We start from the raw sequence: 55,675 nt of genomic DNA on the forward strand, positions 1-55,675 counted from the left end.
CGAGTCCTCGGGCGGGCTGACGCTCGACGCCGCCGCTGCGTACGCCGCGACCGGCGTGGACTATTTCGCGGTCGGCGCGCTCACGCACTCGGTGCGGGTGCTGGACCTGGGTCTGGACATGTAGGGAGTTACAGCCCGAACTCCGCCGGGGCCAGCCGCAGCACCCGGCAGCATTCGCGCAGCACCGCGGCCTCGCGCAGGTCGAATCCGCCCTCCGCCGCGGTGATTTCGAGACCGACGCGGACCGCGGCGCGCGCCTGCGCCGGGCGCTCGGTGACGCGGGCGACCTGCTGCAGCACGTAGGCGCGGCCGAAGGCGGGATCGAGGGTGAGGCGATGCCAGTTGTCCTCGAACAGGGTGCGCAGCTCCGGCGCCGCGAAGCCGTTCAGCGCACCGGCGGCGCCGATGCGGTCGGCGACCCGGCTCCGTCGCGTCGGGTCGGCGGCCCCGCTGGTGCTGACCAGCGCGCACACGCCCACGGCGGCGTCGCGGAACATGGTGTCGCGCAACGGTTCCGCCGTGAGTTCGGTGTCACTGGCGAGCGGCATGATGCGTCCCCCTGGAGTCGGCCGGGTGGCCTTCGTCGTGCCGGACCGGATGCCGACAGGCAGACGCTAACAGAGATCATCCGCGGCGAAAGCCCCGGAAGTCGTGGGGTCCGGCCGATGTGTGACGACTCACGAAGTCCGCGTGGTGATCCCGGCCACAGTACCGCCGGGATCGGGCGGTGGGTTCGCGCCGGGGTTGGGTCGTGGGTTCGCGCCGGGGTTGGGCCGTGGGTTCGCGCCGGGGTTGGGTCGTGAGTTTGCGCCGGGGTTGGGTCGTGAGTTTGCGCCGGGGTTGGGTCGTGGGTTCGCGCCCGGATCGGGCCGTGAGTTGTCGCCTGGATCGGGCCGTGAGTTATTGCCCGGGTCAGGCCGTGAGTTCGCGCTCCAGCGGCGTCCGGAACCGGGGTATGGCGCGGACGTCGCCGAACCACGTGCGCATCCGCTCGGCCTCCGCCGCGACTTGCTCCCGGGCCTCGGCGCCGACGTCCTCGAGGAGTCGCCAGACGATCTCGCCGTCCTTGCGCTGCGCCCAGCCGCCGACGATGCGGCCGTCCCACCACACGGTGGGGCCGACATTGCCGTTGCGGTCGAAGACGGCCGGTCCGTGCGGGCCGAGGAACCACTCCCGCGACTGCCAGCCCATCGGCGTGGGATCCAGCGCCGGGAGCAGTGCCGCCCACGGTTCCGGCGCGGCCACGTCCTCGAGGTCGTCGGCGAGTGCGATACCGGGCGCGCCGCCGAGGTCGACCTCGGCGATATCCAACCCCGCCACCGTCTTTCGCACCTCGCCGAGGGTCCAGCCGGTCCACCACTTCAGATCCGTGATCGGCGCCGGGCCGAAGGCGCGCAGCCAGCGGCGCACCAGTTCGGCGCGGGCCTGCTCGATCGGCAGGGCGGAAGATCGTGCGGGAAGCCATGATTCGATCGGGGACCAAGTGTACTGACTGCTCGCCCAGGTGCCGTTGGGGCGGCCGCGCACGATGTGCCCGGCGCAGCCCAGCGTCACCAGCACCCAGGTGGTGATGTTGGTGGGTTTGGAGTACGCCTTGCCGGGGGCGGTGTCGACCTGGGTGCGCAGCCGCGGCACCGCGGCCCCGAGTTGCGCGCCGGTCGCGCTGCCGCGGGCCAGCAGCGCGCGGTGCGTCTCGTCCTCCACCTCCGCCAACCAGCTCGCCACATCGCCCTCGACGACCTCGCTCAGGTAGCGGCCGTAGGTGCGGCGCTGCTTGTCCGCCAGCGCGTCGGCGACCGCGGATTGCAGCGCGGGCAGCAGATCCACCGGCGCCACGAACATGGTGCGGCGCATGGCCAGCATCCGCAGCAGCGTGCGGTCCTCGTACAGCGCCTTCTCCACGTGGGCGGGCTCGAGGCCCGACGTGCGGGCGGCCACCGACAGGAATACCGTCGCCGGATCCGTGGCATGCAGCGCCACCATCGCCTCGGCGACGGCGGCGGCGTCATCGGCCCGGTGCGCGGGCGCGAGCAGGTGCCGGACGGCCAGGCGCGCCCGGCGCTGGGCGGCATCGATCGAACGCATGAACGAATAGTAGTGCCTCGGCGGCGTGCGATGATGCGGCGATGACGCGTCGCAACCGCTGGCAGGTGCTCGGGCTCGTCCTCCTCGGCGTGCTGACATCGGCGATCGGTGCGGCACAGGAGGTTTCGGCCGAACCGGCGTGTTCGGTCGAGGTGCGCTCCGTGGCGCTGCCCGTCGACGGCGAGACGGCGACCGGCCGCGTCTACGAGCCCGCCGGGTGCGGCGGCGATCCGGGCGCTCTGGTCGTCGCGGTGCACGGCCACGACGGCACCTCCGCCGATTTCGCGGAGTATCTGACCGCTCTGGCCCGCCGCACCGCGAGCCCGGTGCTGATCATGGACCTGCGCGGCCCCGGCAGCGTCTGGGTCCCGGGCGAGTGGAACCTGCTCGCCGGGCGCGACGACATCCTGGCCGCCACCCGCTGGTACCGCGACGGCCACCCCTCGATCACGCGCACGGTGCTGTGGGGCTGGAGCCAGGGCGGTATCACCGGCGGGCTGGCCGCGGCTGCCGCGCCGCCCGGACTGTTCGACTACTGGGTCGACACCTTCGGTCCCGCGGACGACGCCACCGCGTGGCTGGGCGCCGACCTGGCCGGACCGGAACTGCGCGGTCAGATCGAGCGGGAGGCCGGCGGCTGCACGCCGGTGACCTGCCCGCAGGCCTACGCCGAGAGGTCTCCGGCGTTGCTGGCGGGACGCCTCGCCGTACGTCGCAGCTTTCTCGTCCACGGCCTCGCCGATTCCCTCGTGCCCTATTCGCACGGTCTCGAACTGCGTGCCGCGCTGACCGCCGCGGGTAAGCCGGTGTCGACGTACACGATCGCCTCCGGCCGCGATCTGACCGGGGCCGTGGTGCCGGGCGACCACTCCGTCGGTCCGGCGTGGTTCGAGGGCGGGTGCGTCGTCGAGCGGCTGCTGACCGGGACGGAACCGGTTGGCGAAGGCGACCGGGACTACCTGGTCGATGTCGCCCACGGTGTCGTGACCGCGCCGCCCGCGCCGCGACACGCGAAGTGCGGGGCATGATCGAGGGGACACTCGACGAGGAGGCACGATGAGTAAGCCCGCGGATCCGGCCTACCACTGGAACGGTGACGAGCTGGACCTGGACGCGTACTTCGCGCGCATCGGCTTCACCGGGGAGCGGGTGCCGACGGTGGACACGCTGCGGCAGCTCCAGTACGCGCACACCACCACGATCCCGTTCGAGAATCTGGAGATCATCCTCGGCCGCCCGATCCTGCTGGACGTGGAATCGTTGCAGGACAAGATGATCCGCCGCCGCCGGGGCGGCTACTGCTACGAGAACGCCGGGCTGTTCGCGGCCGCGCTCGAACGCCTCGGCTTCGGTGTCACCGGGTTGCACGGGCGCATCGTGATGGGCGCGCAGAGCGGGTTGCGCCCCGCGACGCACGCGGTGCTGCGGGTGACGACCGCCGACGACGACCGGGTGTGGCTGTGCGACGTGGGATTCGGCGCCGGACCGCTGGCGCCGCTGGAGATGAACCCCGCCGCCGGGGAGGTACTGGCCGGCGACTGGCGCTTCCGCCTCGAGCGCGGCACCGGCGAACTCGGCTCCGAGCTGTGGACCCTGCACCATTTCGCGCGCGACGGCTGGATCGAACGCCACACCTTCACCCTCAATCCCCAGTACCGGATCGATTACGCGGTCGGCAGCCACTTCGTCGCCACCTCGCCGCGCTCGCCGTTCGTGACCCGCCCGTACGTGCAGCGCTTCCGCCCGGACGTGCACCACGTTCTCGACGGCACCACCCTGCTGACCGAATATCCGGACGGCAGCTCCGAGACCCGCGAACTGGCGCTGACCGATCTGCCCGCGACGCTGTCGGAGGTGTTCGACATCGACCTGGACGCGGCCGACTCCGCCACGCTGTCGGGAGAGCCCGCGCTGTACCACTGAATTCGCGCCGAGCGGCGGTAGGGTCGGGCTCGTGCGCACCGGTATGAAACTGTTCGCCCTGTTCGCCGCCCCGGTACTGGCCCTCGCCGCCTGCTCCGGCGACACCTCCGCCGACCGCCTCGATACCGCCGTGCATACCTTCGCCGACGCGCTCAACCGCGACGACATCCCCGCGGCGGCGGCCGTCACCACCGATCCCGCGCGGGCGTCGGGCACGCTCGGCCCGCTGTTCGAGAATCTCGGCAAGGACGTGCGCTTCGACGTCGACACGATCGACAAGACCGACAACGGGGCCACCTTCGCCCTGGCCGCCACCTGGAAGCTCGGCCCGGACGGCCGCAACCAGTGGACCTACCGCACCACCGGCGACGCCACGGAATCCGGTGACAGCTGGCGGATCCGCTGGAATCCGGCGACGGTCGCGCCCGGACTCGACCAGGGACCGCTCAGCTACAGCGGCGTCGCCCCCGACCCCGCCGCGCGCGTCCTGGACCGCACCGGCGCGGATCTGCTCACCCAGCAGGTCGTGACACTCGTGAACCTCGCCCCGGGCGCCGACCCCGAGGCCGTCGCGGGCCTGCTCGGGCCGATCGATCCGAGCATCACCGCGGCCTCGCTGAGCGCGGAACTGGCCGGGGCGCAAGGGAAACCGGTCACCGCCATCGCGCTGCGCCAGGCCGATCTGGACCCGATCCAGGACCGGCTGGCCGCGCTGCCGAACGTCACCCTCGCGCCCCAGACCCGGCTGCTGACCACCGACAAGACCCTCGCGTCGCCGGCGCTGTCCGGGCTGTCGGAGCTGTGGCAGGCCGATACCGACGCGGCGTCCGGATGGGCGGTGCGCGCGACGACGCCCACGGGCACCCAGCGGGTCGGGGGACCGGATCCGAAACCCGTCGCCGACATCGCCGCCACCCTCGACACCGGCATGCTGCGCGCCGGGGACGAGGCGCTCGCGCCGATCCCGACCCCGGCCGCGCTGGTCGCCATCCAGCCGTCGACCGGCAACGTGCTCGCGGTGGCCCAGAATCCGGCCGCCGACGCCCAGGGACCGATCGCGCTGACCGGCCTCTACCCGCCGGGATCGACGTTCAAGACTGTCACCGTGTCCGCCGCGCTGCAGGCCGGGCAGGTCACCCCCGACACCCCGGTCGCCTGCCCCGGCACCGAGAACATCGAGGGCCGCCAGATCCCCAACGACAACAACTTCGACCTCGGCACGGTGCCGCTGCACACCGCGTTCGCCCGCTCCTGCAACACCACGATGGGCCGCCTCGCGGTGGGCCTGCCGCCCGACGGGCTGACGAAGGCGGCCGCGCAACTCGGCCTCGGCATCGACTACACCGCGCCCGGCATGACCACCGTCACAGGCAAGGTGCCCACCGCCGACACCCCCGCGCTGCGCGTGGAGGAGGGGATCGGCCAGGGCAAGGTCACCGCGACCCCGTTCGGCATGGCGCTGGTGGCCGCGACGCTGGCGCACGGTTCGGTGCCGAATCCGGCGATCGTCGCGGGCAAACCCGGTACGCCCGACCGCGTCCCCGAGCCGCTTCCGCCGACCGTCGCCGATCAGGTGAAGGCGATGATGCGGGAGACGATCACCGACGGCACCGCGACCCAGCTGCGCGATATCCCCGGAATGCTGGGCAAGACCGGCACCGCGGAGTACATCGACGACAAGCACGCGCACGGCTGGTTCGTCGGCATCGACGGCGATCTGGCGGTGGCCGTATTCGTCGCCGACGCGGGGAGTTCCGGCCCGGCCGTGGACGCCGCGGGCCGGTTCCTGCGGGCCCGGCGGTAGCGGTGCGCTCCCGAACCGCAGTGACGCGAAAGTGATCTCGGCCACAGGGGATCTCAGGGATATCGCGCGGTGATCTCACCCGCATCTCAGGCCTTTCGTACATATTTCACACGTATTGCGCTCCGGCGGCAGACCCGCCCGTCCGGCCCGCTACACTCGTCCGGGAACGCGCGGGCAACCCCGCGCGCGGTAAGTCACGGATCGCGCAGAAACTCGGAGTAGTGCCATCGAAACCGGCCAAGTGATCGCAGGGCATTACCGCCTGGTCGAGCGGATTGGTAGCGGCGGCACAGGCGTCGTCTGGCGCGCCGTCGACGAGCGGCTGGAACGTTCGGTGGCGATCAAGCAGATCCTCACCCAGCCCAGTCTCCCGCCCGGCGAGAAGGAGATCGTGCGTCAGCGCGCCTCGCGTGAGGCACGCAACGCCGCCCGCTTCCAGCACCCCAACGCCATCGTCGTCTTCGACATCACCGATCACGCGGGTGACCCGTGCCTGATCATGGAGTATCTGCCGTCGCAGAGCCTCGCGGTGGTGCTGTCGTCGCAGGGCACGCTGCCGCTACCCCAGGTGGCCCGCATCGGCGAGCAGGTGGCGTCGGCGCTGGTGGCCGCACACCGGGCGGGCATCGTGCATCGCGACGTCAAGCCCGGCAACGTGCTGCTGGGCGAGAACGGCACGGTGAAGATCACCGACTTCGGCATCTCCAAGGCCAAGGGCGATGTCACCCTGACCGCGACCGGCCTGATCTCCGGCACCGCGGCGTACCTGGCGCCCGAGGTGGCCCGCGGCGCCGAGCCGACCCCGGCCGCCGACGTATTCGCCCTGGGCGCAACGCTTTTCCACGCGCTCGAGGGTGAGCCGCCGTACGGCACCAACCCGAATCCGCTGGCGCTGCTGTACGCGGCCGCCAACGGCCAGCTCGGCGAGCCGCGCAACGCCGGCCCGCTCACCGACCTGCTGCTGTCGCTGCTGAGCTTCGAGCCGGAGGACCGGCCGAGCATGACCGAAGTACGCGACCAGCTGGCCGATTTCGCCGAATTCGGCGACGGCGCGGAGACCACCCGGATGCTGGCCACCCATCGGCCCGCCGGACGCCGCGCCACCCGGACCATCGATCGCCGTGCCGCCCAGGCCGACATCTCCACCGCGGAGATGATGGCTTCGGCCGCACCGGCTTCCGAGCCGGAGCTGCCGCCGGTGCGACCGGTCGCCAACGGTGCGGCCCACCACCCGCCGACCCGGTCCAACCCGGTGCGGTCGGCGCCGCAGCCCGCCCCGTCCGGCGGCGGCAAGGGTCTCGTCATCGGCGGCGTCGTGGTCTGCCTGGTGATCGTCGGCGCGGCGCTGTACTTCCTGTTCTCCCCGGGCGGCTCGAATCCGCCGTCCTCACAGGGCAGTTCGGCGTCCTCCAGCGCCGCGGCCCAGAGCAGCGCCCCGGCCTCGGGCGCGCTCGGCCAGACCAAGAGCACCGGCCAGGCGTCGGTGGGCGGGGCCGCGGACATGATCGACAAGTTCTACGGCGACCTGGTCGACCAGAGCTTCGGCGACGCGTGGAGCAGCCTGACCCCGGCGGCCCAGCAGGTCTACGGCAGCCAGTCGGCGTTCCAGGAGTACTGGACGCAGAACCGGGTCACGCGGTACTCGACCATCGAGGGCGCACGCGGCGGCAGCAGCACCAATTCCGATGGCTCCGTGGACATGTCGCTCGCCAGCGTCACCTACGGCGGCAAGACCACCTCGGTGCAGCTGCGCGTGATCGACTCCGGTCGCGGGAAGCTGCTGATCGACAGCGACACCAAGTAGCGCCGTCCGGGTATCGCCGAAGACGGAGGGGCGGTTAGCCTTTCGCGATGGATACACGGCAGATGCTCGCGGAGGAGCGCGCCGAGCTGGTCTCGGTGTTGCGCACGCTGTCCGAGGAGGAGTGGGAGACGCCGTCGCTGTGCGCGGGCTGGCGGGTCCGGGACGTGGCGGCGCACCTGCAGACCGATGCCGTATCGCTGGCGACCTACACGGGTTTCCTTGTGCGCGGGCGCTTTTCGGTGGACCGGGTGAACGATGTGCTGGTGCGCAGGTTCGCGGCGGAACCGCCGCGGGCGCTGGTCGACAGCCTGGCCGCGTCGAACGGCTGGTTCACCCGGATGGCCCCGGCCCTCGCGCTGGCCGACACCTTCGTGCACCAGCAGGACATCCGCCGCCCGCTGGGCCGCGACCGCGAGATTCCGCCCGAGCGCCTCGCCGCGGTCCTGTCGCATCCGGACCCCTTCGCCTTCCCCCGCCGCTACACCCGCGGCCTGCGCTACGTCGCCACCGATCTCGAGTGGTCGAAGGGCGACGGGCCCGAGATCCGCGGTCCGGGAGAGGCTTTGGCCCTCGCCATGGTCGGGCGGTCCGCCGCCCTCGCCGACCTGAGCGGCGACGGAATGCCCGAACTCCGCCGCCGCTTCGCCTGACGGCCGCGACTCAGTCGCGCTGGACGGCGTGCCCGGTGACGCCCGTCGGCCGGATCGCGATCGCCACGCGGTCCTTCGCGTCCGGCGGCACCTTCGGTCCGTTGCCGTACCGCTCCGACAGCCGCGAGTACAGCGCGCCCTCGGGATCGCCGTCGATGTGATCGACCACGCCGCGGACCTCGATGTACCGGTACGGATTCTCCGGATCGAAGATCGAGATCGAGACGCGCGGCTCGTGCGCGAGATTCTTGAACTTCTGCCGGAAATTGGTGTGGGTGAACCAGAGGAACTCGCCGTCCCACACGAACCACATCGGATTCACCTGCGGCGCGCCGTCCGGGCGGGTCGTCGCCAGATCGGCGAAGAGCGGCCGTTCCAGCAGGTCGCGAGCCTTCTCGGGGATCTCCGTCGTCGTCATCAGCCCTCCTGTCGCTGCGTGCACTGTCGCTGTGATCCAAACAGAGCGGGTGCGCGCGGAGGCGGCGGGACGCGCGACCGGCCCGACCCGATAGTCTGGTGGGGGCCGGGACCGCTCCGGCATCGCAGTGATGACCAGCACAGACAAGGATTCCGCACCGCTATGACATCCCGCATCGAGCTCGCCCGCGTCGATCTGCGCGGTCGCACTCCCGCCACCGCCGAGCTGCGCGCCGCGCTGCCGCGCGGGGGAGTCGACGTCGACTCGGTGCTGCATCAGGTGCGGCCGGTCGTCGAGGCGATCCGCGACCGCGGCGTCGAGGCGGCCCTGGAATTCGGCGAGAAGTTCGACGGCGTCGTGCCCGCGTCCGTGCGGGTTCCCGCCGCGGAACTCGAGCGGGCCCTCGACCGGCTGGAGCCGCAGGTGCGCGCCGCGCTGGAGGTGGCGATCGAACGCACCCGCCGCGTCCACGCCGACCAGCGCCGCACCGACACCACGACCGAGGTCGTCCCCGGCGGCACGGTCACCGAGCGCTGGGTGCCGGTCGAGCGGGTCGGTCTCTACGTCCCGGGCGGCAACGCCGTCTACCCCTCGAGCGTGGTGATGAACGTCGTGCCCGCGCAGGCCGCGGGCGTGGAATCGCTGGTCGTCGCCTCGCCGCCGCAGGCGCAGTTCGGCGGGCTGCCGCATCCCACGGTCCTGGCGGCCGCGAAACTGCTCGGCGTCGAGGAGGTCTGGGCCGTCGGCGGCGCGCAGGCCGTCGCGCTGCTGTCCTACGGCGGCACCGACACCGACGGCGCCGCGCTGGCCCCGGTCGACATGATCACCGGCCCCGGCAACATCTACGTGACGGCCGCGAAGCGCCTGTGCCGCGGCCTGGTCGGCATCGACGCCGAGGCCGGCCCCACCGAGATCGCGATCCTCGCCGACGCCACCGCCGACCCGGTGCACGTGGCCGCCGACCTGATCAGCCAGGCCGAGCACGACGTGCTCGCGGCCAGCGTCCTGGTCACCGACAGCGTCGCCCTGGCCGATGCCGTCGACGCCGCGGTCACCGCGCAGATGGCCGTCGTCAAGCACCACCACCGCGTCGCGGAGGCGTTGTCGGGCAAGCAGTCCGGCGTCGTCCTCGTCGACGACATCGCCCAGGGCCTGCGCGTGGTGAACGCGTACGCCGCCGAGCATCTCGAGATCCAGACCGCCGACGCGCCCGCCGACGCGGCCCGGGTGCGCAGCGCCGGCGCGGTCTTCGTGGGCGCCTGGTCGCCGGTGAGCCTCGGCGACTACTGCGCCGGATCCAACCACGTACTGCCGACCGCGGGCTGCGCGCGGCACTCGTCGGGGCTGAGCGTGCAGACCTTCCTGCGCGGCATCCACGTCGTCGAATACACCGAGTCGGCGCTGAAGGATGTCGCGGGCCACGTGGTCGCGCTCGCCGACGCCGAGGACCTGCCCGCGCACGGCCAGGCCGTGCGGGCGCGGTTCGAGCAACTCGGCTGATCACACCGCTGACGGAAAACCGCTGGCGACGGCCGGATAGGCTGGTAGCCGGACGGATGCGGTCGACACCGAAGGACTTCACACCCCCATGACACGAATCGAGGCGGCCGGTGCGCCGGGGTCACGGATCACCCTGGCGGACCTCCCGCTGCGCGACAACCTGCGCGGCAAGTCCCCCTACGGCGCGCCCCAGCTGACCGTGCCGGTCCAGCTGAACACCAACGAGAACCCGCATCCGCCGAGCCGCGCCCTGGTCGACGACGTGGCCGAATCCGTCCGCGCCGCCGCCGCGGACCTGCACCGCTATCCCGACCGCGACGCTGTCGCGCTGCGCACCGATCTGGCCGCCTACCTGACCCGCCAGACCGGCGTGCCGCTGGACGTGTCCAACGTCTGGGCCGCCAACGGTTCCAACGAGATCCTCCAGCAGCTGCTGCAGGCGTTCGGCGGGCCCGGCCGCAGCGCGCTGGGCTTCGTGCCGTCGTACTCGATGCACCCGATCATCTCCGAGGGCATCGACACCGAATGGGTGGAGGCCAAGCGCAACGCCGACTTCTCCCTCGACATCGACTACGCGCTGACGGCCATCGGCGAGCGCCGCCCCGACGTGGTCTTCGTGACCAGCCCGAACAACCCGACCGGGCACAGCATCCCGCTGCCGGATCTGGAGCGGATCCTCGCGGCCGCGCCCGGCCTGGTCGTGGTGGACGAGGCCTACGGCGAATTCTCCGGCGCGCCCAGCGCCGTCGAGCTGATCGACCGGTTCCCGGCGCAACTGGTCGTCAGCCGGACGATGTCCAAGGCGTTCGCCTTCGCCGGCGGCCGCCTGGGCTATCTGGCCGCCGCGCCCGCCGTGATCGACGCGCTGCTGCTGGTGCGGCTGCCGTACCACCTGTCGGTGGTCACGCAGGCCGCGGCGCGGGCGGCGCTGCGGCATGCCGACGAAACCCTCGCGAGCGTCGCCGAACTGGCGGCGCAGCGCGACCGGGTGGCCGCGGCGCTGCGCGATCGGGGCTTCACGGTCTCGCCCAGCGACGCGAACTTCCTGCTGTTCGGCCGGTTCGCCGACGCCCCGGCCGCCTGGCAGCACTATCTCGACCAGGGCGTGCTGATCCGCGACGTCGGCATCCCCGCGCATCTGCGTGTCACCATCGGCCTGGCCGCCGAGAACGACGAATTCCTGCGCGTGAGCGCGAAACTGGCCACCACGGACCTGGTCCCGGAATGACGGAAGCGAGCATGAACAGAATCGCCCGGGTGGAGCGCACCACCAAGGAGTCCAGCATCGTCGTCGAGCTGAACCTCGACGGCACCGGGAAGACCGATATCGCCACCGGCGTGCCGTTCTACGACCACATGCTGACCGCGCTCGGCGCCCACGGCGGCTTCGACCTGTCCGTGCGCGCCGAGGGCGATATCGAGATCGAGGCCCACCACACCGTCGAGGACACCGCGATCGTCTTCGGTCAGGCGCTGGGCCAGGCCCTGGGCGACAAGCACGGCATCCGCCGCTTCGGCGACGCCTACATCCCGATGGACGAGACCCTCGCCCACGCCGCCGTCGACGTGTCCGGGCGCGCCTACTGCGTGCACACCGGCGAGCCGGATCACCTGCTGCACACCGTGATTCCCACCAACGGTCCCGGCGCGCCGTACTCCACGGTGCTCAACCGGCACGTCTTCGAGTCGATCGCGTCGCACGCCCGTATCGCGCTGCACGTGCGGGTGCTGTACGGCCGCGACCAGCACCACGTCACCGAGGCCGAATTCAAGGCCGTGGCGCGGGCCCTGCGCGCCGCGGTGGAGATCGACCCGCGGGTCACCGGCGTGCCGTCGACGAAGGGGACGCTGTGAAGTCCATAGCACTGCTCGACTACGGCTCGGGCAATCTCCACTCGGCCAACCGCGCCCTGATCCGCGCGGGCGCCGACGTCACGGTGACCGCCGATCCCGAGGTCGCGCTGGCGGCGGACGGGCTGGTGGTGCCGGGTGTCGGCGCGTTCGCCGCGTGTATGGACGGGCTGCTCGGGGTGCGCGGGGACCGCATCATCGGCAAGCGCCTCGCCGGTGGCCGGCCGGTGCTGGGGATCTGTGTCGGCATGCAGATCCTGTTCGAGCGCGGCGTCGAATTCGGCGTCGAATCCGAGGGCTGCGCCGAATGGCCCGGGACCGTCGACCGCCTGCCGGCCGAGGTGCTGCCGCACATGGGCTGGAATACCGTGCGCCCGCCGTCGGACACCGTGCTGTTCGCCGGGATGGATCCCGACACTCGCTTCTACTTCGTGCACTCCTACGCCGCCCGCACCTGGGATCTGCCGGAGAACGGGACGCTGGCCCCGGCGAAGCTCACCTGGGCCGAGCACGGCGGCCCGTTCCTGGCGGCCGTGGAGAACGGCGCCCTGTGCGCCACGCAGTTCCACCCCGAGAAGTCCGGCGACGCCGGTGCGCAGCTGCTGCGCAACTGGGTGGGGTCGTTGTAGATCCGCGCGGCGCGGCGTGGGCGAATATTCGGCAATCACCACTTATCGTCGTAGCGACAGGATTGCTCGGCACGGTGGAAAGGGATTGCCATGGGCGACATTCCGGCTCTGCTCGCGACCGCGTTCGACATCCCGACCTGGTGGCGTTACTGGACGGCGGGCCTGGAAGGCAGCGGCTCGGCGGGCTTCTGAGGGCCGGGATTCCGGACGCTCAGCGCGGCTGATCGACCTGATCCACCCGCGCCGCCAGCCAGCGGCCGTCGACGTTGTCGAGGAAGACCCGCATATTCGACCGGATCGGCTGGGGCAGGCCCAGCGTGCCGTCGCTGCGCGTGGACTGGTCGACGGTCACCATGATGGCGGCGTGCTCCGGATCCGACGACTCGGTGCTGCACTCGACCGTCTTCGCCTCCGAGATGGTGTGCGAGGCGCTGACGTGGGCGTGGCGGTCGGCGCCGGATTCCTGGAACTGGTCGTGGAACGGGGCGGTGGAGCGGTCCAGCACGCGGCGGTCGTAGTCGCCGTAGTTGTTGAAGTCGAAGGTGGTGAACTGGCGGCCGAAGTCGCACGCGGCCAGCTGCGCGGGATCGGTGGGCGCCGCGATCGCCGGCGGAGTCACGACCAGCGCGGATACCGCGACGGCAGCCGGCGGCAGCGTAATCGCGAAATGGCGCAGCGTGATCCGGAGCATGGCGGAAATCCTTAGGTCGAGAGACTGACGAGAGATGGCGTGTCCGGCCCCAGGATACGCACGCCGACCGGGTGACCATCCTCTCGTTCGCGGGGCGGCACAGTGATCTACGAATAGCCCGCGGGACGGCCGGGCAAACCTCGCGGATCCCGGCGCCCCGCCGTGACCGGCGTCCTATTTGCGCCATCCCCGGCGCCGAGAGCGGGATCGCGGCCCAGTAGGCTGCTGTCGTGAGTCTTGTCTTGCTACCCGCCGTCGATGTCGCCAATGGTGAGGCCGTGCGCCTGGTCCAGGGGGAGGCCGGCAGCGAAACCAGCTACGGGTCGCCGCGCGAGGCCGCGCTGGCCTGGCAGCAGGCCGGCGCCGAATGGGTGCATCTGGTCGACCTGGACGCCGCCTTCGGGCGCGGCTCCAACCGGGAGCTGCTCGCCGAGGTCGTCGGCGAGCTGGACGTGCAGGTCGAGCTGTCCGGCGGCATCCGCGACGACGATTCGCTGAAGGCCGCGCTGGCCACCGGCTGCGCCCGGGTGAATCTCGGCACCGCCGCCCTGGAGGATCCGGAATGGTGCGCCCGCGCCCTCGGCGAATTCGGTGACCGCATCGCCGTCGGCATGGACGTGCGCATCATCGACGGCGACTACCGGCTGCGCGGGCGCGGCTGGGTCAGCGACGGCGGTGACCTGTGGGAGGTGCTCGAGCGCCTGGAGCGCGACGGCTGTTCCCGCTACGTCGTCACCGACGTCACCAAGGACGGCACCCTCACCGGCCCGAATCTCGACCTCCTGACCGAGGTCACCAATGCCACCGAGGCCCCCGTGATCGCCTCCGGCGGCGTCTCCACCCTGGACGACCTGCGCGCCATCGCGAGCCTGGTCGACGACGGCGTGGAGGGCGCGATCGTCGGAAAGGCTTTGTACGCCGGGCGATTCACGCTGCCCGAGGCGCTGGCCGCGGTGCGCTGAGGCGATGGACACCGACCGCACCGACCCGGCCGGACTCCTCGCCGTCGCCGGCGAGATCCTGGATTCCGTCGTCCCGCGCTTCGTCGAGGGCGTCGGCGCGCCGAGCGCGGTGTCCAAGGGCCGCGGCGATTTCGCCACCGAACTGGATCTCGAACTCGAGCGCACGCTGTCGGCACAGCTGCGGGAGCGCACGGGAATTCCGGTGCACGGCGAGGAGTTCGGCGGCCCCGAACTCACCTCCGGCACCGCGTGGGTCCTCGATCCGATCGACGGCACCTTCAACTACTCCGCGGGCCATCCGCTGTCGGGGATGCTGCTGGCGCTGGTCGACGGGGGCGAGCCGATCCTCGGGCTGACCTGGCTGCCGCTGCTGGGCCGCCGGTACGCCGCGGTGTCGGGCGGTCCGCTGCTGCTGGACGGAAAACCGTTGCCGCCGTTGGCCTCCGGACGGTTGTCGGACGCGATGATCGGCTTCGGCGCGTTCAATATCGACAGCCACGGCCGCATTCCGGGCCGCTTCCGGTTCGATCTGCTCGGTGCGCTGAGCCGGCTGTCGGGGCGGGTGCGCATGCACGGCTCCACGGGCATCGACCTGGCGTTCACCGCCTCCGGGGTGCTCGGCGGGGCGATCGTCTTCGGCCACCATCCGTGGGACAACGCGGGCGGGGTCGCGCTGGTGCGCGCCGCCGGGGGCGTGGTCACCGATCTGCACGGCGATCCGTGGACGATCACCTCCAAATCGGTGCTCGCCGCCGCGCCCGGTGTGCACGAGGAACTGCTGGAATTGATCGACAGCGCGGTCGAGGATTCGGAGAGGACGCCATGACCCTGGCCGTACGCGTGATCCCGTGCCTGGACGTCGACGCCGGTCGCGTCGTGAAGGGCGTGAACTTCCAGAACCTGCGTGACGCGGGCGACCCGGTCGAGCTGGCCGCCGCCTACGACGCGCAGGGCGCCGACGAGCTGACCTTCCTAGACGTCACCGCCTCCTCCGGCGACCGCGCCACCATGATCGACGTGGTGACGCGAACGGCCGAGCAGATCTTCATCCCGCTCACGGTCGGTGGCGGCGTGCGCACCGTCGACGACGTGGACCGGCTGCTGCGCGCGGGCGCGGACAAGGTGTCGGTCAACACCGCGGCGATCGCGAATCCGGAGATCCTGCGGGATATGTCGCAGCGGTTCGGCTCGCAGTGCATCGTGCTGTCGGTCGACGCCCGCGTCGTCCCCGACGGCAACCCGCCCACCCCGTCGGGCTGGGAGGTCACCACGCACGGCGGTAAGCGCGGCACCGGCATCGATGCCGTCGAGTGGGCCGAGCGCGGCGCCGAACTGGGCGTGGGGGAGATCCTGCTGAATTCGATGGACGCCGACGGCACCAAGGGCGGCTTCGATCTGCCGATGATCGAGGCGGTCCGCAAGGCGGTCTCGGTGCCGATCATCGCCAGCGGCGGCGCCGGGCGCGTCGAGCACTTCACCCCGGCCGTGCGGACGGGCGCCGACGCGGTGCTCGCCGCCAGCGTCTTCCACTTCGGCGATCTGACCATCCCGCAGGTCAAGGACGCGATGCGGGCCGACGGCGTCGTGGTCCGCTGACGCATTGATATAAAGGTCTGCATGAGTCTCGACCCCGACATCGCCGCCCGCCTCAAGCGCAACGAGGCCGGGCTGGTCGCCGCGATCGCGCAGGAGCGCGGCACCGGCGACGTGCTGATGATGGCGTGGATGGACGACGAGGCGCTGGCCCGCACCCTCGCCACCCGCAAGGCGACCTACTACTCCCGGTCCCGGCAGCAGTACTGGGTGAAGGGGGATACGTCCGGCCACACCCAGTACGTGCACGAGGTGCGCCTGGACTGCGACGGCGACGCCGTCCTGCTGGTGGTCGACCAGGAGGGCGCCGCCTGCCACACCGGCACGCACACCTGCTGGGACGGCGACGTCCTGCTGGCCGACCCCGCCTGAGGGCGGGCTTACTCCCCGTTCTCTGTCGTCAAGGGCCGGCCGGTGCGCCCGATGCCCCGGGCCAGGCCGGCGTCGAGCTGGGCCACCAGGAGTTCGCCGAGTTCCACCAGCCCCTCGGTCTGCTCCTCGTCCAGCCCGTCGAACACCAGGCCGCGCACGGCGTCCAGATATCCGGCCCGGGTCTCCTCGACCTTGGCGTATCCGGCGTCGGTGAGCACCGCGCAGGCGCCCCGCCGCCCGCGCAGGGATTCGCGGCGGGCCCAGCCCAGCCGCTCCAATTTCGTCACCACGTGCGACAGTCGAGATAGCGATGCATTTGCCTTGAAGGCAAGCTCGCTCAACTGCAACCGGTGCCCGGGTTCTTCTGTCAGCAGCGCCATGACGAAATACTCGAAATGTGTCACACCTGACTCGCGCTGCAGCTGGGTATCCATCGCCGCTGGTAGCCGAGTCGTCAGCGTGACAAGAGTCCGCCAAGCTCGCTGTTCGATGGGATTCAGCCACTTCGTCACATCGCGCCCTCTCAATGCAGCCGCGTGACCGTTTGTTCGTTAGCTGTGCTATCGAATATTGAAACTTCAAATCAGTCACTGGCAGATATCAAGTTTGCCATGATTTCGCTCGATGGTCACGGCTGTAGTGCATGACGTGACACCTATCACGCGGCTCCTCAGTCCTGGGGAGGTGTCTCTCCGGACCTGTTCGTGCCGGTCGGCGGCGGCGCGGGGGTGGTTTCGACCGGTCCGGCCGGGGCGGGGCGCTTGGCGGCGCGACGGGTGCGGTACCGGCGGCGCAGCACCACGAAGACCAGCAGCAGGAACAGGGCGGCGGCGACGATGGCCGCGATCAGCGTGGCCCCGCGGAAGCCCGGGGCGTCCACGTCGAGGATGCGCTCGCCCGCGTGTGCGGCGGTGTTGCCGCCCAGCACGATGGTGAGCGTCATCAGGTTCGGTATCGCCGTGGCGATCGCCAGCACGGCCGCGGCGCCCGCGAGGAACCGGCCCGCGCGCCGCCGCCACATCAGCGCGGCGAACAGCAGCAGGAGCAGCGGGACCAGCGTGCAGACGAATCCGAGCGCCAGGCCGGACCAGATGCCCTTGGCGAAGCTGCCGTGCCCGGACATGGTCGCGATGCGCTGCGCCCACCAGCGCGGGATGAAGGCGGCGAGGATGAAGTAGGCGACCACGACCACCACGGCCACGGCCAGGAATGCGAGGATCCGGTTGCGCCAGACGATCGTCGTCGGTTTGGCGCCGGGCTGTTGCTCCACGCTCCGCGAAGTCATAGCGATAGCGTATGTGTCAGGCCCGGGATGAGGGAACGGCCCGAGCCCGGCGTTTCGGGTCAGCCCTTGCGGGCGCGCAGGAATTCCAGGGCGGTATCGGCGTGCACGTTCGCGCGTAGCTCGCCGGTGATCACCTTCAGGACCGTGCGGTCGGTGTCGATGACGAAGGTCTGGCGCTTGACGGGGGCCAGCTTGCCGAGCAGGCCGCGCTTGACGCCGAAGCGCTCGGCGACCGCGCCGTCCGCATCGGACAGCAGTGGGTAACCCAGCCGCTGCTTGTCGTCGAAGCCGGCCTGGGTGTCGACCGAATCGGTGCTGATGCCGACGCACGAGGCGCCGAGGGCGGCGAATTCGCCTGCGAGATCACGGAAGTGGCACGCCTCGGCGGTGCAGACCGGGGTGTTGGCGCCGGGGTAGAAGAACAGCACGAGCGGGCCGTCGGCCAGCAGTGCGTCGAGGGACCGGGAGATTCCGGCCTGGTCGGGGAGATCGAACTGCGGAGCGCGCTGGCCTTCCTTCATGGAATGCGACAGTACCGGGCACACCCGGGTGCCCGGTACCGCGCGCGGCGCTCAGACGCCCAGGAGCGCGGCCACTTCCGGATTCTTGACCGCCATGACGTCGAGGATGCCGTGGGCCTTCAGGAACGGCTTGAGTTCCCTGATGCGATCGGTGTGCTCGGCGTACTCGTCGGGAAAACGCGAGCGGTCGAGGTGTTCGATGGCCTTGACGTAGGTCACGAACGAGGCCAGCGCGTTGTACTTGTTCGGATTCTGGCCGCTGGAGTGGCCGAGATTCATCCGCGGGGGCTGGCCGGGGTGACTGCCCGGAATCGAAGGCGGACCTGCGTGCCGGGGACCCTCCGGTGCGACCGGCTGCGAGGGGTACATCTGTGTTGAACTCCTCTCGATAATGGGGGAAACCGCTGCGACGTGGAACGCCGCGAGTCTAGTGAGACCGATGGTGCTCGACTGTCCGTTAGGGGTAACGAATTCGCGTCTGTTCCGACCTGAAAAGATGGGGTCCATGCACGGTTCAGCCAACGATCGTCCGGGGACCACCGACACCACGACCCGTGCGCAGTTCCGCGCGCTCGCGGCCGAACACCGCGTGGTCCCGGTGACCCGGAAAGTGTTGGCCGACTCCGAGACTCCGCTGTCGGCCTATCGCAAGCTCGGCGCCGAACGGGCGGGAACGTTCCTGCTCGAGTCGGCGGAGAACGGGCGATCGTGGTCGCGATGGTCGTTCATCGGCGCGGGCAGCCCGGCCGCGCTGAGCGTGGTCGACGGGCAGGCCAGCTGGCTGGGCAACACCCCCGCCGGCGCCCCGTCCGGCAGTGATCCGCTGGTGGCGCTGCGTGACACGCTGGAGCTGCTGCGCACCGAGCGGCTGCCCGGTCTGCCGCCGCTGACCGGCGGCCTCGTCGGCTACCTGGGCTACGACGCCGTGCGCCGGATGGAGCGCCTGCCGGAGCTGACCGTCGACGATCTGCACGTGCCCGAGATGGTGATGCTGCTGGCCACCGACCTGGCCGCCTTCGACCACCACGAGGGCGCGATCACCCTGATCGCCAATGCCGTCAACTGGAACGGCACCGACGACCGCGTCGACGAGGCCTACGACGACGCGGTCGCCCGGCTGGACCGGATGACCGCCGCGCTGGCCGCCCCCGCCGAATCGACGGTCTCGGTCTTCGACCGGCCCGAACCGGACTACCGCCGCCAGTGCACCACCGAGGAGTTCGGCGCCGGGGTGCGCCGCCTGGTGAAGGAGATCGAGGCGGGCGAGGCGTTCCAGGTGGTGCTCTCGCAGCGCTTCGAGATGGACTACACCGGCAGCCCGCTGAATCTGTATCGGATGCTGCGGGCGTCGAATCCGAGCCCCTACATGTATCTGCTGAACGTCCCGGACGCCTCCGGCGAGACCGCGTTCTCGATCGTCGGCTCCAGCCCGGAGTCGCTGGTGACGGTGAAGGACGGCGTGGCCACCACGCATCCGATCGCCGGCACCCGGTGGCGCGGCGCCTCCGAGGAGGACGATCTGCTGCTGGAGAAGGACCTGCTGGCCGACGCCAAGGAGAACGCCGAGCACCTGATGCTCGTCGACCTCGGCCGCAACGATCTCGGCCGGGTCTGCGAGCCCGGATCGGTGCGCGTCACCGAGTACCGGCACGTGGAGCGCTACAGCCACGTGATGCACCTGGTGTCGACCGTGTCGGCGCGGCTCGCGCCCGGCAAGATCGCGCTCGACGCCGTGCGGGCGTGCTTCCCCGCCGGGACGCTGTCCGGCGCGCCCAAGGTGCGGGCGATGGAACTGATCGAGGAACTCGAGCGAACCCGCCGCGGCACCTACGCGGGTGTGGTCGGTTACCTCGACTTCGCCGGTGACGCCGATACCGCGATCGCCATCCGCACCGCACTGCTCAAGGACGGCACCGCCTACGTGCAGGCCGGGGCGGGCATCGTCGCCGACTCCGTGCCCGAATACGAGGACGACGAATCCCGCAACAAGGCGATGGCGGTCCTCAAGGCCATCGCCGCGGCCCGGACCGTCCGCGCCTTCACCCCCGATCGCCCCGGCGGTGCGGATCGATGAGCGCCCCGGAATCCGAACCGGTGCAACCCGATTCGCCCCCGCCCGAGGCGGGGGAAGAGAGGACGGGCACCGACGGGAGTCCCGCTGCGGCGGGCACCGACGGGAGTCCCGCTGCGGCGGGCACCGACAGGAGTCCCGGTGTGACGGGCACCGACAGGAGTCCCGGTGTGACGGGCACCGACGCGAGTCCCAGTGCGGCGGGCACCGAGACGAATGCGGCCGGTGCGGCGGGCACCGAGACGAATGCGGCCGGTGCGGCGACGACCGCTCCGGGTGGTGCGCCGCGACGGAAGTATCCGGTCGGCGCGGCAGTGCTGCTCGTGGTGGCCGCGGCGGGGTTGTGGGCCGCGTCACGGATGACGTGGGTGACGATCGTGTCGTCGGACGGGCTCACCGAACCGCGGACCAAGGAATTGAACGGCGGGCTGTGGTTCGGGGCGCTGACCCCGCTCGCGCTGGTGCTGCTGGCGGCCGTGGCCGCGGCGCTCGCCACCCGGGGCTGGCTGCGGCGGCTGGTCGGCGTGGTGGTGGCGGTCCTGGCCGCGATCGCCGCGGTGCCCGGATACGCGCTGCTCACCGGGCACACCAAGACCGCCGCACGGGCCGCGACACTGGCGGAACTGCCCGCCCGCGCCCAGGTGGACCAGATGACCACCGCCTCGTTCCCCGCCGTGCTGACCCTGATCTGCGCGGTGCTGGCCTTCGCCGCGGGCGTGCTGCTGGCCCGCATGCCGGAGACCACGGCACGGCTGTCCGGCAAGTACGACAACCCCGTCTTCCGGCGTGCCGCTGCGGCCGACCAGGTGGCCGCGGCACGAGCCGAGAAGGCAACGGCGGACGATCCCGCGAAACCGGCGTCCGGAACCGCCGCGACGGCCCCGGATCAGCTGTCGGAGAGAGTGCTGTGGGACGCTCTCGACGCGGGGACCGATCCCACCGACGACGAGCCGGGAAGGTGAGCATTATCCCCTTCGGGAGCGATGCGACGCAGAACACCCCGCCGTCGGTACCAGGAACATAGCCATTTACTCTTTATCAGCATCGGTGAGACAGCGCCTGGGGGGATTCTCAGGCAGCAAGTCCGTCTCCCCAGAAAGGATTCGAGCCAGATGACGGTACTCGACTCGATTCTCGACGGGGTCCGCGCGGATGTGGCCGCTCGGGAAGCCCTCCTGGATTTTCAGACGGTCAAGAAGGCCGCCGCCGACGCGCCGTCGCCGCGCAACGCGTTCGCCGCGTTGCATCAGGACGGTGTCGGCGTGATCGCCGAGGTCAAGCGGGCCAGCCCCTCCAAGGGCGAACTGGCCGACATCCCGGACCCGGCCAGCCTGGCCAAGGCCTACGAGGACGGCGGCGCGCGGGTCATCAGCGTGCTCACCGAGGGCCGCCGCTTCAACGGGTCGCTCGACGACCTGGACGCCGTCCGCGCGGTCGTCGACGTCCCGATCCTGCGCAAGGATTTCGTCGTCGGCCCGTACCAGATCCACGAGGCCCGCGCGCACGGCGCCGACGTGATCCTGCTGATCGTCGCGGCGCTGGAGCAGGACGTGCTGTCCTCGCTGATCGACCGCACCGAATCGCTGGGCATGACCGCGCTGGTCGAGGTGCACACCGAGGAGGAGGCCGACCGCGCGCTCGAGGCCGGCGCCTCGGTCATCGGCGTCAACGCCCGCAACCTCAAGACCCTCGAGGTGGACACCGACGTGTTCGCCCGCATCGCGCCCGGCCTGCCGACCGAGGTCATCCGGATCGCCGAATCGGGGATCAACGGCACCGCCGACCTGCTGGCCTACGCCGGTGCGGGCGCCGACGCGGTCCTGGTCGGCGAGAGCCTGGTGACCAGCGGCGATCCGCGCGCGGCCGTATCCGAGCTGGCGACCGCCGGCACCCACCCGTCCTGCCCGCGGCCGCTGCGCCGGGGTGCGGCTCGATGACCCGCACCCAGGAGCCCGGAACCGGGGACCTGCCGCAGGCCAGCGCCGGGGTCACCCAGCGCAGCCACGAGCCCGACCAGGGCGGCCACTTCGGCGCGTACGGCGGCCGCCACGTGCCCGAGGCGCTGATGGCGGTAATCGAGGAGGTCACCGCCGAATACGACAAGTGCCGGGTCGACCCGGACTTCCTCGCCGAACTCGACCGGCTGCAGCGCGACTACGCGGGGCGGCCCTCGCCGGTGTTCGAGTGCACCCGGCTGGCCGAGCACGCGGGCGGCGCGCGCATCCTGCTGAAGCGGGAAGACCTGAACCACACCGGTTCTCACAAGATCAACAATGTGCTGGGCCAGGCGCTGCTGGCCAAGCGGATGGGCAAGTCCCGGGTCATCGCCGAGACCGGCGCGGGCCAGCACGGCGTCGCCACCGCGACCGCGTGCGCGCTGCTCGGGCTCGAGTGCATCGTCTACATGGGCGCCGTCGACACCGCCCGCCAGGCGCTCAACGTCGCTCGCATGCGGCTGCTCGGCGCCGAGGTGGTGTCGGTGACGACCGGCTCGCAGACGCTCAAGGACGCCATCAACGAGGCGCTGCGCGACTGGGTCACCCACGCCGACGACACGTACTACTGCTTCGGCACCGCCGCTGGGCCGCACCCGTTCCCGCTGCTCGTGCGCGACTTCCAGCGCGTGATCGGGCTGGAGGCGCGCGCCCAGGTGCTGGACCGGACGGGCCGGCTGCCCGACGCCGTCACCGCCTGTGTCGGCGGCGGATCCAACGCGATCGGCATCTTCCACGCCTTCATCGACGATCCCGGCGTCCGGCTGATCGGTTACGAGGCGGCGGGCGACGGCGTCGAGACCGGACGGCACGCGGCCACCTTCACCGGGGGCACGCCCGGCGCGTTCCAGGGCGCCTACTCGTACCTGCTGCAGGACGAGGACGGCCAGACCATCGAATCGCATTCCATCTCCGCGGGCCTGGACTATCCCGGCGTCGGCCCCGAGCACGCCTTCCTGAAGGACCTCGGCCGCGCCGAGTACCGCCCGATCACCGACACCGAGGCGATGGACGCGCTGCTGCTGCTGTCGCGCACCGAGGGCATCATCCCGGCCATCGAATCGGCGCACGCGGTCGCGGGCGCGCTGCAACTGGGCCGCGAATTGGGCGAGGGCGCAATCATTCTGGTGAGCCTGTCCGGCCGCGGCGACAAAGATATGGATACCGCCGCCCGCTGGTTCGGGCTGTTCGACGAGCCGGAGGAGCAGCAGTGAGTCGCCTGGGCAGCACCTTCGCCGACTGCCGCGCCGAGGGCCGGGCCGCCCTGGTCGGGTACCTGCCCGCGGGCTATCCGGATCTCGCCGGGTCCATCGCGGCGTGCACGGCGATGGTCGAATCCGGCTGCGACATCATCGAAGTCGGCATCGCCTACTCCGATCCGGTGATGGACGGCCCCACCATCCAGGCGGCCGCCGAACAGGCCCTGCGGGGCGGCGTGCGGGTGCGCGACGTCTTCTCCGTGGTCGAGGCGATCAGCGCCGCGGGCGGCAAGGCCGTGGTCATGACCTACTGGAATCCGGTGCTGCAGTACGGCGTCGACCGTTTCGCCCGCGATCTGGCCGGCGCCGGCGGGCTCGGGCTCATCACGCCGAATCTGATCCCAGAGGAGGCGGGGGAGTGGTTCGCCGCCTCCGACGCCCACGATCTGGATCGCATCTTCCTGGTCGCGCCGTCCTCGACCGAGGAGCGGCTCGTCAAGACGCTCGAGGCCACCCGCGGATTCGTCTACGCCGCCTCCACCATGGGCGTGACGGGCGCGCGCGACGCGGTGTCCTCGATGGCGCCCGAGCTGTGCGCGCGGGTGCGCACCCACTCCGATATCCCGATCGGCGTCGGTCTCGGCGTCCGCAGCGGCGCGCAGGCCGCCGAAATCGCCTCGTACGCCGACGGAGTCATCGTCGGCTCGGCTCTGGTCTCCGCGGCCGGCGAGGGCCTGGACCACGTCCGCGCGCTCACCGCCGAACTCGCCGAGGGCGTGCGCTCGGCTCCGGTCGCCTCCTGATCCGGCCGGACACGAGTAGTGCGCCGATGACCGCGACGACGGCTCACGCGGCGCGTTCCGTTACGGTGGGCGCGTGACTTTTCCAGTCCTGGCAGACACTGTTGGCGCGCAGGCGGCGGTGCTGGCCGCGATTCCCAGTCCGTCCCGCGGGGTGTGGTACATCGGCGGATTCCCGCTGCGGGCCTACGCGCTGTGCATCATCGTCGGCATCGTCGTCGCCATCTGGTGGGGTGAGCGGCGCTGGCGCGAGCGCGGCGGGCAGCCCGGCGCGGTGCTCGACGTCGCCATGTTCGCGGTGCCGTTCGGCCTGATCGGCGGGCGGCTCTACCACGTCGCCACCGACTGGCAGAAGTACTTCGGCGCGGGCGGCCACGCGCTGAACGCGCTGAAGATCTGGGAGGGCGGCCTCGGCATCTGGGGCGCGGTCTTCCTCGGCGGCGTCGGCGCCTGGATCGGCTGCCGGGTGTACCGAATCCCGTTGCCCGCCTTGGGCGATGCCATCGCCCCCGCGATCCTGCTGGCGCAGGCGATCGGCCGTCTCGGCAACTACTTCAACCAGGAACTCTACGGCCGCGCCACGGACAAGCCGTGGGGCCTGGAGATCTACCTGCGCTTCGACACCGACGGCCGGCTGGACATGATGAACGGCGTCTCCACCGGCGTGGTGGAGAAGATCGTGCAGCCCACCTTCCTCTACGAGCTGGTGTGGAACGTGCTCGGCGTGCTGGCGCTGGTGTGGCTGGACAAGCGCTACCGCATCGGCCACGGCCGGTTGTTCGCGCTGTACGTGGCCGTCTACTGCTTCGGCCGGTTCTGGGTGGAGCTGCTGCGCGACGACGAGGCCACCCACGTGTTCGGCGTCCGCATCAACTCCTTCACCTCGGCGCTCGTATTCCTGTGCGCCATCGCGTATTTCCTCCTCGCGACCCGCGGCCGCGAGACCGCCGCGCAACTGGAGCCCGGCGCCCCCCGCCCCTGGCCCTGGCAGTTCGGCGCTCTCCGCCGCGCCGCCGCCGAAGCGGAGACCGCACCCGTGGCGGCCACCGTTGCCACGGCGGAAGGTGAATCGGCCGCGGAAGGTGAATCGGTGGCGGAAGGTGAATCGGCCGCGGAAGGTGATTCGGTGGCGGACGACGACTCCGCGGCGAACGATGACTCCGCCGATTCCGAGGAGACCGCGGAATCCGCTGACGAGCAGGCTTCCGATTCCGACGGTGACAAGCCCGAATCCGCCGAGACCCGCAACGATTCCGCCGCCGACGGCGATAACCCGGTGGATGCCGCCAACTCCGGGACGTCCGGCGCGGCGAAATCGCCGGAGTCGGGCAAGAATTGACCCCGGCCGCCGCGCACGTGCGGCGGTACGGAGAGACCGGGTGGTCGAGACGAGCCCGGAAACGCTAGGAGGATTCGAGTGACCGACCCCTACCAGCAGCAGCCGGGCTACGGGCCGCAGTACGGCGCGCCCGGCACCGGGCCGGGCATGGGGCAGCCGATGGGCCAGCAGCCCATGGACGCATACGGCCAGCCCAATCCCTACGGGCAGCCGCAATACGGACAGCAGCCCTACGGTCAGCCCGGCGGCTACCCGCCCGGCCCGTACGGCCCCCCGGACCCGGAGGCCCCCTTCGGCCGCAACATGTACGGCGAGCCGTACTCGGACAAGTCGAAGATGGTCGCGGGCCTGCTGCAGATCTTCCTCGGCGGCTTCGGGGTCGGCCGCTTCTACCTCGGCTATCCGGGCATGGCCGTCGGGCAGATCGCTGTCACGTGGCTGACCTGCGGCATCGGGGGTATCTGGCCGCTCATCGACGGGATCATGATCCTCACCGGCAAGGTCCGCGACCAGTACGGACGGCCGCTGCAGGAGAACTGAGCGGCGTTCGGCTCGCCGTGCGCGTAATCGTTTGCGGGCGTTGCCGCATGTCGTAGGCTGTTGCGGTTCTGTGTGTCGTGCGTGAGCACCCCTCGCGCCCACCCGAGAGGTACGCCATTGCGCCGCAAGCTGTTCGCCGCCGTGCTAGCCGTCGCCGCCGCCACCGGGCTCCTCGCCGGCTGTAGCAGCAGTGACCCGAACACGCTGAAGGTCGGCACCGAGGGCACCTACGCGCCGTTCAGCTTCCAGGGACCGGACGGCACGCTCACCGGCTACGACGTCGAGGTGATGCAGGCGGTCGCCGGCAAGCTCGGCAAGAAGGTCGAATTCGTGCAGACCCCGTGGGACTCGATCTTCGCGGGGCTGGAGTCCAAGCGTTTCGACCTGGTCGCCAACCAGGTGACGGTCAATCCGGAGCGAGAGCAGAAGTACGCGCTGTCCCAGCCGTACACCACCTCCGACGGCGTGATCGTCACCCGGTCCGGCGGCGGCGCGGCGACGCTCGCCGATCTCAACGGCAAGGTCTGCGCGCAGTCCTCGACCAGCAACTGGAGCAAGGTCGCCGCCGGCGCCGGTTGCAAGGTCGAGGCGGTCGAGGGCTTCGTGCAGGCCATCCAGCTGCTCAAGAACGGCCGCGTCGACGCCACCGTGAACGACACCCTCGCCGTCGGCGAGTACACCAAGAAGACCGGCGACTCGGGGGTCGCGGTGTCCGGCCGCACCGGCGAGACCAGCCACCAAGCGTTCGCCGCTCGCAAGGATTCCGGGCAGCTGATCACCGACGTGAACGGGGCTCTGGACGCGCTGCGCGCCGACGGCACGCTGGCGAAGATCTCCGACAAGTACTTCGGAACCGACGTCAGCAAGTAGCGCATGGACTCCGCCACCTGGGAGCTGATCCGCCACAACCTCGGGCCCATGCTCACGGCGACGGTCACCAAGACGTTGCCGCTCACCGCGATCAGCTTCGCCGTCGGCCTGGTGCTGGCGCTGTTCGTCGCGCTCGCGCGGATGTCGGCCCACCGGCCGGTCTCGGCGCTCGCGCGGTTCTACATCTCGATCATCCGCGGCACGCCGCTGCTGGTGCAGCTGTTCATCGTGTTCTACGCACTGCCGCAGCTGAATATCGTGATCGACCCGTTCCCGGCCGCGGTGATCGCGTTCAGCCTCAACGTGGGCGGCTACGCGGCCGAGGTGATCCGCGCGGCGATCCTGTCGGTCGCCGAGGGACAGTGGGAGGCCTCGCAGGCCCTCGGGCTGTCCCAGGTGCAGACCCTGAGTTCGATCATCCTGCCGCAGGCCGCGCGCATCGCCGTGCCGCCGCTGTCGAATACGCTCATCTCGCTGGTGAAGGACACCTCGCTGGCGTCGACCATCCTGGTAACCGAATTGTTGCGGACGGCCCAGCTGGCGGCCGCTCCGACCTTCGATTTCTTCGCCCTCTACGGAGTCGCGGCGATCTACTACTGGGTAATCTGCCTGATCCTCGGATTCGCGCAAACACGCTTGGAAACCCGCCTTGCACGGCATGTCGCCAGGTGATTCCGGTCCTATAGGTCAAGTGACCGGGATCATAGGTTCGCACTATTGATAGCGAAGGGTATGCCCAGTAAGCGCAGCGTCTGCGGCAGGGCTAGGCTCGTGTCGTGATGCGACGAACAAAAATTGTTTGCACCCTCGGGCCGGCTACCGCCTCCGAGGACCGGATTCGCGAACTTGTCGAAAGCGGCATGGACGTGGCCCGGTTGAACTTCAGCCATGGCGAACACTCCGATCACGCTGAGAACTACCAGAAGGTCCGCAAGGCCGCCGATCAATTGGGCCGTGCCGTAGGCATTCTCGCGGACCTGCAGGGACCGAAGATCCGGCTCGGCCGGTTCCTGGAGGGCAAGACCACGTGGGCGACCGGTGAGGAGGTGCGCATCACCGTCGAGGACGTGGAGGGCACCCACGACCGCGTCTCCACCACCTACAAGCAACTGGCCGAGGACGCCAAGGCCGGCGACCGCCTGCTCGTCGACGACGGCAAGGTCGGGCTGACCGTGGTTCGCGTCGACGGGCCCGACGTGGTCTGCCGCGTCACCGAGGGCGGCCCGGTCTCCAACAACAAGGGCGTCTCGCTGCCCGGTATGGACGTGTCGGTTCCGGCGCTGTCGACCAAGGACATCGAGGACCTGGAATTCGCGCTGAAGCTCGGCGTCGACTTCATCGCGCTGTCGTTCGTGCGCTCGCCGTCGGACGTGGAACTGGTGCACGACATCATGGATCGCGTCGGCCGCCGCGTGCCGGTCATCGGCAAGCTGGAGAAGCCCGAGGCGATCGACAACCTCGAGGCCATCGTGCTGGCCTTCGACGCGATCATGGTCGCCCGCGGCGATCTGGGCGTCGAGCTGCCGCTCGAGCAGGTGCCGCTGGTGCAGAAGCGGTCCATCCAGATGGCCAGGGAGAACGCCAAACCCGTCATCGTCGCGACCCAGATGCTGGAGTCGATGATCGGCAACTCCCGCCCCACCCGCGCCGAGGCGTCCGATGTCGCCAACGCCGTCCTCGACGGCGCCGACGCGGTGATGCTGTCCGGCGAGACCTCGGTCGGCCAGTACCCGATCGAGACGGTCCGCACCATGGCCCGCATCGTGCACGCGGTGGAGTCGGAGTCCTCGGCGCAGGTGCCGCCGCTGACGCACGTGCCGCGGACCAAGCGCGGCGTCATCTCGTACGCCGCGCGCGATATCGGCGAGCGGCTGAATGCCAAGGCGCTGGTGGCGTTCACGCAGTCCGGTGACACGGTGCGCCGCCTGGCCCGCCTGCACACCACGCTGCCGCTGCTGGCGTTCACCCCGCTGCCGGAGGTGCGCAGCCAGCTGGCGCTCACCTGGGGCGTGGAGACGTTCATCGTGCCGACCGTGCGCACCACCGACGAGATGATCGGCCAGGTCGACAAGGAGCTGCTGTCGCTCAACCGGTACGCCAAGGGCGATCTGGTGGTGATCGTGGCCGGATCACCGCCTGGCACAATCGGTTCCACCAACCTCATCCACGTACACAGGATCGGCGAGGAGGACCACTGAGGTGAATGCGTCGCTGGGCGAATCGGCCGACACGGGTACGAGCGACCTACAGGTGCTGCTCGGGCTGCTCGATCTGGAGCAGACCGGCGAGGACACCTTCCTCGGACAGCATCCGGAGAAGGTGTGGAGCCGGACCTTCGGCGGGCAGCTGGTGGCGCAGGCCATCGTCGCGGCCGGCCGCACGGTGGCCACCGACCCGGCCCGGCCGCAACGCCCGGTGCACGCGATCAACGCCCACTTCGTGCGCGGCGGCGACGTGAAGCAACCGATCGAGTACCGGGTGGAACGCCACCGTGACGGCCGCTCCTTCGCGAACCGGACGGTCACCGCCTACCAGGGCGACCAGGAGCTGTTCGTCATGCTGGCGGCGTTCCAGGACTCGGCCAAGGGCCTCGAGCACGCGGCCCCGCAGCCGCAGGTCCCCGATCCGGACGAACTGCCGCGCGTCGAGGAGTCCTTCGCGGGCCTCGAGGACCGGCTGCAGATGTTCGTCCAGGCGCCGCACCCGATCGATATGCGCTACACCAACGATCCGGCCTGGGTCCTCAAGGGGACCGGCGGCACCCTCGACTACAACCGGGTCTGGATGCGCGCCGACGGCGAGCTGCCCGACGATCCGCTGATCCACGTTGCGGCACTGGGCTATTCGTCGGACACCACGGTGCTCGACTCGATCATCACCACGCACGGCCTGTCCTGGGGTTTCGACCGCATCGTCGCGGCGACGGTGAACCACTCCATCTGGTTCCACCGCCCCTTCAAATTCGACGACTGGGCCCTCTACGCGACCCAGTCCCCGGTCGCCGCCGGCTCCCGCGGCCTGGCCACCGGCCACTTCTATTCGCGCGCGGGGGAACTCCTGGCCACGGTCGTCCAGGAGGGCGTCATCCGCCACTTCCCCCCGCGCCCCCGCACCTGACTCCCCGCCACCTCCCGGCGTCCGAGCCGATCCACGTCCCGGCGTGTGGCACACCTGCTTTCTCCGGTGTGGCACACCTGCTTTCCCCGGTGTGGCACACCTACTTTCCCCGGTGTGGCACACCTACTTTCCCGGCACGCTTTTGGCCGGGATCAAATAAGCTCCCGATTCTCTTCCAGATCGAAGCTCTCGCGCTGTAAGGCGTGGATGGAGTAGGGGACGGCGTCCTCGTCCGAAATGCTCAGCATCAGTTGCTGTTCCAGGGCGGTCAGGTTGGCCTCGGTGAGGAGTTTGCGGTCACCGACCAGGCTGAGCGCGATCTCGTAGGTGCGGCGGTCGCCCGGGTCCTCGCCGGGATGGTCCAGGAGCCACTGGGTTTCGAGCAGGGCGTGCGCGGAGTGGTCGGCGTCCACCGGAAGGGTGAAGCGCCAAGCGAACACGTCGCTCTCGCCCACATGGTCGTCGACCACGCGGCGCACGGTTCGCACGACGCGGTCGAGAGTTTCGGGTGTCACATAAACATGGAGCGAAACATCCGAAATGCGTTTCGGCATGCTGAGTTCCTGTTCTAGTGTCGAACCGTCGGCGGCGAAAGTATCCGGCGGGGAGTGTAGTCCCTGAATGCCGGAAATGGGGAGGACGCGTCCGCGCCGGGCGTTTCCGCACCCGATCGTTCAGGCGTGCCGGCCGATTCGGGTGGCATCCACATACGGTGGCGTATCGTTCCGCCCGCCCGGTAACAGGACCAGCCGCGGCCGTCCGCGCTCGTCGGTTCCTCGCCCGCGGTGGACGTGCAATGCCAGCAGCAGCGGCACCAGCGCCTCGGCGATCCGATCCCCGGCCTCGCAGTACTTCTGGGCCGACAGTCCCACCGGATCGGGAATGTTCTCGCGCCCGACGAGCGCGAGATCGTCACGGGCGCGGTCGATGTCGGGAATGGTGCGCGCCCCGCTCACCTTGGCGATGCGGTGCGCCTCGAGCAGCGTGAACGTCCGCCGGGCGGCCGCGGGGACCAGCGCGGTGACCTCGTCGCGGATCTGCTCGGTCATGGCCAGCACCAGATCCGCGGCCTCGACCCTGGGCGTCGTCAGCTTGCGCGCCTTGAACCCCCGCGGATCCGCGCCCAGCCCGGTGATCGTGTCGGCGGCGATCGGATCCACGCCGAACCCGACCAGCGCGCGCGTACCGGCGCTCTCGGCGGTCAGATCGGTGAGACCGTGCTCGGCGGCGACGGCGCGTGTGAGGCGCTCGGCGATCACCGATCGGCACACATTGCCGTTGCAGACGAACAGGACGTGCATGGAAAGTACGGTAGAGCGCCGCGAACAGGACCAATAGTACGCAAAGTCCGAAATCCGCTTATTTCGTCAGATGTTCATCCCGGCGTCGCGACCGTTCGCCACCCCTACATCGAAAATAATCTCATTCGGAATTTTCCCGGTAATAGATCTGCTCCGGAACCACCGGGGCCACCTTCGGGTCCTCCTCGTGCACCCGCCCCCGCGCGGAGAACAGGCGCCCGCGCATGGGCACGGTAGGGGCTACGCGGGCCAGCCCGGTCGCGGGGCTCATATCGTCGTACATGGTGTCGATGCCGCCGCGCAGGAAGTACGCCTCGTGCCAGAAGCCGGTGCCGCCCGAATCGCGCAGGAAGCGCTGCCACCACTGCCGATGCGGGTCGGAGCGGGTCCAGCGCTCCAGGCTGTCGAGGTCGCGCCAGTACTGCCGGGCGCCCCAGTGCGGCGGGAACAGCGACCAGACGATGTCCTCGTGCAGCAGCAGCCCGTCGGGCCGGTCCCGGTGCGAGCGATACAGTTTCGGGCCCAGCCCGAGCAGCCGGAGAATTCCCCTAGGGGTACGCACCCGCATCCCGAGGTAGATGACCACCAGATCCGGATACCCGGACAGGTCGGTCGTCAGTCGATTCACCCGCATGCGCAAACCTCCGCTCGGTACGGGCCGTGCCGTCGTCTCAGGGGTAGTACGAGGCGGAGGGCGAAACCGGTTCGATCGGCAATCCCGCCGCATCCGCCCGGACCGAGCGCGACGAATGCAATTACACACCGGAGTCGATGCGAGGCAATTGGATTCGGGCGGAAATACCCGGATGGTGCCGAGTGTGGGACTCGAACCCACACGTCCGTGAGGACAACGGTTTTTGAGACCGTCGCGTCTGCCAGTTCCGCCAACTCGGCGCACCGGGGAGAAATGATAGCGGGTGCGCCCCCCGTTGACCGAATCGGTGGGATCGTGGCCGGGCTCTCGCTGGGTAGATGGGTTCTGTGCGAGGTTGAACGGTACGCTTTAGGGCACTCGCGGCGTGTGCCGGTCCGGACAAAGGGTGGGCGGACGGGCGCGCGTGTCGGGTATTTGGCATCGGAATCACGAGGGGTCTATCTATGGGAACGACAGCAGGGGGCGCGGGCGCGAAGAAGGATGCGACGACCGCCGCCAAGCGGGTGGTTGTGGCCGAGGATGAGGCGCTCATCCGGATGGACCTGGTCGAAATGCTCTCCGAAGAGGGCTATCAGGTGGTGGGTGAGGCGGGTGACGGCCAGCAGGCGGTCGACCTGGCCGAGGAGTTGCGCCCGGATCTGGTGATCATGGACGTCAAGATGCCGCGTCGCGACGGCATCGACGCGGCGGCCGAGATCGCCACGAAACGCGTTGCGCCGGTGGTGATTCTGACCGCGTTCAGCCAGCGCGACCTGGTGGAGCGGGCACGCGACGCGGGGGCGATGGCGTACCTGGTCAAGCCGTTCACCAAATCGGATCTGGTGCCGGCCATCGAGCTGGCGGCCAGCCGCTTCCACGAGATCACCGCGCTGGAGGGCGAGGTGGCGAACCTCTCGGAGCGGCTGGAGACGCGCAAGCTGGTCGAGCGGGCCAAGGGGGTGCTGATGCAGACCCAGGGCCTGTCCGAACCGCAGGCGTTCAAGTGGATTCAGCGCACGGCGATGGACCGGCGTACCACGATGAAAGCCGTTGCCGAGGTGGTGCTGGAGAACCTCGCACCGAAGTCCTGATATCGAAGTCCGCGCACCGCGGGCGGGAGACCGCCCGCGGCCGGATTGCGGGGAATTAACGCCACCGAAACACGCCCCTATAAATACTGGGGATCGAAGTCATGCAAATGACTCGAATGTGATGCAGAGCTAACCTGACGCCGCTATGTTCTGACCGGGGCCGATGAGGTCGGCCCGCCTCGGCGACCCCGGGGATCAGCAGGACATGATGAGGTGGATCGTGCTTGGTTCAATGACGCGAAGGACCACACGCAGTCGTGTGGCTCGCGGCGCGCTGGTGATCGGAGCCGCGGCCGTGCTCGCGGTCGCTGGGTGCAGCAGCAAGTCGACGGACAACGGTTCCGGAGAGGGAACGGGCGGGGGACTCACGATCGCCCCGCTGGTGCAGGTCGACAGCCAGGGCAAGGAAGTGCCGTCGGCGGACACCTCCACGGCCGCCGATCCCGCCGGGGACGGGAAATCGACCTGCGCCCCCGAGACGTCGATCGCCATGGCGGGCCCGCTGACCGGCCCCAACGCCAATCTCGGCCTGAATATCATCCGCGGCGTCAAGCTCGCGCTGGACAAGCACAACAAGGCCAATGCCGGCTGCCAGGTGAAACTCAAGGAGTTCGACACCGAGGGCAATCCGCAGAAGGCCAGCCAGGTGATCGACAAGATCCTCGGCGACCAGTCGATCGTCGCCCTGATCGGCCCGACGTTCTCGGGTGAGACCAAGGCGACCGGCCAGCGGATCAGCGATACCGGTCTGCTGTCGCTGACCCCGTCGGCCACCAATGTCGACCTCACCAAGAACGGCTGGAAGACCTTCTTCCGCGGGCTGGGCAACGACGGCATCCAGGGCCCGGCGGTCGCGAAATACCTGCAGGGCACCGGAAAGTACAACAAGATCTGCGTCGCCCAGGACAACACCGATTACGGCACCGGCCTGGCCAAGTCGCTGACCGAGACGCTCGGCGCGAGCGCCGACCCGAGCTGCGCGGTGAGTGTCAAGGAGGGCGACAAGGACTTCTCCGCCGCGGTCTCGAAGCTCGCGTCCGCCAAGCCCGACGCCATCTTCTACGCCGGCTACTACGCCGAGGCCGCCCCGTTCGTGCAGCAGCTGCGCTCCGGCGGCGTGACGGCGACCTTCATCTCCGACGACGGGACCAAGGACGTCGAATTCGTCAAGCAGGCCGGTAACGCGTCCAAGGACGCGCTGCTCTCGTGCCCGTGCGGCCCGGCGCCCGATCAGTTCGCCGCCGATTACAAGGCGCTGAACGGATTCGACGCGGGCACCTACTCCACCGAGGGCTACGACCTCACCACGATCGTGCTGAAGGGCATCGCCCAGGGCAAGGTGTCGCGCCCGGATCTGGTGGAGTTCGCACGGTCCTACGACGGTCAGGGTGTGGCCCGGCATTACAAGTGGGATGCCACCGGAGAATTGTCGAACGCCTTGATCTGGATGTATCAGGTCAAGTAGGGGTCTCACGACGAAACAGCGCGCGCCGGTCTGCCGATGGTTGAGTACGACGCAACCAACCGGCGCGCGCTGCTTTCCTGACAGCGGAAGTAACAATGAGGGCATCAGCAGTTGCCGATGCGACCCTGCTTGCCAACGGGTCCATCGATTTCAATGTCTCGGGCGTCGTCGACCAGTTCTGGCGGCTCACCGTGGACGGTCTGACATACGGTTCGATCTACGCACTGGTAGCGGTCGGGTACACGCTGGTTTTCGGCGTACTGCTGCTGATCAATTTCGCGCATTCGGAAATATTCATGCTGGGCATGTTCGGCCAGCTGGTCGGTTTGATGCTGCTCGGATTCACCGCCAGCGGTGACATCTATTCGCAGGGCACCGTACTGACCGTCGTCTATCTGGGGGTGGCCACCGTCATCGGCGCATTGGTGTCGGGCGGGGCGGCCGTCGGGCTGGAACGGGTGGCGTACCGGCCGCTGCGGCGGCGCGGCGCCAAGCGGCTGATCTTCCTGATCACCGCCATCGGCATGTCGTTCGTGCTGCAGGAGTTCGTGCACTACGTGCTGCCGAAGATCGATCCCGATCTCGGCGGCACCAACGCCCAGCAGCCGATCATCCTGGTCAAACCCGTCGACGAATTCCATCTCTTCGACGCCGCGATCACCAATGTGGCGCTGGTGATCGTCGTGGCGGCGGTGGCGCTGGCCGTGATCACCGACGTGGTCATCAACCGGACGAGGTTCGGCCGCGGCATCCGCGCGGTGGCCCAGGACCCCGATACCGCGACGCTGATGGGTGTGTCGCGGGAGCGGGTCATCATGCTGACCTTCCTCATCGGCGGCCTGCTCGCGGGCGCCGCCGCACTGCTGTACACGCTCAAGATTCCCAACGGCATCATCTATTCGGGCGGATTCATCCTGGGCATCAAGGCATTCAGCGCCGCGGTGCTCGGCGGCATCGGCAATCTGCGCGGCGCGCTGCTGGGCGGGCTGCTGCTGGGCCTGGCGGAGAACTACGGCCAGATCCTGTTCGGCACCGAATGGCGCGACGTGGTCGCGTTCGTCCTGCTGGTGGTCGTGCTGATGGTCCGGCCGACCGGCATTCTGGGCGAGAGCCTGGGGAGGGCCCGCGCATGAGTACGACCACCGAGACCCCGCCGCGGACGCGGCCCCGGCACGGCGTGGGCGACGCCATCCGCACCTGGTGGGACGGGCTGTCGCGCCAGATGCAGTGGGCGGTCGGCATTCCCGTGCTCCTGGTGCTCGCGCTGCTGCCGCTGTTCCCGCCGCCGCTGCTGGACACCCCGGGCACCAGCTTCGGCGGTGTCATGGCCCAGTTCGCCATGTACGCGCTGATCGCCATCGGGCTGAATGTCGTTGTGGGACAGGCGGGTCTGCTGGATCTGGGGTACGTCGGCTTCTATGCCGTCGGCGCCTATTCGGTGGGCCTGCTCACCAGCCCCAACAGCCCGTGGAACCAGACCGCGGGCGGATTCCTCAGCCCGAAATGGGCGTGGCTGGCGTGCGTGCCGATCGCGATCGTGCTGACCGCGGTCTCCGGCCTGATCCTGGGCACGCCGACGCTGCGGCTGCGCGGCGACTACCTCGCGATCGTGACCCTCGGATTCGGCGAGATCGTGCGGCTGCTGGCCGACAACCTCGGCGACATCACCAACGGCAGCCTGGGCCTCGCGGGGATCGCGTATCCGCGCCTGGGCGAATCGGAGGCGCACCCCACCGGCTACTTCTCCTCCGGCAACCTCGGCGATTCGCATTCGTGGAATCCCCTGGACCGCGCCAACTCCGGCACCTGGTGGTTCTGGATCGGCATGGCGCTGGTGGTCGTGGTGCTGCTCGTGGTCGGCAATCTGGAGCGCAGCCGGGTCGGGCGGTCCTGGGTGGCGATCCGCGAGGACGAGGACGCCGCGGAGATGATGGGCGTGCCGACGTTCAAGTTCAAGCTCTGGGCCTTCACCATCGGCGCCGCCATCGGCGGGCTGTCCGGCGCGCTGTACGCGGGGCAGGTCCAGTTCATCAACCCCACCGGATTCAACATCATCAACTCGATGCTGTTCCTGTGCGCGGTCGTGCTCGGCGGGCAGGGCAACAAGCTGGGCGTGATCGTGGGCGCCTTCCTGATCGTCTACCTGCCCAACCGGCTGATGTCGGTGAATGTGGGCGGGCAGTCGCTGGGCGACTACAAATATCTGTTCTTCGGACTCACTCTGGTGGTGGTGATGATCTTCCGTCCGCAGGGCTTGTTCCCGGTGCGGCAGAAACTGCTCGCGTACGGACGGCAGGTGTACCAGGCGGTGCGGCGGCCCGCCGCGCCACCGGATGCGGCCGAGGCGGCGGGAGCGGCCCGATGACCGGTCCGGGCGCGGGCGGCGCGCTGTTCGACAACGAGGATATGGCCGCGGGCTACGCCGAGACGCCGGAGACCGCCCCCAGCGCGGGCGTGGTCGACGTCGCCGACGTGCTGCCGGAGCTGGCCGACGCCGAGGCCGTCGCCGAGGTGGTGGCCCCGACCCGGGAGATCGAGACCGAGGTCGGCGCGGCGCTGCTCCGCACCGAGAGCCTGACCATGCGATTCGGCGGCCTGACCGCCCTCGACGACGTGAGTTTCGAGATCCGCCGCGGCGAGATCCTCGGGCTCATCGGCCCCAACGGCGCCGGCAAGACCACCTGCTTCAACGCGATCACCGGGGTGTACCGGCCGTCGGCGGGCCGGGTGTTCTTCGACGGCCGCCCGCTGACCAAGACCAAGCGCAACGAGATCACCCGGCTCGGCATCGCCCGCACCTTCCAGAACATCCGGCTGTTCGGGGAGATGACGGCGCTGGAGAACGTGGTGGTCGGCACCGACGCGCGGCACCGGACGTCGGTGCCGGGGGCCGTCTTTCGCACCGCGCGGCACCGGCGCGAGGAACGCGACGCCATCGAGCGCGGTATGGCGCTGCTGGAATTCGTCGGCATCGCCCCGCGGGCGGTGGAGAAGGCGCGCAACCTCTCCTACGGCGATCAGCGCAGGCTGGAGATCGCGCGGGCGCTGGCGACCGAGCCGAAACTGCTGTGCCTGGACGAGCCGGCCGCCGGATTCAATCCGAGCGAGAAGTCGGCGCTCATGGATCTCATCCGCAAGATCCGCGACGACGGCTTCACCGTGCTGCTCATCGAGCACGATATGCGGCTGGTGATGGGCGTGACCGATCGCATCGTGGTGCTGGAGTTCGGGCGCAAGATCGCCGACGGGCTGCCGGAGGAGATCCGCGACGATCCCGCGGTGATCGCGGCGTATCTCGGCGTGCCCGACGACGAGGTCGAGGACGCGGTGGCGGACGTGCGCGCCGCCGCCCCGGGACCGGCGCCGGTCGCCGACGCGGCGCCGGCATCGGATGGCGAACCGCTGCTCGTGGTCGAGGACATGCGGGTGAACTACGGCAGAATCCAAGCGCTGCACGGTATCTCGCTCGAGGTGGCGCAGGGGGAGCTGGTGACTTTGCTCGGCGCCAACGGCGCGGGGAAGACCACCACCATGCGCGCGCTGTCGGGGCTGCTGCCGCTCACCGGCGGCCGGATCCTGTTCGAGGGCAAGGACATCACCCGGATGAAGGCGCACGAGCGGGTGGTGGCGGGCCTGATCCAGGCGCCGGAGGGCCGGGGCGTCTTCCCCGGGATGACGGTGCAGGAGAACCTCGACATGGGCTGCCACGCCCGGCCGTTCAAGCAGCGGGCGGAGTACGACCGGACGCTGGCGTGGGTGTTCGAGCTGTTCCCGCGCCTGGCCGAGCGGCGTAAACAGGTGGGCGGCACGCTGTCCGGCGGCGAGCAGCAGATGCTCGCCATCGCCCGCGCGCTGATGGCCCGGCCGCGGCTGCTGCTGCTCGACGAGCCGTCGATGGGCCTCGCGCCGATGGTGATCAAGCAGATCTTCCGGATCATCGGCGAGATCAACGCGCAGGGCACCACCGTCCTGCTGGTCGAGCAGAACGCCCAGCAGGCCCTGACCCGCAGCGACCGCGCCTACATCCTCGAGACCGGCGAGGTCACCAAGACGGGCGCGGGCCGCGAACTGCTGACCGATCCGGCGGTGAAGTCGGCGTATCTGGGAGTGGCGTAGGACGAAGTGTGTCCTACGTCATGCCCCGTGCCCGCCCTTGTCGGTGGTTGTACATAGACTCGGGGCCGTGACTCCAGCGACCACCGATCAGCGCCCCAGCAGTGTGTCCGCCGCGACCCCGACCGCCGCGGGGGAGCGGCCCACACTGCTGTTGCTGGACGGGCACTCGCTGGCCTACCGCGCGTTCTACGCGCTGCCCGCGGAGAACTTCAAAACCGTCACGGGGCAGACCACCAACGCGGTCTACGGCTTCACCGCCATGCTCATCAACCTGCTGCGCGACGAGAAGCCCACGCACGTCGCGGCCGCGTTCGACGTCAGCCGCAAGACCTTCCGCACCGAGGCCTACCCGGAGTACAAGGCCAACCGCATCACCACGCCCGACGAGTTCCGCGGCCAGATCGAGGTCACCCAGGAGGTGCTGGGCGCGCTCGGCATCCCGGTCATGGCGCTCGAGGGCTACGAGGCCGACGACATCATCGCCACCCTCACCACGCAGGCGGTCCCCGAGGGCTTCCGCGTCCTGATCGTCACGGGCGACCGCGACGCGCTGCAACTGGTGAATCCCGATGTCACCGTGCTGTATCCGAAGAAGGGCGTCTCCGAGCTCACCCGGTTCACCCCGGAGGCGGTGGAGGAGAAGTACGGCCTCACCCCCGCGCAGTACCCGGATTTCGCGGCCCTGCGCGGCGACCCGAGCGACAACCTGCCGGGCATCCCGGGCGTGGGCGAGAAGACGGCCACCAAGTGGGTCCGCGAATTCGGCGACCTCACCACCCTGGTCGACCGGGTCGACGAGGTGAAGGGCAAGGTCGGTGACGCGTTGCGCGCCAACCTGTCCAGCGTCGTCCTCAACCGTCAGCTCACCGAGATGGTCAAGGACGTCCCGCTGCCCTACACCCCGGACCAGCTGGCCAAACAGCCGTGGGACCGCGACCGCATCCACCGCCTGTTCGACGACCTCGAGTTCCGGGTCCTGCGCGACCGCCTGTTCGAGACGCTGGCCCCGCCGGAGCCGGAGGCCGAGGGCGGATTCGAGATCAGCGGCGGCGCGATCGACCCCGGCGCGGCGGCCGACTGGCTCGCCGAGCACGCGAAATCCGGTGCGCGCCACGGCATCTCGATCGTCGGCACGGGCACCCCGGTGAACGGCGACGTGAAGGCGATCGCGATCTCGGCCGCCGACGGCGAGGGCGGCTATTTCGATGTCGTCGGCCTCACCCCCGAGGACGAGGCCGCCCTGGGAACGTGGCTGGCCGATCCGGCCACCGCGAAGGCCGTGCACGAGGCCAAGGCCGCCAAGCACGCGCTGCGGGCGCGCGGCTGGACCCTCGGCGGTCTCACCAGCGACACCGCGCTCGCGGCCTATCTGGTCCGTCCCGGCCAGCGCACCTTCAACCTCGACGACCTGTCGCTGCGCTATCTGTCGCGCGAGCTGCGGGTGGAGTCGGACGGCGAGTCCCAGCTGTCGCTGCTCGACGACGAGGACCAGGTCGACGCCGAACTCGCCCAGGCCGAGATCCTGCGCGCCCGCGCGGTTTCGGATCTGGCCGCGGCGTTCGACGCCGAACTCGAGGGCATCGAATCCACCCGCCTGCTCACCGAGATGGAGCTGCCCCTGCTGGCCGTCCTGGCCGACCTCGAGGAGGCCGGCATCGCGGTCGACGTGGACGAGTTGCAGGAGCTGCAGAAGCAGTTCGCCGACCGGGTCAGCGAGGCCGCCGAGGCCGCCTACGAGGTGATCGGCAAGCAGATCAACCTGGGCTCCCCGAAGCAGTTGCAGGTGGTGCTGTTCGACGAGCTGGACATGCCGAAGACCAAGCGCACCAAGACCGGCTACACCACCGACGCCGACGCGCTCGAGTCGCTGTTCGAGAAGACCCAGCATCCGTTCCTGGAACATCTGCTGGCCCACCGCGACGCCACCCGCCTGAAGGTGACCGTGGACGGCCTGCTGAAGTCGGTCGCCGACGACGGCCGCATCCACACCACGTTCAACCAGACCATCGCCGCCACCGGACGCCTGTCGTCCACCGAGCCGAACCTGCAGAACATCCCGATCCGCACCGACACCGGCCGCCGCATCCGCGACACCTTCGTCGTCGGCCCGGGCTACGAATCGCTGATGACCGCCGACTACAGCCAGATCGAGATGCGGATCATGGCGCACCTGTCCAAGGACGCCGGGCTCATCGAGGCGTTCAACTCGGGAGAGGACCTGCACACCTTCGTCGCCTCCAAGGCGTTCGACATCCCCCTCACCGACGTGCACCCGGAGATGCGCCGCCGCATCAAGGCCATGTCCTACGGCCTGGCGTACGGGTTGTCGGCCTACGGCCTGTCGCAGCAGCTGAAGATCAGCGCCGAGGAGGCGAAGGCCCAGATGGAGGTGTACTTCAGCCGCTTCGGCGCCATCCGCGACTACCTGCACGACGCCGTCGACCAGGCCCGCAAGGTCGGCTACACCGAGACCCTGTTCGGCCGCCGCCGCTACCTGCCCGACCTGGATTCCAGTAACCGCCAGCGTCGCGAGGCCGCCGAGCGGATGGCCCTCAACGCCCCCATCCAGGGCACCGCCGCCGACATCATCAAGGTCGCGATGATCAACGTGCAGAACGTGATTCGCGACGCCGGCCTGCGCTCCCGGATGCTGTTGCAGATCCACGACGAACTCGTCTTCGAGGTGGCCGCCGGCGAGCGGGAGTCCCTGGAGGCCCTGGCCCGCGAGCACATGTCCGCGGCCATCGATCTCTCGGTCCCCCTCGAGGTCTCCGTCGGCGTAGGCCGCAGCTGGGACGCAGCCGCCCACTGACCAGCCCGCCACGGTCAGCGCCGCCCAGCCCGCCACGGTCCGGCTCTGTCAGCCCGCTACGGTTTCCGTGAGGGCTAGGCATGCCGCGGCCGTCGAGCGGGCGACCGTGGCGCAGGCGGTCTCGCCCAGGCGGTCGCAGCGTTCGGCGGTGTCGGTGCAGACCCGGGCGGTCAGCTCGCACTGCCGCGCGGCCCATTCGGAGCCGCGGTCGAGCAGATCGCCGGTGAGGCGGCACAGGTCCGCGCAGTCGCGCAGGGTGTCGATGTGATGGGCGGTGGCGTGCTCGCCGCCGCGGTCCAGCGACTCGCGGATCTGGTGGGCGCAGCGGCGGTGACATCCGAGCAGGTGATTGATCGCACTCTGGACGATCGGGTCGGTCATCGGTACCTCCTCGCCGAGCGCCGGCGGGATGCCGGTCCGGACGATGCGTGGCCCGCGCACCGGGGCACGAACTCGAGCGTGACACATCCGGGCGGGCGTCGCGTGGTTTTCCAATTGTTTGCTGACGGCGCAATAGAAGTCTCGAGCTGCAACGACCGCCTCTGCTATCGGTTGCTGAGTCGCCGTCGGGCGTTGGTGTCTCGTTCACGGAGGATTGTGACGAAGTTACTCGTTGGTTCCCCTGGTATGTGGTTGCCAAGGCGCTCGGAAGTCCATATTCTCGGTGCCGTGCCGAATCCCGCCGCAAGCCACAGCGCCGCGCCCGATGTCGCCGACCGCGACCGCGCGGCGCTCGATCCGCTGACCGCGACGGTGGCCGCTGCGCGACTTCTCGTAGTAACCCGCCGTAGCGGGGTCTGATTCGGACCGGCCACCTCGCTGCGGCCGTATACACCTTTCTTGCGCTGGTCCCCTCCTGTCATTTCAGACACGACTGTCACTCGGACACGACGAGACTTGGGAAGACCTAGTTCAATGACCATCACCATTGACACAGAAGACAACAACATGATCATCACCGCCGCGCCCAGAAGCCTGCGCTCCGAATGCGCCGGACTGTCCCACGCGGAATTCCTCGACCGGTACTGCGATCACACCGGCCCGGTGAAGCTCAGCGACTGGAACCGCGCCGGGCATCGGCACGGCGCGGAGTACACCGCGACGCTGGAGTTCGCCGACCATCTGCGGACCGTCGTCTCGGTCGGCAATCCGGTGGCGGCGCTCACCTCGGCCCTCTACGACGAGGGCTACCCGGTGGAGATCCTCTCGTTCCACCAGCGCCGCACCGAGGTCGGCACCGCCACCTTCGTGCAGTGCGAATTCAACGGCCGCCGCGGCTGGGGCGCCGCGATGGCCGACGACGGCGCCGAGTCGACCGTCCGGGCGATGATCGTCGCCGCCAACAAACTCGGCCGCTGACCGATACACGAAAAGCGCAGCGCCGCATTACCTTTCACTGGTAATACGGCGCTGCGCGGTATCGGCGCCGGGCCTAGCCCTGCGCGCCCTCCTGCTCCTGCTGCTCGGCGAGCTGCTTGCGCACCTCGTCCATATCGAGGGCCTTCACCTGGGTGACCAGATCGTCCAGGGCGTTCGCGGGCAGCGCACCCGGCTGCGCGAAGACGAGGACGCCCTCCCGGAAGGCCATGATCGTCGGGATGGAGCGGATGTTGGCCGCGGCGGCGAGGCCCTGCTCGGCCTCGGTGTCGACCTTGCCGTGCACGACGTCCGGGTACTTGTCGGACGACGCCTCGAAGGTCGGCGCGAACTGCTTGCACGGGCCGCACCAGTCGGCCCAGAAGTCGACGAGGACGACATCGTTCGATGTGACTATCTCGTCGAAGTTCTGCGTGGTCAGGGTCTGGGTGGCCATGTGATCCTCTCGTCCGTGTGTGCCCGGTACAACGCCCGGCACCTCCGTTATCTTCCGCCCCGTCCCAGCGGTGTATACCCACACCGTAGTCGCGTAAGCCCCGAGACCCCCAGCTCAGGAGGTCAGGGCCGTGCCACGTGCCCGGACGTCAGGTGCGTGCCGTCCGGCTCAGTTCGCCGAGCAGTGCCCAGGTTCGCTCCTCGTCGCGGGCGGATCCCAGTGCGGTCAGCGCGAAGATCAGCTCGTCGGCGCCCGCCTCGGCGTATCGGGCCACCGCGGCGGCCATGGTCTGCTCGTCGCCGATCACGGCCAATTCGGCTGGGGCGGAGATATTTTCGCGATCCAGCAGCGCGCGGTACACCGGCATCGCACCGTATCCGTCCATGGCCCGCGCGGCACGGTCTCGCGCACCGGCCACATCGGCGGTGACCACGCCGCCCACCATGCCGATCACGCGGGGCATGGGCCGCCCGGCGGCTGCGGCGTGCCGCGCGAGGGTGGGGATGGTGAAGTCGGCGAGGGTATCGGGACCGGTGAGCAGCGGGAGGGCGCCGTCGGCGAGTTCGGCCGCGACCCGCAGCGTCAGCGGGCCCGACGTGGCCAGCAGGACGGGGACCGGCGGGTTGACCGTCGGCATCATGCTGCGTGCCGGCGATCGGGCGATCAATGTCTCGCCGGTGTGGTCGACCGTGCCCGTATGGAGTAGATCTCCCAGGGCTTCGAGGTATTCGCGCAGCTAGCGGATGCGCGGGTGGGCGTTGCCGTAACCGGCGGCGATCTCCGGCATCGACAGACCGAGGCCGAGTTCGAAGCGGCCGCCGGTGGCCGCCTGTGCCGTCTGCGCCTGCATGGCCAGCGCGTTGGGGTGACGGGGGTGGATCGGAACGATCGCCGTCCCGACCGTGATGTCCGGCAGTTCGCGCCCGATCAGCGCGGCGACCGCCAGTGCGTCGTAGTCGAACCGCTGGGTCAGCCAGACCGCGGGCACGCCGAGATCGGCCAGTTTCCGGGCCTGGTCGAGCAGGTAGTCGACGGGGTTCACCCCCGGGGTGAGCTGGTTGTAGTAGTCGGTGGGCAGGGCAACGCCGATTCGCATGCCAACAAAAGTACACCAAGTTTACTTATGCACTCGGTTTACGATTCGGCTACGCTGTCCGGATATGACCACCGAACCGGGCCTGCGCGAGCGCAAGAAACAGGCCACGCGCGCGGCCATCTCCGACGCCGCCCTCCGGCTGTTCCTCGCCGAGGGGTTCGACGCGGTTCCGGTCGTGGATATCGCGGCCGCGGCGGACGTGTCCAAGCGCACGCTGTTCAAGTACTTCCCCGCCAAGGAAGACCTTGTCGTGCACCGGTTCGCCGACCACGTCGACGAGGCCGCCCGCACGGTGGAACGCCGGGCGGAAGGCCGGACGCCATTGGCCGCACTGCAGGCCGCCTTCCGCGCCGGGCTGGACAGCCGCGCGCCCAGCACCGGGTTGTGCGATGCGCCCGAGGTGCTGGCCTGCTATCGGCTGGTATTGGACACCCCGGCGCTGACCGCGCGGCTCGCCCGGTTCCTCACCAGCGGCGAGGCCGCGCTCGCCCGGGCGCTCGGGCCGTCGGGCGGACCGGACGCCCGGCTGGCGGCCGGCGCGATCATCGCGGTGCAGCGCAACCTCAGCGAGGCCAACTGGCGCGCGCTGGCCGCCGGACAGACTGCGGCACAACGACATCCGGTGGCGATCGCCGAGGCGGAACGAGGTTTCGACCTCTTGGACAGGGGCATGGGCGACTGGTTTCAGGTCGCCTGACTCGGCCCCCGGCAGACGTTGTCACAGGCCGATATGGACCGTTTTCTCCTCGGTGTCGGCCTCGATGCCGCTGCGGCCCAGTTCGCGGCCGATGCCGCTGCCCGCGCGGCCGCCCCAGGGCAGGGCGGGGTCGGGGACGCCCCAGCCGTTGACCCACACCGTGCCGACCCGCAGTTGCTCGGTGACGGTGAGGGCGCGGGAGAGGTCGCGGGTGTGGATCATCGCGTTGAGGCCGTACTTCGTGGTGTTCGCGAGCCGGACGGCCTCCTCGGTGGAGGAGAAGCCGATCACCGTCGCGACGGGACCGAAGATCTCCTCGCGCGCGATGGTCAGGTCGTTGTGGCCGCGGAAGACGGTGGGCTCCATGAAATATCCGGGCCGATCGAGCCGGTTGCCGCCGGTGATCAGCCGCGCGCCCTCGGCACGGCCGATATCGACGTAGCGCAGGATCTGGTCCAGCTGCTTGGCGTTGACGATCGTGCCCATGGTGCTGTCCGGGTCGAACGGGTCGCCGACGCGGGCCTGGTCGGCGGCGTCGACGAGGCCCTGGACCACCTCGTCGAGGCGGGATTCGTGCACCAGGACACGGGTTCCGGCCGCGCACACCTGGCCCTGGTGGTAGAAGTTGCCCATCGCGATCCAGGGCATGGCCTGGTCGAGGTCGGCGTCGGCGAAGATCAGCTGCGGCGCCTTGCCGCCGAGTTCGAGGGTGACCTTGCGGAAGGTGTCGCCGGCCAGGCTCTGGATCTGCTTACCGACCCGGGGACTGCCCGTGAAGGAGATCTTGTCGATGCCGGGATGCCCGGCCAGCGCCGCGCCCGCGATATCGCCGAGCCCGGGGACGACGTTCACCACGCCGTCCGGAATGCCCGCCGCCGCAAGGAGTTCGGCCAGCCGCAGCGTCGACAACGAGGCGTCCTCGGCCGGTTTCACCACGACGGTGCAGCCGACGGCCAGGGCCGGAGCGAGCTTCCAGGCGGCGATCAGCACCGGGTTGTTCCACGGCGTGATCGCTCCGACGACACCCAGCGGCTGGCGCAGCGTGCAGCCGAGGCGGCGCTGCGGGCCGAAATCCGGGAGCAGCGCGGTGGTTCCGGTGATCTTGTCGGCCCAGCCGGCGAAGTGCCGGAACGCTTGGGCGGCGGCCGGGATGTCACCGGCGACCGAGTCGTTGAACAGCTTGCCCATCTCGAGCGCCTCGAGGGCGGCCAGGTTCTCGGCGTCCTCCTCGATCAACGCGGCCGCGCGCGTGAGGATCCGGCCGCGTTCGACGCCGTCGGTCCGTGACCACTCCCCGTCCTCGAACTGCCGGCGGGCGGCGGAGACGGCGTCGTCGACGTCGGCCGGTTGGGCGGCCGCCACCGAGACGACGTGTTCCTCGGTGGCGGGGTTGGACGATGGGTAGGTCCGCCGGTCGCGGGCGTCGACGTGGCGGCCGCCGATCCGCAGCGTGGGGTCGGGGAGGACGATGTCGGGTCGGGTGGTGGTCATGTCGATCTCCGGATGTCGCGGCGAGCCTGGGGGATTCAGTTCGGTGGGGTGAAGTGCCGGCGCAGGCCGGCCCAGGAGGCGTCGTAGTCCCGCTGCCGATGCGGGGCGTCGTAGGCGAAGCCGGTGACCAGCAGCGGCCAGCGGGTCTCGATCATGAACGGGAGGGAACCCTCGAGCTTCTGGGGCGTCAGCTCGGCCGCGCTGGCCCTCTCGAAGGTCTCGCGGTCGGGTCCGTGGGCGGCCCACATGGTGTGCAGGCTCGCGCCGCCGGGCACGAAACCCTCGGCCTTCGAATCGTGGACGCCGCGGACCAGGCCCATGAACTCGGTCATCACGTTGCGGTGGAAGTGCGGCGGCCGGAAGGTGTGCTCGGGGACGGTCCAGCGCGGCGGGAAGGCCACGAAATCGGCATTCGCCTGGCCGGGGGTATCGGACGGCGAGGTCAGCACGGTGAAGATCGACGGGTCCGGATGGTCGAAGCCGACCGTCCCGAAGGCGTTGAAATCGTCGAGGTCGTACAGATAGGCCGCGTGCGATCCGTGCCAGGCGACCACGTCCAGCGGCGAGTGGTCGTAGTCGGCGGCCCACAGGTTGCCGCCGAACTTCTGGACCACCTCGACGGTGTCCTCGATATCCTCGTACGCCGCGACCGGATAGCGGAAATGCCGGGCGTGCGCGAGCCCGTTGGCGCCGATGGGCCCCAGTTCGGGCAGGGCGAACGGGCTGCCGTAGTTCTCGCACAGATATCCGGCGGCGGTGTCGCCGAGGAGTTCGACGCGGAACCGGATGGCGCGCCCGACGACGGCGAAGCGCCCGGGGCCGACGAGCAGCCTGCCGAATTCTGTGTGCACCAGTATCTCTCCGTCCTGGGGCACGATCAGCAGTTCGCCGTCGGCGTCGGAGAAGTACCGCGACCGCATCGACGCGGTGGCCCGATAGAGGTGGATCGCGACGCCCCGGCGTTGCAGCACATCACCGTTGGCGGCGACGGTGTACACGCCGTCGAGGAAATCCACGCCGGACGCACTGCGCGGCAACGGATCCCAGCGCAGCCGGTTCGGATCGGCGATACCGTCGCGGAGCGGCGCGCTGCGAAAGGTGCCGTTATCGATGCGACGGAACGGCGGATGGGCGGCCGAGGGGCGGATGCGGTAGACCCAGCTGCGGCGATTCACCGCCCGCGGTTCGGTGAACGCGGTGGCGGACAGCTGTTCGGCATAGAGCCCGTAGGGTGCGCGCTGCGGCGAATTCTGGCCCGGCGGCAGTGCGCCGGGGACGGCCTCGCTCTGATGCTGGTTCCCGAATCCGCTGAGATAGCGCAGTGCGCCGGTCATTTCAGCGCCACCAGTTCGTGCAGGGTGGTCCCGGTGCGTTTGTCGGTTCCGCCCTCGGTGTGCACTGTCAGCTCGAAGGCGGATTCGAAGCGGAAATACGCGGGGTGCCCGATGAGGCGATGGATCAGCGGTTTGATCGGGCGGGACCGCACGATCGGGAAATCGTCGATGATGTCGTGCGCGTGGATGACCGAGCCGACGGTCAGTCGCAACTCCAGCCGATCGGGGACACGCAGTTCGATCCATTCGGGGTACTCGCGCCCGGCCACGGGGTGAAAGCGCTTGGAGCCCTCGGTGAGAACCGTTTCGCCCGTGGACAGGACGATCTCGTCGCCGCGGGCGAGCATGAGGGGCGCGATTTCGTGCGCGCCGCGCTGCCGCTGCGTCAATACGTCGGCGAACAGCAGCGAATACTCGTCGTCGTAGAGCCGTCCCCAATGCCAGCGGTCGATGATCTTCTTCATATCGCCGACGCCCCAGTTGTGGTCGGCGTAGCCGCGGCCGGTGGCGTCGAGTTCTTCCCCGTCGATCCGGACGGTGCCGGTGACGCGGGCGCGGGGCGCGGGGACCACCCAGCCGAAGGAATTCCGCTCGTCGAACCGGGTCTCGCCCTGTCCGGGCATCCAGCCCGGCAGTTCGTTGTGGAAGTGCAGGTCGAACACCAGGCCGTCCTCGGCCAGATGGACGTGGTGGACCGGCAGCCCGTCGTCACGGAATTCCGTGTGCGCGTGATTGTCTCCGATACGGACGGCGAACGCGTCGAGTCCGAAGGAGGTGGCGCTGTGCGGATACTTCTTCGACACCTGCCGCCGGGCGCCGTCCGGGGTGTAGACCAGCAATTCGACCCACGGCTTGGAACGGGGCAGATCCTCGGGCCGGCGTTTGGTCAGGAATCCGACCACGACGTGCCCGGTATCGAGGCGGGCATCGAAATACCAGTGTTCGAAGGCGAGTGCGCTCGCGGCGGGATGTAGCGCGTTGTGGCGGGGCTCGACCTCGGTGAGAGCGCCGTCGCGGCGTCCCGGGCCGTTCCAGGCTTCGACGATATCGGTTGTCATGACTGTCTTTCCGTGAAAGGGGTCAGCGCCGCAACGCGCCGCTGGCGTCGAATTCCGCCTCGCGCCCGTGCATTTGGGCCCGATACCAGTTCTCCCGGTGCCACAGCATGACCTTCTCGTGCAGCCGGGCGAACGGCGGGCAGCAGCGGCGCGTGAGTTCCATCGCGGTGATGAGCGGAAACCGTGCGATCGGGATGACGAGCCACGGAAACGCCGGCGGCATCCGGTATTTGCGGCGCGTTCCCGGCGCCATGTACATGGCCGAATAGACGGAGTTGATGCGATAGTTGTACTTCTCGCGCAGCCGGTTCAGGCCGCGGTGGCCGTCGCGGGGAGCGAAGGCGGCCGGATAGGACTCGATCAGCTCGGCGCCGTGCCGCCCGGCGTCGTAGGCGCGCGACGCGATCGTCATCGCCAAGACCCGCAGCGAATCGACGACGGTCTCGGGATACCAGCCGACCCGGACCCCGAGCAGGTAGCCCAGATACCTCTGAAAGTGCAGCAGCGCACGGATTTCCGAGGGCGTGGTCTGGTATCCCAGCGCCCACAGGCCCAGGCCCGGGGTGACGCTGCCGCCGAGCAGGGTCAGCAGCTGGTAGGTCTGGCTGATCGGCAGACCCCACTTCTCGAGATCCCACTCCGGATGGTCGGCGACCCGCGCACGCACCGAGACGTGCATGACGCGCACCTTCAGCGCCGTCGCCCGCCCGGCCGATCCGGGCGTCAGCAGCGCGTCGGGCTGGGAGACATCGATCCAGAACCGGCAGGTCTCGAGGAATCTGCGCAGCGCGCTGTCCCCGGCGTATCCGCCGGCCAGCGACAGCGGTGTGGCGACGGCGGATTCGGTGTACATCTCCAGGGTCTCGGCCCCGGCGAAGCTGAACAGCATGGTGCCCCAGCGCCGCCAGATGGCCGCGCCCTGCTCCACCAGCTCCGGCCGCACCCAGTCCGGTACGGTCTCGAACTCGGCGAACAGCGCGCGCATCGCGTCGGGGGCGTCGGGCACCGAGTCGATGCCCGTGGCGAGCGCGGTCTCGAGCATGGCGCGGCCATGCTCCCGGCCGACCTCGCCGTGCAGGACCTCGGCGACGAAACGTTCGGCGACCGGATCGCCCGAGAACAGGTCCGCGCACAGCGCCCGCGCCTGCTCGTCGGTGGGGAACAGGGCTCCGCCGGTGAGCGATTCGACCAAACGTTCCAGCCGCCGGACCGCGGGCCGCTCCCGCGACTCCCAGTAGCGGAAGGCGGTCGGGCACGGCGCTGCCACCGTCATCGTGGATTCTCCTTCGTTCGGATTCACAGCAGTCGGCCCTCGAGCCAGGTGCGCAGCCGCTCGACGATCCGCGGCAGGCCCTCGGGCTGATCGACCAGGTAGTGATTGAGGTGGTCCATCTCGATCAGTTCCGCGTCCGGGTCGGCGCTGGCGGCGTGCATGGCGCGCGAGTCGCTGACGAAGGCGGCCTGATCGCCGCGCAGGCACAGCACCACCGTCGGGGCCCGCACCGAGGTCAGGTCGGTGAGCGCGTCGGCCCGCGAATGATTCACGCTCCACGTGCTGAGCCAGCTGCGCGCGGTGACGAATCGGGCCAGGCCACCGGCGCCCTCGTTGGCGGTGCGGGGATCGCCGTACATGCTGCCGGGCGCCCGGTCGCTCGGGTCCAGGCTCAGGTCGACGAAGCGCGGGTCGGCGACGGTGCGGTGCACGACGCGTCCCGGATCCGCGCCGGGCCGGTCGCGGGAGCGTCCCAGTTGCTCGCGGGCCCACTCGTCGATGCGCCGCACGCGGCGGTGCTGCGCGCGCCGGTACTCCTCGACCCACGCCGGATCCAGCGGGAGCGTGCGCGCGGGATCGTAGAGATCCAGGGCCGGATCGGTGCGGTAGGGATCGCTCTCGTCCACGACGGCCGGATCGATCCAGTTCAGCAGCACCCGGGCCCGCCCGGCGTGCGCACCGGCGAGCATCAGGCCGTCGGCGGGGATGAGCCCGTGCAGCGCAACGGGTTCCCCGGTCGGCGTGTGCGTGATGCCGGGGTTCTCGGCCTGCCCCTGATAGAAGGACACCAGCGGTCCGCCGCCGCTGAACCCGAGCAGGACGACCCGCGCGAAGCCGTGCTGCTCCTTCAGCCAGCGCACGCCCGTGCCCAGGTCCTCGGCGGCGCGCTCCATCAGCAGCGCCGGTTCGTTGGAGGCGTACCGGGTGTTCATCCCCATGATCGGGATGCCGGCGGCGGCGATGGCCTCGAGCAGGAAGTGCGACAGGAAATTCGACGCCGGATGCGCCATCAGCACCACGACGTCGCGCGAGAACCGCCGCGGTGTCACCAGATTGCCGTGCAGGGTCGGATAGTGGCGGCTCAATCCGGAGTGGATCTCCACCTTGCCGTCCTGGGCGGGGCGGTACGGAATGCGCTGGAAATGTTCCTCGACAGTGTCGGCCAACGTCGGCCTCCTGATCTCTTCCGACCGATGCTGCGATTCGGATCGCAATCGCGGACCGTACTCTATAGTACGTAATGACGGTACACCAGAGTATGTAGTGGAGGGTGCGGATGTCGGACATCGACGACGACATCGACGAGGCGTCACACTCGGAACCCTCGGAAGAGGTTCTCCCGCAATCCCGTTCGCGCCGACGCGTGCTGTCTTCGGTGGGTATCGCCGTCGTGATCGTGGCGCTCGCGGTGGCGACGGTGATACTGGCCGTCGATCACCGGGACGCGGCGCGGGACCGCGCGGATCGGTCGGCCTTCCTGCAGGCGGCCCGGCAGGCGGTGGTCAACCTGACCACGATCTCCTCCGACCACGCCGACGCCGATATCGCGCGCATTCTGGATGGGTCGACCGGCCCGTTCCGCGACGACTTCACCGCGCGCTCCAAGGCGTTCACGTCGGTGGTCCAGCAGTCGCACGTGTCGACCACCGGGACCGTCACGGCGGCCGGAATCGAATCGGCCTCGGGTGACGAGGCGAAGGTCCTCGTCGCCGCCACCTCCAAGGTCACCAATGCCGCGGGCGCGCAGAACGAACCCCGGGTGTGGCGGCTGCGCCTGGCGCTCCAGCGAACCGAGGGCCGCATCCTGGTATCGAACGTGGACTTCGTCGCATGAGCACGCGCACCGGGCGAGAGTTGTTGCGGCGGGCGCGTATTCCGGTGCTGGTCCTGGTGACGGCGGCACTCGTGATCACGACGGCCTGGTCGCTCGTGCGGTATCGCGAGGACGCCGCCCGCGCGAGCGCCGAAGGAGAGGTCGGGCGCGCGGCCGCCGACGCCGCGGCCGCGGTGCTGTCCTACAGACCCGATACCGTCGCCGACGACCTGGCCCGGGCGCGTACCCACCTGGGTGGCGATTTCGCCACGTACTTCGACGAACTCGGCACCGAGGTGGTCCGCCCCGCGGCCACCGGGCGGCACATGTCCTCCACGGCGACCGTCACCGCCACCTCGGTCGTCTCCGCCGACACCGACCACGCGGTCGCCCTCGTCTTCGTCAGCCAGGCGACCACGGCCGACGACCTGAAACAGCCCACCACCATGTCCAGCGCCCTCCGCCTGGAACTTCGCAAGTCCGGCTCTCGCTGGCTGGTCACCAAGCTCGACACGGTCTGAGTCCGCCGGCGGCATCAGGGTGGGGGCGCCAGCAGCGTGCGGAGGGGCACGGGGCCGACCGATGACGAATGTCGCAGGCCCGCATCGGCGTACAGGTTGCCGTCCGGGCCGACGTAGGTGCCGTCGGAGGGGATGTAGGTGGCGGTTCCCGCTATCGGGTGCGGTGGAGGCGGAGTACCGCGCGGCGGTTCGTCCGCGTTCGCGGCGTTGTCGTCCGATGACTCACCGGACGGGTCGCGGCAGAGCTGGACTGTGGCGGCGCGGCGGCCGGGGAACTCCATGCACGGGAGGTTGCGGGCGCCGCGGACGGCGCGGGGGTCGTCCGGCGCTACTTTGCAGTACAGGTTCTCCGGGGTTTCGGCGGTGTCGGTCTCGGTCGGGGAGCGGCGCTGGTCCGGAGGGAGGAAGCCCTCGATGCACGGCGGGGGATCGTTCAGCTGGTTGGCGAAGAAGGTGTTCTGGCCGGGGTCGTCGGCATTCGGCAGGCCCGCGGACTGCGTCGCGTCGATCAGCGGGGGATAGAGCACGAGGATCTGTTCCAGGGACGGGTTGTACACCGCCGCAACCTGTTCGACGGTCACCAGGTTCGACAGCAGCAGCGGCAGGGTGGGGCGCAGCTGCGCGAACAGGGCCGAGATCTCGCCGGCGGCGGGCGCGGCCTGTCCGATCACGCCGCGCAGGTGGCCGTCGCTGTCGCGCAGCTGCCCGGTCAGCGCCGCGAGCGACGAGGCCCACTGGCGGATCGCGTCGCCGGTCACGGTCTGGGTGTCCAGTAACGGGCCGAGTTGATCGATCAGTGTCGCCGCCGGCCGGCCCACCTGTGCCGCGGCGCGGGCCAGCTGGTGCAGGGCGTCGACCAGCTCGCGCAGCTGCGGTCCCACTCCGTTGACGGCGGTGAAGGTTTCGTCGAGCACCGTGCGCAGATTGCCGGGACCGATCGCGTCGAGCGACGCCTCGATGCGGTCGAGGATCACGCCGATGTCGGCGGGGGTCGAGGTGCGGTCGGCGGCGATCTCCGCGCCGTCGGCGAGGTAGGGCGCACCGTCGTGCCGGGGCACCAGGTCGACGTATTGTTCGCCGACCGCCGACATGCTGCGCACGGCCGCGTCCAGATCGGCGGGCACCTGGGTCGAGGACTTCAGCGACAGCGTCGCGCGGGCCCCGGACGCGGTGGTGTCCAGCGCGGTCACCTTGCCGATGGTGACGCCCCGATAGCTGACATCGGCATTGCGGTACAGCCCGCCGCCGTCACGCAGCTGCACATGGACCGTGTAGCGGCCGATTCCGGCGCGTTCGGGCAGCCGCGCGTATTCGGTCGCGGCCAGCGCCATGGACACCACCGCGATAACGGCGAATACCCAGAGCTTGCGCGGCAGCGGGCGCGGACGTCGGCTTCGCCTCATCGCGGCGCCTCCGGATTCAGCAGCCCCGGCAGGGGAGTCGGCGCGGTCTGCACGGGTCCGGGGGCGGTGTGGCCGACCACCGCCTCGAGCCCGCTCAACATGCCCTGGAGGGGCGTGCCCAGCAGCAGCGCGTTGTCGAGGGTGCGCAGCCGAAGGTCCAGTGTGACTTCACCATTGGCGTAGTCGCCGCGCACGGCGTTGGCGTAGGTGTCGATGGGGAAGGGGTAGGTGAGCAGGTAGCGCAGCGAATCGGTGAGCGAGGATCCCGCGTCGGCCAGCGACGCCAGCACCGGTTGCAGGTCGCGCAGTTCCGCGTCGAGGTTGTCGCGGGTGTTGCCGATCAGCGCGGTGGCGGTGCAGCCGAGATCGCCGAGCCCGGTCAGCGCGCGGGTGAGATCGACGCGGCGGTCGCGGATCACCGTCAGCGCCGGTTCGAGATGCGCTATGGCGGTGCCGATCTCGTCGTGACGGGCGGCCAGGCGCGTATTGAGCGCGTCGAGTCCGGCGATGGCGTCGACGATGTCCTGCTTCTGCCCGTCGAGCCCGCGCACCAGCGTGTCCAGCTTCGCGAGCAGATCGCGCACCGCGTTCTCGCGCCCGGACAGCGCCCCGTTCAGTTCGCTGCTGATGTCGTGAATCTGGGCCAGGCCGCCGCCGCTGAGCACCAGCGACATCGACGAGAGGGTCTGCTCGGTGGTCGGGAAACTGCCCGCGCGCGCCAAGGGGATCAGCGCGCCGTCGCGCAGTTCGCCCCGCGCGGGTTCCGTGGCGGGCGGGGCGAGTTCGATGTGCGTGCTGCCCAGCAGGCTGGTCTGGCCGAGCTTCGCGGTCGCGTTCTCCGGCAGCCGCACGCCTCCGTCCAGGCGGACGGTGACCAGGGCGTGTTGGCCGGACAGCGACAGCCCGGTGACGCTGCCGACGGTGACATCGGAGACCAGGACCGGTGAATTGCGTTGAATCGTGGACACATCCGGCATCTCGATGCGCACCGCATACGACCCCTCCCCGTGCCCGGCGGTCCCGGGCAGCGGCAGGGAGTTCACTCCGCGCCAGCCGCAACCACTCCCGGCGAGCACGACCAGTCCGAGGACGACCGCCACGATGCCGTAATGATGAACCCGCGTGAGGCGGCGTTGCCCGAGCGGCGTCATCGCGTACCTCCCGGGATCAGCAACTGCGCCAAAGGTGGTGGCAATTGCGCCAAAGGCGGCGGTAAAGATGGTGGTCGCGGGGGCTCGGGGGGAACGAGATCCGGTGTGCTGTAGGCGAGTTGGCCAGGCAACGCGCCCACTCCGCGTGACGGGTTCACCGCCAGCGGCGGATAGTCGGTGCGCAGCAGTTCGAGTAGCGGCCCGAGGTAGCGGACGCACGACCGGGCGCCCTGCTGGGCGTCGCTCCGCTCGGCCGCGGCGATCGCCGAGCAGACGAAGTTCACCGGATTGGCGAAGTTGCTCAGCGCCAGCGCCGACACCACCGCGTTGTGCGCCGGCTGGTAGATATTCTCCAGGTTGGCCAACGCGTTCGGCGCGACGTGCAGCACCTGCGCCAGCCCGTCACGCTGCTGGGCGAGCGTCCCCGCCACGGCCGAGAGGCCGTCGACGGAACCGCCGAGTCGCGCCCGGTTGTCGGCGACGAACCGGGTCACCTCGCCCAGCGCGCCGTCGAGTCCGGCGAGGGCGTCGCCCATATCGCCGCGATTGTCGGCGAGCAGCGTGGACACCGTGGCCAGGCGATTGTCT

The 55,675-nt window shown here is 69.8% G+C and carries 56 protein-coding genes, 1 tRNA gene and 3 pseudogenes (1 of these 60 cut by a window edge); 37 read left to right on the top strand and 23 right to left on the bottom strand.

Annotated elements, in window-relative coordinates:
• Positions 1–124 (top strand): annotated as a pseudogene (locus ON41_RS40170) (carboxylating nicotinate-nucleotide diphosphorylase); the annotation flags it as partial.
• A gap of 4 nt (positions 125–128) precedes the next feature.
• Here ON41_RS40170 and ON41_RS12460 read toward each other — a convergent pair.
• Positions 129–548 carry a tellurite resistance TerB family protein gene (locus tag ON41_RS12460; protein WP_040747752.1) on the bottom strand — a complete coding sequence of 140 codons (420 nt, stop codon included), beginning with the start codon at positions 546–548 and terminating at the stop codon, positions 129–131.
• Positions 549–912: 364 nt separating this feature from the next.
• Positions 913–2,085 carry a winged helix DNA-binding domain-containing protein gene (locus ON41_RS12465; protein WP_040747753.1) on the bottom strand — a complete coding sequence of 391 codons (1,173 nt, stop codon included), beginning with the start codon at positions 2,083–2,085 and terminating at the stop codon, positions 913–915.
• 41 nt (positions 2,086–2,126) lie between these two features.
• Between ON41_RS12465 and ON41_RS12470 the strand changes: the two genes are divergently transcribed.
• The 5 genes from ON41_RS12470 to ON41_RS12490 all read left to right on the top strand — a co-directional run bounded on the left by ON41_RS12470 (position 2,127) and on the right by ON41_RS12490 (position 8,266).
• A complete protein-coding gene (locus ON41_RS12470) occupies positions 2,127–3,113 on the top strand; it encodes an alpha/beta hydrolase family protein (protein WP_051161306.1) in 987 nt (328 codons plus the stop codon).
• Between the two features lie 28 nt (positions 3,114–3,141).
• Positions 3,142–4,008: an arylamine N-acetyltransferase family protein gene (locus tag ON41_RS12475; RefSeq protein WP_040747754.1), complete on the top strand. Its 867-nt coding sequence runs from the start codon at positions 3,142–3,144 to the stop codon at positions 4,006–4,008.
• Positions 4,009–4,051: 43 nt separating this feature from the next.
• Entirely contained in the window at positions 4,052–5,812 is a 1,761-nt protein-coding gene (locus tag ON41_RS12480) for a penicillin-binding transpeptidase domain-containing protein (protein WP_040747755.1), read from the top strand.
• Between the two features lie 241 nt (positions 5,813–6,053).
• Positions 6,054–7,616, top strand: a complete 1,563-nt coding sequence (locus ON41_RS12485; RefSeq protein ID WP_040747756.1) for a serine/threonine-protein kinase — start codon at positions 6,054–6,056, stop codon at positions 7,614–7,616.
• 47 nt (positions 7,617–7,663) lie between these two features.
• On the top strand, positions 7,664–8,266 hold the full coding sequence (locus tag ON41_RS12490; protein WP_040747757.1) for a maleylpyruvate isomerase family mycothiol-dependent enzyme: 603 nt from the start codon (positions 7,664–7,666) through the stop codon (positions 8,264–8,266).
• A 10-nt stretch (positions 8,267–8,276) separates the two neighbouring features.
• On the opposite strand, the gene ON41_RS12495 is transcribed toward ON41_RS12490, so the two are convergent.
• Positions 8,277–8,684 carry a PPOX class F420-dependent oxidoreductase gene (locus ON41_RS12495; protein ID WP_040747758.1) on the bottom strand — a complete coding sequence of 136 codons (408 nt, stop codon included), beginning with the start codon at positions 8,682–8,684 and terminating at the stop codon, positions 8,277–8,279.
• Positions 8,685–8,846: 162 nt separating this feature from the next.
• Between ON41_RS12495 and hisD the strand changes: the two genes are divergently transcribed.
• The 4 genes from hisD (at position 8,847) to hisH (ending at position 12,664) form a co-directional block, all read left to right on the top strand.
• Positions 8,847–10,184, top strand: coding sequence for a histidinol dehydrogenase (hisD, locus tag ON41_RS12500; RefSeq protein ID WP_040747759.1), 1,338 nt, complete (start codon positions 8,847–8,849; stop codon positions 10,182–10,184).
• A gap of 88 nt (positions 10,185–10,272) precedes the next feature.
• Positions 10,273–11,412 (top strand): histidinol-phosphate transaminase, encoded by a 1,140-nt coding sequence (locus ON41_RS12505; RefSeq protein ID WP_040747760.1) that lies wholly within the window; start codon positions 10,273–10,275, stop codon positions 11,410–11,412.
• An 11-nt stretch (positions 11,413–11,423) separates the two neighbouring features.
• Positions 11,424–12,038, top strand: coding sequence for an imidazoleglycerol-phosphate dehydratase HisB (hisB, locus tag ON41_RS12510; protein ID WP_373281342.1), 615 nt, complete (start codon positions 11,424–11,426; stop codon positions 12,036–12,038).
• Positions 12,035–12,664, top strand: a complete 630-nt coding sequence (hisH, locus tag ON41_RS12515; RefSeq protein ID WP_040747762.1) for an imidazole glycerol phosphate synthase subunit HisH — start codon at positions 12,035–12,037, stop codon at positions 12,662–12,664. The genes hisB and hisH overlap by 4 nt, the downstream gene beginning before the upstream one ends.
• Positions 12,665–12,875: 211 nt before the next feature.
• Here hisH and ON41_RS12520 read toward each other — a convergent pair whose 3' ends face one another.
• Positions 12,876–13,355: an Rv1363c family protein gene (locus ON41_RS12520; protein WP_040747763.1), complete on the bottom strand. Its 480-nt coding sequence runs from the start codon at positions 13,353–13,355 to the stop codon at positions 12,876–12,878.
• Positions 13,356–13,585: 230 nt separating this feature from the next.
• Here ON41_RS12520 and priA point away from each other — a divergent pair, with 230 nt between their 5' ends.
• The 4 genes from priA to hisI are packed head-to-tail and all read left to right on the top strand — an operon-like array spanning position 13,586 to position 16,282.
• Positions 13,586–14,317, top strand: coding sequence for a bifunctional 1-(5-phosphoribosyl)-5-((5-phosphoribosylamino)methylideneamino)imidazole-4-carboxamide isomerase/phosphoribosylanthranilate isomerase PriA (gene priA / locus ON41_RS12525; protein WP_040747764.1), 732 nt, complete (start codon positions 13,586–13,588; stop codon positions 14,315–14,317).
• Positions 14,318–14,321: 4 nt separating this feature from the next.
• Positions 14,322–15,143: an inositol monophosphatase family protein gene (locus ON41_RS12530; RefSeq protein ID WP_040747765.1), complete on the top strand. Its 822-nt coding sequence runs from the start codon at positions 14,322–14,324 to the stop codon at positions 15,141–15,143.
• Positions 15,140–15,913: an imidazole glycerol phosphate synthase subunit HisF gene (hisF, locus tag ON41_RS12535; protein WP_040747766.1), complete on the top strand. Its 774-nt coding sequence runs from the start codon at positions 15,140–15,142 to the stop codon at positions 15,911–15,913. The genes ON41_RS12530 and hisF overlap by 4 nt, the downstream gene beginning before the upstream one ends.
• 21 nt (positions 15,914–15,934) lie before the next feature.
• Entirely contained in the window at positions 15,935–16,282 is a 348-nt protein-coding gene (gene hisI / locus ON41_RS12540; protein WP_040747767.1) for a phosphoribosyl-AMP cyclohydrolase, read from the top strand.
• 8 nt (positions 16,283–16,290) lie between these two features.
• Here hisI and ON41_RS12545 read toward each other — a convergent pair whose 3' ends face one another.
• The 4 genes from ON41_RS12545 to ON41_RS12560 form a co-directional block, all read right to left on the bottom strand.
• On the bottom strand, positions 16,291–16,794 hold the full coding sequence (locus ON41_RS12545) for a MarR family winged helix-turn-helix transcriptional regulator (protein WP_246829515.1): 504 nt from the start codon (positions 16,792–16,794) through the stop codon (positions 16,291–16,293).
• 158 nt (positions 16,795–16,952) lie between these two features.
• Positions 16,953–17,567, bottom strand: coding sequence for a permease (locus ON41_RS12550; RefSeq protein ID WP_246461691.1), 615 nt, complete (start codon positions 17,565–17,567; stop codon positions 16,953–16,955).
• A 59-nt stretch (positions 17,568–17,626) separates the two neighbouring features.
• The gene (locus ON41_RS12555) at positions 17,627–18,088 is read right to left on the bottom strand and encodes a peroxiredoxin (protein WP_040747768.1); all 462 of its coding nucleotides are present in this window, start codon (positions 18,086–18,088) and stop codon (positions 17,627–17,629) included.
• A 51-nt stretch (positions 18,089–18,139) separates the two neighbouring features.
• Positions 18,140–18,367 (bottom strand): hypothetical protein, encoded by a 228-nt coding sequence (locus ON41_RS12560; RefSeq protein WP_246461690.1) that lies wholly within the window; start codon positions 18,365–18,367, stop codon positions 18,140–18,142.
• A gap of 217 nt (positions 18,368–18,584) precedes the next feature.
• On the opposite strand from ON41_RS12560, the gene ON41_RS12565 reads away from it, so the two are divergent.
• The 11 genes from ON41_RS12565 (at position 18,585) to ON41_RS12615 (ending at position 30,018) form a co-directional block, all read left to right on the top strand.
• Entirely contained in the window at positions 18,585–20,162 is a 1,578-nt protein-coding gene (locus ON41_RS12565) for an anthranilate synthase component I (RefSeq protein WP_373281343.1), read from the top strand.
• Between the two features lie 167 nt (positions 20,163–20,329).
• A complete protein-coding gene (locus ON41_RS12570) occupies positions 20,330–21,121 on the top strand; it encodes a TIGR02234 family membrane protein (RefSeq protein WP_373281344.1) in 792 nt (263 codons plus the stop codon).
• Between the two features lie 150 nt (positions 21,122–21,271).
• The gene (trpC, locus tag ON41_RS12575) at positions 21,272–22,096 is read left to right on the top strand and encodes an indole-3-glycerol phosphate synthase TrpC (RefSeq protein WP_040747771.1); all 825 of its coding nucleotides are present in this window, start codon (positions 21,272–21,274) and stop codon (positions 22,094–22,096) included.
• On the top strand, positions 22,093–23,367 hold the full coding sequence (gene trpB, locus ON41_RS12580) for a tryptophan synthase subunit beta (RefSeq protein ID WP_040747772.1): 1,275 nt from the start codon (positions 22,093–22,095) through the stop codon (positions 23,365–23,367). The genes trpC and trpB overlap by 4 nt, the downstream gene beginning before the upstream one ends.
• A complete protein-coding gene (gene trpA / locus ON41_RS12585; RefSeq protein WP_040747773.1) occupies positions 23,364–24,155 on the top strand; it encodes a tryptophan synthase subunit alpha in 792 nt (263 codons plus the stop codon). The genes trpB and trpA overlap by 4 nt, the downstream gene beginning before the upstream one ends.
• Before the next feature lie 73 nt (positions 24,156–24,228).
• Positions 24,229–25,491, top strand: coding sequence for a prolipoprotein diacylglyceryl transferase (lgt, locus tag ON41_RS12590; RefSeq protein ID WP_040747774.1), 1,263 nt, complete (start codon positions 24,229–24,231; stop codon positions 25,489–25,491).
• A 78-nt stretch (positions 25,492–25,569) separates the two neighbouring features.
• On the top strand, positions 25,570–26,031 hold the full coding sequence (locus ON41_RS43415; RefSeq protein ID WP_040747775.1) for a TM2 domain-containing protein: 462 nt from the start codon (positions 25,570–25,572) through the stop codon (positions 26,029–26,031).
• Between the two features lie 81 nt (positions 26,032–26,112).
• Entirely contained in the window at positions 26,113–26,901 is a 789-nt protein-coding gene (locus ON41_RS12600) for a transporter substrate-binding domain-containing protein (RefSeq protein ID WP_246829516.1), read from the top strand.
• A 3-nt stretch (positions 26,902–26,904) separates the two neighbouring features.
• Positions 26,905–27,573 (top strand): amino acid ABC transporter permease, encoded by a 669-nt coding sequence (locus ON41_RS12605; protein WP_040747777.1) that lies wholly within the window; start codon positions 26,905–26,907, stop codon positions 27,571–27,573.
• Positions 27,574–27,677: 104 nt separating this feature from the next.
• Positions 27,678–29,099 (top strand): pyruvate kinase, encoded by a 1,422-nt coding sequence (pyk, locus tag ON41_RS12610; RefSeq protein WP_083905304.1) that lies wholly within the window; start codon positions 27,678–27,680, stop codon positions 29,097–29,099.
• Between the two features lies 1 nt (position 29,100).
• Positions 29,101–30,018, top strand: coding sequence for an acyl-CoA thioesterase (locus ON41_RS12615; RefSeq protein ID WP_051161310.1), 918 nt, complete (start codon positions 29,101–29,103; stop codon positions 30,016–30,018).
• A 152-nt stretch (positions 30,019–30,170) separates the two neighbouring features.
• On the opposite strand, the gene ON41_RS12620 is transcribed toward ON41_RS12615, so the two are convergent.
• From ON41_RS12620 to ON41_RS12635, 4 genes are all read right to left on the bottom strand, one after another.
• The gene (locus ON41_RS12620) at positions 30,171–30,533 is read right to left on the bottom strand and encodes a hypothetical protein (protein WP_246829517.1); all 363 of its coding nucleotides are present in this window, start codon (positions 30,531–30,533) and stop codon (positions 30,171–30,173) included.
• 159 nt (positions 30,534–30,692) lie between these two features.
• The gene (locus ON41_RS12625; RefSeq protein WP_040747780.1) at positions 30,693–31,319 is read right to left on the bottom strand and encodes an arsenate reductase/protein-tyrosine-phosphatase family protein; all 627 of its coding nucleotides are present in this window, start codon (positions 31,317–31,319) and stop codon (positions 30,693–30,695) included.
• A 121-nt stretch (positions 31,320–31,440) separates the two neighbouring features.
• A complete protein-coding gene (locus ON41_RS12630) occupies positions 31,441–31,953 on the bottom strand; it encodes a phenylacetaldoxime dehydratase family protein (RefSeq protein WP_040747781.1) in 513 nt (170 codons plus the stop codon).
• Between the two features lie 173 nt (positions 31,954–32,126).
• A tRNA-Leu gene (locus ON41_RS12635) sits at positions 32,127–32,213 on the bottom strand.
• Positions 32,214–32,417: 204 nt separating this feature from the next.
• On the opposite strand from ON41_RS12635, the gene ON41_RS12640 reads away from it, so the two are divergent.
• From ON41_RS12640 to polA, 7 genes and pseudogenes are all read left to right on the top strand, one after another.
• A complete protein-coding gene (locus ON41_RS12640; protein ID WP_040747782.1) occupies positions 32,418–33,044 on the top strand; it encodes an ANTAR domain-containing response regulator in 627 nt (208 codons plus the stop codon).
• A 232-nt stretch (positions 33,045–33,276) separates the two neighbouring features.
• On the top strand, positions 33,277–34,509 hold the full coding sequence (locus tag ON41_RS12645; protein WP_051161312.1) for a branched-chain amino acid ABC transporter substrate-binding protein: 1,233 nt from the start codon (positions 33,277–33,279) through the stop codon (positions 34,507–34,509).
• Positions 34,510–34,604: 95 nt separating this feature from the next.
• Complete coding sequence (locus ON41_RS12650) at positions 34,605–35,642, top strand: branched-chain amino acid ABC transporter permease (RefSeq protein WP_040747784.1); 1,038 nt, start codon at positions 34,605–34,607, stop codon at positions 35,640–35,642.
• Positions 35,639–36,874: a branched-chain amino acid ABC transporter permease gene (locus ON41_RS12655; protein WP_040747785.1), complete on the top strand. Its 1,236-nt coding sequence runs from the start codon at positions 35,639–35,641 to the stop codon at positions 36,872–36,874. The genes ON41_RS12650 and ON41_RS12655 overlap by 4 nt, the downstream gene beginning before the upstream one ends.
• Positions 36,871–37,908 (top strand): annotated as a pseudogene (locus ON41_RS43025) (ABC transporter ATP-binding protein); the annotation flags it as partial. The gene ON41_RS12655 and the pseudogene ON41_RS43025, both read left to right, overlap by 4 nt.
• Positions 37,909–37,929: 21 nt before the next feature.
• Positions 37,930–38,625: an ABC transporter ATP-binding protein gene (locus ON41_RS43030; RefSeq protein ID WP_246462027.1), complete on the top strand. Its 696-nt coding sequence runs from the start codon at positions 37,930–37,932 to the stop codon at positions 38,623–38,625.
• A gap of 67 nt (positions 38,626–38,692) precedes the next feature.
• Entirely contained in the window at positions 38,693–41,437 is a 2,745-nt protein-coding gene (polA, locus tag ON41_RS12665) for a DNA polymerase I (protein WP_040747786.1), read from the top strand.
• A 48-nt stretch (positions 41,438–41,485) separates the two neighbouring features.
• On the opposite strand, the gene ON41_RS38935 is transcribed toward polA, so the two are convergent.
• A complete protein-coding gene (locus tag ON41_RS38935) occupies positions 41,486–41,818 on the bottom strand; it encodes a four-helix bundle copper-binding protein (RefSeq protein WP_157185442.1) in 333 nt (110 codons plus the stop codon).
• A gap of 288 nt (positions 41,819–42,106) precedes the next feature.
• Between ON41_RS38935 and ON41_RS43420 the strand changes: the two genes are divergently transcribed.
• On the top strand, positions 42,107–42,238 hold the full coding sequence (locus ON41_RS43420) for a hypothetical protein (RefSeq protein ID WP_276325730.1): 132 nt from the start codon (positions 42,107–42,109) through the stop codon (positions 42,236–42,238).
• A 114-nt stretch (positions 42,239–42,352) separates the two neighbouring features.
• Positions 42,353–42,796, top strand: coding sequence for a 2-isopropylmalate synthase (locus ON41_RS12675; RefSeq protein ID WP_040747787.1), 444 nt, complete (start codon positions 42,353–42,355; stop codon positions 42,794–42,796).
• A 73-nt stretch (positions 42,797–42,869) separates the two neighbouring features.
• On the opposite strand, the gene trxA is transcribed toward ON41_RS12675, so the two are convergent.
• Both trxA and ON41_RS43035 read right to left on the bottom strand, forming a co-directional pair.
• Positions 42,870–43,250: a thioredoxin gene (trxA, locus tag ON41_RS12680; RefSeq protein ID WP_040747788.1), complete on the bottom strand. Its 381-nt coding sequence runs from the start codon at positions 43,248–43,250 to the stop codon at positions 42,870–42,872.
• 148 nt (positions 43,251–43,398) lie between these two features.
• A pseudogene (locus tag ON41_RS43035) lies at positions 43,399–44,346 on the bottom strand (TIGR03564 family F420-dependent LLM class oxidoreductase).
• Between the two features lie 64 nt (positions 44,347–44,410).
• Between ON41_RS43035 and ON41_RS12690 the strand changes: the two are divergent.
• A complete protein-coding gene (locus tag ON41_RS12690; RefSeq protein WP_040747789.1) occupies positions 44,411–45,043 on the top strand; it encodes a TetR family transcriptional regulator in 633 nt (210 codons plus the stop codon).
• A gap of 21 nt (positions 45,044–45,064) precedes the next feature.
• Here the strand turns inward: ON41_RS12690 and ON41_RS12695 are convergent, their stop codons facing one another.
• From ON41_RS12695 to ON41_RS12715, 5 genes are read right to left on the bottom strand one after another with little or no spacing between them, the layout of a single operon-like run.
• Positions 45,065–46,534, bottom strand: coding sequence for an aldehyde dehydrogenase family protein (locus ON41_RS12695; protein ID WP_040747790.1), 1,470 nt, complete (start codon positions 46,532–46,534; stop codon positions 45,065–45,067).
• 35 nt (positions 46,535–46,569) lie between these two features.
• Complete coding sequence (gene hmgA / locus ON41_RS12700; RefSeq protein ID WP_040747791.1) at positions 46,570–47,868, bottom strand: homogentisate 1,2-dioxygenase; 1,299 nt, start codon at positions 47,866–47,868, stop codon at positions 46,570–46,572.
• Positions 47,865–48,926 (bottom strand): lipocalin-like domain-containing protein, encoded by a 1,062-nt coding sequence (locus ON41_RS12705; protein ID WP_040747792.1) that lies wholly within the window; start codon positions 48,924–48,926, stop codon positions 47,865–47,867. Before ON41_RS12705 ends, hmgA begins: the two co-directional genes overlap by 4 nt.
• Positions 48,927–48,948: 22 nt before the next feature.
• On the bottom strand, positions 48,949–50,199 hold the full coding sequence (locus ON41_RS12710) for an oxygenase MpaB family protein (RefSeq protein ID WP_040747898.1): 1,251 nt from the start codon (positions 50,197–50,199) through the stop codon (positions 48,949–48,951).
• A 23-nt stretch (positions 50,200–50,222) separates the two neighbouring features.
• Positions 50,223–51,365, bottom strand: a complete 1,143-nt coding sequence (locus ON41_RS12715) for an alpha/beta hydrolase (protein WP_051161320.1) — start codon at positions 51,363–51,365, stop codon at positions 50,223–50,225.
• 110 nt (positions 51,366–51,475) lie between these two features.
• On the opposite strand from ON41_RS12715, the gene ON41_RS12720 reads away from it, so the two are divergent.
• Positions 51,476–52,033 carry an Rv1363c family protein gene (locus ON41_RS12720; RefSeq protein WP_040747793.1) on the top strand — a complete coding sequence of 186 codons (558 nt, stop codon included), beginning with the start codon at positions 51,476–51,478 and terminating at the stop codon, positions 52,031–52,033.
• Positions 52,030–52,533, top strand: coding sequence for a hypothetical protein (locus tag ON41_RS12725; RefSeq protein ID WP_051161322.1), 504 nt, complete (start codon positions 52,030–52,032; stop codon positions 52,531–52,533). Before ON41_RS12720 ends, ON41_RS12725 begins: the two co-directional genes overlap by 4 nt.
• 14 nt (positions 52,534–52,547) lie before the next feature.
• Here the strand turns inward: ON41_RS12725 and ON41_RS12730 are convergent, their stop codons facing one another.
• The 3 genes in view from ON41_RS12730 to ON41_RS12740 are tightly spaced (each overlapping or abutting the next) and all read right to left on the bottom strand, a layout consistent with a single transcriptional unit that may run on beyond the window.
• A complete protein-coding gene (locus ON41_RS12730; protein ID WP_051161324.1) occupies positions 52,548–53,936 on the bottom strand; it encodes an MCE family protein in 1,389 nt (462 codons plus the stop codon).
• Positions 53,933–55,087, bottom strand: coding sequence for an MCE family protein (locus ON41_RS12735; protein WP_051161327.1), 1,155 nt, complete (start codon positions 55,085–55,087; stop codon positions 53,933–53,935). Before ON41_RS12735 ends, ON41_RS12730 begins: the two co-directional genes overlap by 4 nt.
• Positions 55,084–55,675: the final stretch of an MCE family protein gene (locus ON41_RS12740; RefSeq protein ID WP_040747794.1), read on the bottom strand. 671 nt of this gene lie beyond the right edge of the window; 592 of the gene's 1,263 nt are visible here — the last part of the coding sequence; its start codon lies beyond the right edge, outside the window; its stop codon occupies positions 55,084–55,086. The genes ON41_RS12735 and ON41_RS12740 overlap by 4 nt, the downstream gene beginning before the upstream one ends.

It is taken from the genome of Nocardia transvalensis NBRC 15921 (assembly GCF_000308875.1).
Taxonomy (GTDB): Bacteria; Actinomycetota; Actinomycetes; order Mycobacteriales; family Mycobacteriaceae; genus Nocardia; species Nocardia transvalensis.

What these genes read in the sequence shown, in the direction of transcription:
- ON41_RS12460 (WP_040747752.1), bottom strand. Translation starts at nt 548, where the DNA reads ATGCCGCTCGCCAGTGACACCGAACTCACGGCGGAACCGTTGCGCGAC.
- ON41_RS12465 (WP_040747753.1), bottom strand. Translation starts at nt 2,085, where the DNA reads ATGCGTTCGATCGATGCCGCCCAGCGCCGGGCGCGCCTGGCCGTCCGG.
- ON41_RS12470 (WP_051161306.1), top strand. Translation starts at nt 2,127, where the DNA reads ATGACGCGTCGCAACCGCTGGCAGGTGCTCGGGCTCGTCCTCCTCGGC.
- ON41_RS12475 (WP_040747754.1), top strand. Translation starts at nt 3,142, where the DNA reads ATGAGTAAGCCCGCGGATCCGGCCTACCACTGGAACGGTGACGAGCTG.
- ON41_RS12480 (WP_040747755.1), top strand. Translation starts at nt 4,052, where the DNA reads ATGAAACTGTTCGCCCTGTTCGCCGCCCCGGTACTGGCCCTCGCCGCC.
- ON41_RS12490 (WP_040747757.1), top strand. Translation starts at nt 7,664, where the DNA reads ATGGATACACGGCAGATGCTCGCGGAGGAGCGCGCCGAGCTGGTCTCG.
- ON41_RS12495 (WP_040747758.1), bottom strand. Translation starts at nt 8,684, where the DNA reads ATGACGACGACGGAGATCCCCGAGAAGGCTCGCGACCTGCTGGAACGG.
- hisD (WP_040747759.1), top strand. Translation starts at nt 8,847, where the DNA reads ATGACATCCCGCATCGAGCTCGCCCGCGTCGATCTGCGCGGTCGCACT.
- ON41_RS12505 (WP_040747760.1), top strand. Translation starts at nt 10,273, where the DNA reads ATGACACGAATCGAGGCGGCCGGTGCGCCGGGGTCACGGATCACCCTG.
- hisB (WP_373281342.1), top strand. Translation starts at nt 11,424, where the DNA reads ATGAACAGAATCGCCCGGGTGGAGCGCACCACCAAGGAGTCCAGCATC.
- ON41_RS12520 (WP_040747763.1), bottom strand. Translation starts at nt 13,355, where the DNA reads ATGCTCCGGATCACGCTGCGCCATTTCGCGATTACGCTGCCGCCGGCT.
- ON41_RS12530 (WP_040747765.1), top strand. Translation starts at nt 14,322, where the DNA reads ATGGACACCGACCGCACCGACCCGGCCGGACTCCTCGCCGTCGCCGGC.
- hisF (WP_040747766.1), top strand. Translation starts at nt 15,140, where the DNA reads ATGACCCTGGCCGTACGCGTGATCCCGTGCCTGGACGTCGACGCCGGT.
- hisI (WP_040747767.1), top strand. Translation starts at nt 15,935, where the DNA reads ATGAGTCTCGACCCCGACATCGCCGCCCGCCTCAAGCGCAACGAGGCC.
- ON41_RS12550 (WP_246461691.1), bottom strand. Translation starts at nt 17,567, where the DNA reads ATGACTTCGCGGAGCGTGGAGCAACAGCCCGGCGCCAAACCGACGACG.
- ON41_RS12555 (WP_040747768.1), bottom strand. Translation starts at nt 18,088, where the DNA reads ATGAAGGAAGGCCAGCGCGCTCCGCAGTTCGATCTCCCCGACCAGGCC.
- ON41_RS12560 (WP_246461690.1), bottom strand. Translation starts at nt 18,367, where the DNA reads ATGAATCTCGGCCACTCCAGCGGCCAGAATCCGAACAAGTACAACGCG.
- ON41_RS12565 (WP_373281343.1), top strand. Translation starts at nt 18,585, where the DNA reads ATGGGGTCCATGCACGGTTCAGCCAACGATCGTCCGGGGACCACCGAC.
- trpC (WP_040747771.1), top strand. Translation starts at nt 21,272, where the DNA reads ATGACGGTACTCGACTCGATTCTCGACGGGGTCCGCGCGGATGTGGCC.
- trpB (WP_040747772.1), top strand. Translation starts at nt 22,093, where the DNA reads ATGACCCGCACCCAGGAGCCCGGAACCGGGGACCTGCCGCAGGCCAGC.
- ON41_RS12605 (WP_040747777.1), top strand. Translation starts at nt 26,905, where the DNA reads ATGGACTCCGCCACCTGGGAGCTGATCCGCCACAACCTCGGGCCCATG.
- ON41_RS12625 (WP_040747780.1), bottom strand. Translation starts at nt 31,319, where the DNA reads ATGCACGTCCTGTTCGTCTGCAACGGCAATGTGTGCCGATCGGTGATC.
- ON41_RS12630 (WP_040747781.1), bottom strand. Translation starts at nt 31,953, where the DNA reads ATGCGGGTGAATCGACTGACGACCGACCTGTCCGGGTATCCGGATCTG.
- ON41_RS12640 (WP_040747782.1), top strand. Translation starts at nt 32,418, where the DNA reads ATGGGAACGACAGCAGGGGGCGCGGGCGCGAAGAAGGATGCGACGACC.
- ON41_RS12645 (WP_051161312.1), top strand. Translation starts at nt 33,277, where the DNA reads ATGACGCGAAGGACCACACGCAGTCGTGTGGCTCGCGGCGCGCTGGTG.
- ON41_RS12650 (WP_040747784.1), top strand. Translation starts at nt 34,605, where the DNA reads ATGAGGGCATCAGCAGTTGCCGATGCGACCCTGCTTGCCAACGGGTCC.
- ON41_RS12655 (WP_040747785.1), top strand. Translation starts at nt 35,639, where the DNA reads ATGAGTACGACCACCGAGACCCCGCCGCGGACGCGGCCCCGGCACGGC.
- ON41_RS43030 (WP_246462027.1), top strand. Translation starts at nt 37,930, where the DNA reads ATGCGGGTGAACTACGGCAGAATCCAAGCGCTGCACGGTATCTCGCTC.
- ON41_RS38935 (WP_157185442.1), bottom strand. Translation starts at nt 41,818, where the DNA reads ATGACCGACCCGATCGTCCAGAGTGCGATCAATCACCTGCTCGGATGT.
- ON41_RS12675 (WP_040747787.1), top strand. Translation starts at nt 42,353, where the DNA reads ATGACCATCACCATTGACACAGAAGACAACAACATGATCATCACCGCC.
- trxA (WP_040747788.1), bottom strand. Translation starts at nt 43,250, where the DNA reads ATGGCCACCCAGACCCTGACCACGCAGAACTTCGACGAGATAGTCACA.
- ON41_RS12690 (WP_040747789.1), top strand. Translation starts at nt 44,411, where the DNA reads ATGACCACCGAACCGGGCCTGCGCGAGCGCAAGAAACAGGCCACGCGC.
- ON41_RS12695 (WP_040747790.1), bottom strand. Translation starts at nt 46,534, where the DNA reads ATGACCACCACCCGACCCGACATCGTCCTCCCCGACCCCACGCTGCGG.
- hmgA (WP_040747791.1), bottom strand. Translation starts at nt 47,868, where the DNA reads ATGACCGGCGCACTGCGCTATCTCAGCGGATTCGGGAACCAGCATCAG.
- ON41_RS12705 (WP_040747792.1), bottom strand. Translation starts at nt 48,926, where the DNA reads ATGACAACCGATATCGTCGAAGCCTGGAACGGCCCGGGACGCCGCGAC.
- ON41_RS12710 (WP_040747898.1), bottom strand. Translation starts at nt 50,199, where the DNA reads ATGACGGTGGCAGCGCCGTGCCCGACCGCCTTCCGCTACTGGGAGTCG.
- ON41_RS12720 (WP_040747793.1), top strand. Translation starts at nt 51,476, where the DNA reads ATGTCGGACATCGACGACGACATCGACGAGGCGTCACACTCGGAACCC.
- ON41_RS12725 (WP_051161322.1), top strand. Translation starts at nt 52,030, where the DNA reads ATGAGCACGCGCACCGGGCGAGAGTTGTTGCGGCGGGCGCGTATTCCG.
- ON41_RS12730 (WP_051161324.1), bottom strand. Translation starts at nt 53,936, where the DNA reads ATGAGGCGAAGCCGACGTCCGCGCCCGCTGCCGCGCAAGCTCTGGGTA.
- ON41_RS12735 (WP_051161327.1), bottom strand. Translation starts at nt 55,087, where the DNA reads ATGACGCCGCTCGGGCAACGCCGCCTCACGCGGGTTCATCATTACGGC.